At 69.8% G+C, this 52,195-nt stretch carries 64 protein-coding genes and 1 tRNA gene; 20 read left to right on the top strand and 45 right to left on the bottom strand.

Annotation, left to right across the window (positions count from 1 at the left end; genetic code table 11):
• Positions 1-151: 151 nt before the first annotated feature.
• The 30 genes from ABT340_RS41405 to ABT340_RS41260 all read right to left on the bottom strand — a co-directional run bounded on the left by ABT340_RS41405 (position 152) and on the right by ABT340_RS41260 (position 15,385).
• Entirely contained in the window at positions 152-1,063 is a 912-nt protein-coding gene (locus tag ABT340_RS41405; protein ID WP_352016426.1) for a winged helix-turn-helix domain-containing protein, read from the bottom strand.
• A complete protein-coding gene (locus tag ABT340_RS41400; RefSeq protein ID WP_352016425.1) occupies positions 1,060-1,551 on the bottom strand; it encodes an SLOG family protein in 492 nt (163 codons plus the stop codon). Before ABT340_RS41400 ends, ABT340_RS41405 begins: the two co-directional genes overlap by 4 nt.
• Complete coding sequence (locus ABT340_RS41395; RefSeq protein WP_352016424.1) at positions 1,548-2,240, bottom strand: hypothetical protein; 693 nt, start codon at positions 2,238-2,240, stop codon at positions 1,548-1,550. The genes ABT340_RS41400 and ABT340_RS41395 overlap by 4 nt, the downstream gene beginning before the upstream one ends.
• A gap of 128 nt (positions 2,241-2,368) precedes the next feature.
• Complete coding sequence (locus tag ABT340_RS41390) at positions 2,369-2,842, bottom strand: WhiB family transcriptional regulator (RefSeq protein ID WP_352016423.1); 474 nt, start codon at positions 2,840-2,842, stop codon at positions 2,369-2,371.
• Positions 2,839-3,129: a hypothetical protein gene (locus tag ABT340_RS41385; protein ID WP_352016422.1), complete on the bottom strand. Its 291-nt coding sequence runs from the start codon at positions 3,127-3,129 to the stop codon at positions 2,839-2,841. The genes ABT340_RS41390 and ABT340_RS41385 overlap by 4 nt, the downstream gene beginning before the upstream one ends.
• A 136-nt stretch (positions 3,130-3,265) precedes the next feature.
• Complete coding sequence (locus ABT340_RS42570) at positions 3,266-4,276, bottom strand: DNA translocase FtsK (RefSeq protein ID WP_502992617.1); 1,011 nt, start codon at positions 4,274-4,276, stop codon at positions 3,266-3,268.
• Between the two features lie 100 nt (positions 4,277-4,376).
• Positions 4,377-4,655, bottom strand: coding sequence for a hypothetical protein (locus ABT340_RS41375; protein ID WP_352016421.1), 279 nt, complete (start codon positions 4,653-4,655; stop codon positions 4,377-4,379).
• Positions 4,655-5,263: a hypothetical protein gene (locus ABT340_RS41370; RefSeq protein WP_352016420.1), complete on the bottom strand. Its 609-nt coding sequence runs from the start codon at positions 5,261-5,263 to the stop codon at positions 4,655-4,657. The genes ABT340_RS41375 and ABT340_RS41370 overlap by 1 nt, the downstream gene beginning before the upstream one ends.
• Complete coding sequence (locus tag ABT340_RS41365; RefSeq protein ID WP_352016419.1) at positions 5,260-5,433, bottom strand: hypothetical protein; 174 nt, start codon at positions 5,431-5,433, stop codon at positions 5,260-5,262. Before ABT340_RS41365 ends, ABT340_RS41370 begins: the two co-directional genes overlap by 4 nt.
• A complete protein-coding gene (locus ABT340_RS41360; protein WP_352016418.1) occupies positions 5,433-5,786 on the bottom strand; it encodes a hypothetical protein in 354 nt (117 codons plus the stop codon). Before ABT340_RS41360 ends, ABT340_RS41365 begins: the two co-directional genes overlap by 1 nt.
• A gap of 91 nt (positions 5,787-5,877) precedes the next feature.
• Positions 5,878-6,396 carry a DUF5131 family protein gene (locus tag ABT340_RS41355; RefSeq protein WP_352016417.1) on the bottom strand — a complete coding sequence of 173 codons (519 nt, stop codon included), beginning with the start codon at positions 6,394-6,396 and terminating at the stop codon, positions 5,878-5,880.
• Entirely contained in the window at positions 6,396-6,644 is a 249-nt protein-coding gene (locus ABT340_RS41350) for a hypothetical protein (protein ID WP_352016416.1), read from the bottom strand. The genes ABT340_RS41355 and ABT340_RS41350 overlap by 1 nt, the downstream gene beginning before the upstream one ends.
• Positions 6,637-7,155 (bottom strand): hypothetical protein, encoded by a 519-nt coding sequence (locus tag ABT340_RS41345; RefSeq protein ID WP_352016415.1) that lies wholly within the window; start codon positions 7,153-7,155, stop codon positions 6,637-6,639. Before ABT340_RS41345 ends, ABT340_RS41350 begins: the two co-directional genes overlap by 8 nt.
• Positions 7,155-7,745, bottom strand: coding sequence for a hypothetical protein (locus ABT340_RS41340; RefSeq protein WP_352016414.1), 591 nt, complete (start codon positions 7,743-7,745; stop codon positions 7,155-7,157). The genes ABT340_RS41345 and ABT340_RS41340 overlap by 1 nt, the downstream gene beginning before the upstream one ends.
• Positions 7,742-8,584, bottom strand: a complete 843-nt coding sequence (locus ABT340_RS41335) for a hypothetical protein (RefSeq protein WP_352016413.1) — start codon at positions 8,582-8,584, stop codon at positions 7,742-7,744. Before ABT340_RS41335 ends, ABT340_RS41340 begins: the two co-directional genes overlap by 4 nt.
• 84 nt (positions 8,585-8,668) lie before the next feature.
• Positions 8,669-9,145 carry a hypothetical protein gene (locus ABT340_RS41330; RefSeq protein ID WP_352016412.1) on the bottom strand — a complete coding sequence of 159 codons (477 nt, stop codon included), beginning with the start codon at positions 9,143-9,145 and terminating at the stop codon, positions 8,669-8,671.
• A 236-nt stretch (positions 9,146-9,381) separates the two neighbouring features.
• Positions 9,382-9,699: a hypothetical protein gene (locus ABT340_RS41325; protein ID WP_352016411.1), complete on the bottom strand. Its 318-nt coding sequence runs from the start codon at positions 9,697-9,699 to the stop codon at positions 9,382-9,384.
• Between the two features lie 125 nt (positions 9,700-9,824).
• Complete coding sequence (locus tag ABT340_RS41320) at positions 9,825-10,256, bottom strand: HNH endonuclease (protein WP_352016410.1); 432 nt, start codon at positions 10,254-10,256, stop codon at positions 9,825-9,827.
• Between the two features lie 47 nt (positions 10,257-10,303).
• On the bottom strand, positions 10,304-10,687 hold the full coding sequence (locus ABT340_RS41315; protein WP_352016409.1) for a hypothetical protein: 384 nt from the start codon (positions 10,685-10,687) through the stop codon (positions 10,304-10,306).
• Entirely contained in the window at positions 10,684-11,268 is a 585-nt protein-coding gene (locus ABT340_RS41310) for a hypothetical protein (RefSeq protein WP_352016408.1), read from the bottom strand. The genes ABT340_RS41315 and ABT340_RS41310 overlap by 4 nt, the downstream gene beginning before the upstream one ends.
• The gene (locus tag ABT340_RS41305; protein ID WP_352016407.1) at positions 11,265-12,098 is read right to left on the bottom strand and encodes a hypothetical protein; all 834 of its coding nucleotides are present in this window, start codon (positions 12,096-12,098) and stop codon (positions 11,265-11,267) included. The genes ABT340_RS41310 and ABT340_RS41305 overlap by 4 nt, the downstream gene beginning before the upstream one ends.
• Positions 12,095-12,328, bottom strand: a complete 234-nt coding sequence (locus ABT340_RS41300; protein ID WP_352016406.1) for a hypothetical protein — start codon at positions 12,326-12,328, stop codon at positions 12,095-12,097. The genes ABT340_RS41305 and ABT340_RS41300 overlap by 4 nt, the downstream gene beginning before the upstream one ends.
• Entirely contained in the window at positions 12,328-12,687 is a 360-nt protein-coding gene (locus tag ABT340_RS41295) for a helix-turn-helix transcriptional regulator (protein WP_352016405.1), read from the bottom strand. The genes ABT340_RS41300 and ABT340_RS41295 overlap by 1 nt, the downstream gene beginning before the upstream one ends.
• Positions 12,687-13,103, bottom strand: a complete 417-nt coding sequence (locus ABT340_RS41290; RefSeq protein ID WP_352016404.1) for a MerR family transcriptional regulator — start codon at positions 13,101-13,103, stop codon at positions 12,687-12,689. Before ABT340_RS41290 ends, ABT340_RS41295 begins: the two co-directional genes overlap by 1 nt.
• Before the next feature lie 112 nt (positions 13,104-13,215).
• Complete coding sequence (locus tag ABT340_RS41285) at positions 13,216-13,599, bottom strand: DUF6197 family protein (RefSeq protein WP_352016403.1); 384 nt, start codon at positions 13,597-13,599, stop codon at positions 13,216-13,218.
• On the bottom strand, positions 13,596-13,922 hold the full coding sequence (locus tag ABT340_RS41280) for a hypothetical protein (protein ID WP_352016402.1): 327 nt from the start codon (positions 13,920-13,922) through the stop codon (positions 13,596-13,598). Before ABT340_RS41280 ends, ABT340_RS41285 begins: the two co-directional genes overlap by 4 nt.
• Positions 13,919-14,608 (bottom strand): hypothetical protein, encoded by a 690-nt coding sequence (locus ABT340_RS41275; protein ID WP_352016401.1) that lies wholly within the window; start codon positions 14,606-14,608, stop codon positions 13,919-13,921. The genes ABT340_RS41280 and ABT340_RS41275 overlap by 4 nt, the downstream gene beginning before the upstream one ends.
• Positions 14,609-14,688: 80 nt before the next feature.
• Positions 14,689-14,832, bottom strand: coding sequence for a hypothetical protein (locus ABT340_RS41270; protein ID WP_352016400.1), 144 nt, complete (start codon positions 14,830-14,832; stop codon positions 14,689-14,691).
• The gene (locus ABT340_RS41265; protein WP_352016399.1) at positions 14,829-15,119 is read right to left on the bottom strand and encodes a hypothetical protein; all 291 of its coding nucleotides are present in this window, start codon (positions 15,117-15,119) and stop codon (positions 14,829-14,831) included. The genes ABT340_RS41270 and ABT340_RS41265 overlap by 4 nt, the downstream gene beginning before the upstream one ends.
• Complete coding sequence (locus ABT340_RS41260) at positions 15,116-15,385, bottom strand: helix-turn-helix domain-containing protein (RefSeq protein WP_352016398.1); 270 nt, start codon at positions 15,383-15,385, stop codon at positions 15,116-15,118. The genes ABT340_RS41265 and ABT340_RS41260 overlap by 4 nt, the downstream gene beginning before the upstream one ends.
• 176 nt (positions 15,386-15,561) lie before the next feature.
• Between ABT340_RS41260 and ABT340_RS41255 the strand changes: the two genes are divergently transcribed.
• The gene (locus tag ABT340_RS41255) at positions 15,562-16,158 is read left to right on the top strand and encodes a hypothetical protein (RefSeq protein WP_352016397.1); all 597 of its coding nucleotides are present in this window, start codon (positions 15,562-15,564) and stop codon (positions 16,156-16,158) included.
• 625 nt (positions 16,159-16,783) lie between these two features.
• On the opposite strand, the gene ABT340_RS41250 is transcribed toward ABT340_RS41255, so the two are convergent.
• The 7 genes from ABT340_RS41250 to ABT340_RS41220 form a co-directional block, all read right to left on the bottom strand.
• Complete coding sequence (locus ABT340_RS41250; protein WP_352016396.1) at positions 16,784-17,725, bottom strand: tyrosine-type recombinase/integrase; 942 nt, start codon at positions 17,723-17,725, stop codon at positions 16,784-16,786.
• Between the two features lie 120 nt (positions 17,726-17,845).
• Positions 17,846-17,917 (bottom strand) — tRNA-Val (locus ABT340_RS41245).
• Between the two features lie 34 nt (positions 17,918-17,951).
• A complete protein-coding gene (locus ABT340_RS41240; protein ID WP_352016395.1) occupies positions 17,952-18,899 on the bottom strand; it encodes an ROK family protein in 948 nt (315 codons plus the stop codon).
• A 111-nt stretch (positions 18,900-19,010) separates the two neighbouring features.
• Positions 19,011-19,334, bottom strand: coding sequence for a hypothetical protein (locus ABT340_RS41235; protein ID WP_352016394.1), 324 nt, complete (start codon positions 19,332-19,334; stop codon positions 19,011-19,013).
• Between the two features lie 58 nt (positions 19,335-19,392).
• Positions 19,393-19,851 (bottom strand): peroxiredoxin, encoded by a 459-nt coding sequence (locus ABT340_RS41230; protein ID WP_352016393.1) that lies wholly within the window; start codon positions 19,849-19,851, stop codon positions 19,393-19,395.
• An 83-nt stretch (positions 19,852-19,934) separates the two neighbouring features.
• On the bottom strand, positions 19,935-20,363 hold the full coding sequence (locus ABT340_RS41225) for a DUF3052 domain-containing protein (protein ID WP_352016392.1): 429 nt from the start codon (positions 20,361-20,363) through the stop codon (positions 19,935-19,937).
• A gap of 123 nt (positions 20,364-20,486) precedes the next feature.
• On the bottom strand, positions 20,487-20,885 hold the full coding sequence (locus ABT340_RS41220; protein ID WP_386195657.1) for a secondary thiamine-phosphate synthase enzyme YjbQ: 399 nt from the start codon (positions 20,883-20,885) through the stop codon (positions 20,487-20,489).
• A 333-nt stretch (positions 20,886-21,218) separates the two neighbouring features.
• Between ABT340_RS41220 and aceE the strand changes: the two genes are divergently transcribed.
• The 3 genes from aceE to ABT340_RS41205 all read left to right on the top strand — a co-directional run bounded on the left by aceE (position 21,219) and on the right by ABT340_RS41205 (position 26,096).
• Positions 21,219-23,966 (top strand): pyruvate dehydrogenase (acetyl-transferring), homodimeric type, encoded by a 2,748-nt coding sequence (aceE, locus tag ABT340_RS41215; protein ID WP_352016390.1) that lies wholly within the window; start codon positions 21,219-21,221, stop codon positions 23,964-23,966.
• 100 nt (positions 23,967-24,066) lie between these two features.
• Entirely contained in the window at positions 24,067-25,653 is a 1,587-nt protein-coding gene (locus ABT340_RS41210) for an alpha/beta hydrolase (RefSeq protein WP_352016389.1), read from the top strand.
• Positions 25,654-25,787: 134 nt separating this feature from the next.
• A complete protein-coding gene (locus ABT340_RS41205; RefSeq protein ID WP_352016388.1) occupies positions 25,788-26,096 on the top strand; it encodes an ArsR/SmtB family transcription factor in 309 nt (102 codons plus the stop codon).
• A gap of 40 nt (positions 26,097-26,136) precedes the next feature.
• Here ABT340_RS41205 and ABT340_RS41200 read toward each other — a convergent pair whose 3' ends face one another.
• On the bottom strand, positions 26,137-27,399 hold the full coding sequence (locus tag ABT340_RS41200; protein ID WP_352016387.1) for an amidohydrolase family protein: 1,263 nt from the start codon (positions 27,397-27,399) through the stop codon (positions 26,137-26,139).
• A 76-nt stretch (positions 27,400-27,475) separates the two neighbouring features.
• Between ABT340_RS41200 and ABT340_RS41195 the strand changes: the two genes are divergently transcribed.
• Positions 27,476-28,009 (top strand): MarR family winged helix-turn-helix transcriptional regulator, encoded by a 534-nt coding sequence (locus ABT340_RS41195; protein WP_352016386.1) that lies wholly within the window; start codon positions 27,476-27,478, stop codon positions 28,007-28,009.
• On the opposite strand, the gene ABT340_RS41190 is transcribed toward ABT340_RS41195, so the two are convergent.
• Positions 27,995-28,660, bottom strand: coding sequence for a helix-turn-helix transcriptional regulator (locus ABT340_RS41190; protein WP_352016385.1), 666 nt, complete (start codon positions 28,658-28,660; stop codon positions 27,995-27,997). The genes ABT340_RS41195 and ABT340_RS41190 overlap by 15 nt on opposite strands.
• A 114-nt stretch (positions 28,661-28,774) precedes the next feature.
• Here ABT340_RS41190 and ABT340_RS41185 point away from each other — a divergent pair, with 114 nt between their 5' ends.
• The 9 genes from ABT340_RS41185 (at position 28,775) to ABT340_RS41145 (ending at position 37,212) form a co-directional block, all read left to right on the top strand.
• Positions 28,775-29,209, top strand: a complete 435-nt coding sequence (locus ABT340_RS41185; RefSeq protein ID WP_352016384.1) for a hypothetical protein — start codon at positions 28,775-28,777, stop codon at positions 29,207-29,209.
• A 9-nt stretch (positions 29,210-29,218) separates the two neighbouring features.
• Positions 29,219-30,379 carry a glutathionylspermidine synthase family protein gene (locus ABT340_RS41180; protein ID WP_352016383.1) on the top strand — a complete coding sequence of 387 codons (1,161 nt, stop codon included), beginning with the start codon at positions 29,219-29,221 and terminating at the stop codon, positions 30,377-30,379.
• A 51-nt stretch (positions 30,380-30,430) separates the two neighbouring features.
• Positions 30,431-30,907, top strand: coding sequence for a DUF350 domain-containing protein (locus ABT340_RS41175; protein ID WP_352016382.1), 477 nt, complete (start codon positions 30,431-30,433; stop codon positions 30,905-30,907).
• A 189-nt stretch (positions 30,908-31,096) separates the two neighbouring features.
• Positions 31,097-32,206, top strand: coding sequence for a PucR family transcriptional regulator (locus tag ABT340_RS41170; RefSeq protein ID WP_352016428.1), 1,110 nt, complete (start codon positions 31,097-31,099; stop codon positions 32,204-32,206).
• A 117-nt stretch (positions 32,207-32,323) separates the two neighbouring features.
• Positions 32,324-33,220: an ACP S-malonyltransferase gene (locus ABT340_RS41165; protein ID WP_352016381.1), complete on the top strand. Its 897-nt coding sequence runs from the start codon at positions 32,324-32,326 to the stop codon at positions 33,218-33,220.
• Positions 33,217-34,173, top strand: coding sequence for a beta-ketoacyl-ACP synthase III (locus ABT340_RS41160; protein WP_352016380.1), 957 nt, complete (start codon positions 33,217-33,219; stop codon positions 34,171-34,173). The genes ABT340_RS41165 and ABT340_RS41160 overlap by 4 nt, the downstream gene beginning before the upstream one ends.
• A 75-nt stretch (positions 34,174-34,248) precedes the next feature.
• A complete protein-coding gene (locus ABT340_RS41155) occupies positions 34,249-34,488 on the top strand; it encodes an acyl carrier protein (protein WP_352016379.1) in 240 nt (79 codons plus the stop codon).
• 57 nt (positions 34,489-34,545) lie between these two features.
• The gene (fabF, locus tag ABT340_RS41150; RefSeq protein ID WP_352016378.1) at positions 34,546-35,778 is read left to right on the top strand and encodes a beta-ketoacyl-ACP synthase II; all 1,233 of its coding nucleotides are present in this window, start codon (positions 34,546-34,548) and stop codon (positions 35,776-35,778) included.
• Positions 35,779-35,790: 12 nt separating this feature from the next.
• Entirely contained in the window at positions 35,791-37,212 is a 1,422-nt protein-coding gene (locus ABT340_RS41145; RefSeq protein ID WP_352016377.1) for an acyl-CoA carboxylase subunit beta, read from the top strand.
• A 248-nt stretch (positions 37,213-37,460) separates the two neighbouring features.
• On the opposite strand, the gene ABT340_RS41140 is transcribed toward ABT340_RS41145, so the two are convergent.
• Positions 37,461-37,955, bottom strand: a complete 495-nt coding sequence (locus tag ABT340_RS41140; protein WP_352016376.1) for a DUF3145 domain-containing protein — start codon at positions 37,953-37,955, stop codon at positions 37,461-37,463.
• A gap of 201 nt (positions 37,956-38,156) precedes the next feature.
• Between ABT340_RS41140 and ABT340_RS41135 the strand changes: the two genes are divergently transcribed.
• From ABT340_RS41135 to ABT340_RS41120, 4 genes are all read left to right on the top strand, one after another.
• Entirely contained in the window at positions 38,157-39,209 is a 1,053-nt protein-coding gene (locus tag ABT340_RS41135) for a S8 family peptidase (RefSeq protein WP_352016375.1), read from the top strand.
• 61 nt (positions 39,210-39,270) lie between these two features.
• Entirely contained in the window at positions 39,271-39,846 is a 576-nt protein-coding gene (locus ABT340_RS41130) for an RNA polymerase sigma factor (protein WP_352016374.1), read from the top strand.
• On the top strand, positions 39,843-40,310 hold the full coding sequence (locus tag ABT340_RS41125) for a hypothetical protein (protein WP_352016373.1): 468 nt from the start codon (positions 39,843-39,845) through the stop codon (positions 40,308-40,310). The genes ABT340_RS41130 and ABT340_RS41125 overlap by 4 nt, the downstream gene beginning before the upstream one ends.
• Positions 40,311-42,734: a CHAT domain-containing protein gene (locus ABT340_RS41120; protein WP_352016372.1), complete on the top strand. Its 2,424-nt coding sequence runs from the start codon at positions 40,311-40,313 to the stop codon at positions 42,732-42,734.
• On the opposite strand, the gene ABT340_RS41115 is transcribed toward ABT340_RS41120, so the two are convergent.
• The 4 genes from ABT340_RS41115 to ABT340_RS41100 all read right to left on the bottom strand — a co-directional run bounded on the left by ABT340_RS41115 (position 42,674) and on the right by ABT340_RS41100 (position 48,030).
• Entirely contained in the window at positions 42,674-43,486 is an 813-nt protein-coding gene (locus ABT340_RS41115; protein ID WP_352016371.1) for a sulfurtransferase, read from the bottom strand. The two genes, ABT340_RS41120 and ABT340_RS41115, sit on opposite strands and share 61 nt — an antisense overlap.
• On the bottom strand, positions 43,483-44,616 hold the full coding sequence (locus ABT340_RS41110; RefSeq protein WP_352016370.1) for an alkaline phosphatase family protein: 1,134 nt from the start codon (positions 44,614-44,616) through the stop codon (positions 43,483-43,485). Before ABT340_RS41110 ends, ABT340_RS41115 begins: the two co-directional genes overlap by 4 nt.
• The gene (locus tag ABT340_RS41105; protein ID WP_352016369.1) at positions 44,613-45,203 is read right to left on the bottom strand and encodes a DUF5998 family protein; all 591 of its coding nucleotides are present in this window, start codon (positions 45,201-45,203) and stop codon (positions 44,613-44,615) included. The genes ABT340_RS41110 and ABT340_RS41105 overlap by 4 nt, the downstream gene beginning before the upstream one ends.
• Before the next feature lie 166 nt (positions 45,204-45,369).
• Complete coding sequence (locus ABT340_RS41100) at positions 45,370-48,030, bottom strand: bifunctional acetate--CoA ligase family protein/GNAT family N-acetyltransferase (protein ID WP_352016368.1); 2,661 nt, start codon at positions 48,028-48,030, stop codon at positions 45,370-45,372.
• Between the two features lie 185 nt (positions 48,031-48,215).
• On the opposite strand from ABT340_RS41100, the gene ABT340_RS41095 reads away from it, so the two are divergent.
• The gene (locus ABT340_RS41095; RefSeq protein ID WP_352016367.1) at positions 48,216-49,109 is read left to right on the top strand and encodes a carbohydrate kinase family protein; all 894 of its coding nucleotides are present in this window, start codon (positions 48,216-48,218) and stop codon (positions 49,107-49,109) included.
• A 48-nt stretch (positions 49,110-49,157) separates the two neighbouring features.
• Here the strand turns inward: ABT340_RS41095 and ABT340_RS41090 are convergent, their stop codons facing one another.
• Positions 49,158-51,248 carry a RecQ family ATP-dependent DNA helicase gene (locus ABT340_RS41090; RefSeq protein WP_352016427.1) on the bottom strand — a complete coding sequence of 697 codons (2,091 nt, stop codon included), beginning with the start codon at positions 51,246-51,248 and terminating at the stop codon, positions 49,158-49,160.
• Positions 51,249-51,422: 174 nt separating this feature from the next.
• Between ABT340_RS41090 and ABT340_RS41085 the strand changes: the two genes are divergently transcribed.
• Positions 51,423-52,046: a GNAT family N-acetyltransferase gene (locus tag ABT340_RS41085; protein ID WP_352016366.1), complete on the top strand. Its 624-nt coding sequence runs from the start codon at positions 51,423-51,425 to the stop codon at positions 52,044-52,046.
• Positions 52,047-52,195: the final 149 nt, after the last annotated feature.

The raw sequence follows: 52,195 nt of genomic DNA, 5'->3' as shown, positions 1-52,195 counted from the left end.
TCGGGGTAGCGGCTGGCGGCGAGGGCGGCGGCAATCTGGCGGGTACGCGACTTGTCGTCCATCTCCCGCAGGCGCTCGATCTCCAGCGGTACGGCAACCGCGAGCACCAGCAGCAGGGGGTGGAGTGGCGCGCCGGCCGCCGTAGCCCGTCTCATGCGGTCACCTCGCTTGCCGCTTCCGCCCAGTGGTTCAGCTCATGCCAGGCGGCCAGCTCCCGAAGCCGGGTGAGTACCCCGGTTGGTTCGGCGGCGAGGAGATCGGTCGGGCAACCGTCGTGCGGGCACGGCAGCGTCAGTCGGCCGTCGACCACGATGACCGTGTAAGCGGCCAGTGGGGTTGTCGTGCGGGCGACCGCGGCCGGGTTGAACCGGTAGCCGGCCCCATGGATGCTGGTGATGTAGCGCGACCTGTCTGCCGGGTCGCCGAGTTTGCCGCGAAGGCGACGGACGGCTGCGGCTACCCGGTGCGCGGATGAGGCCCACGTCCCGCCGAGGTGTCCGGCCAGTTCGTCCCCGCTCAGGGCTGTTCCTGCGTGCTGGACGAGTAGGACGAGCAGCCGAAACTCAACTGGTGTCAGGCGCAGGTATCGGCCGCCGAGCGTGGCTCTGCTGGTCTCCAGGTCAACGTGCACCTGGGCGGGTGGCCGGGCGCCGAGGTTGGCGTACAGGCCGCCCGTTCGGCCTCGACCGAGTTGGGTGTGGGCAGGCGCGTTCACGGCGTGTTCCATGAACGTCTGGGCTTGCGCTTGAGCGGCCTCCGCTTCGGCGTCGGCCACGCGGGCGCGGATGCGGGCGCGGCTCTCAGCCATTCGGAGACGAGTTAGCGCCCCCCTCAGCTCGGCCTGCTCCTCACCGAGCAGCACGGCAGGCGGCACACCTAAGAGGCTGCTGAGGCGGGAGAGCGTGTTGATCCCGATGTTCTGCCGTCCCGTTTCGAGGTTCGACACCGACGAGCAGGTCAGACCGATAACAACGGCCACATCCGCCCGGGACAGGCCCACAGCTTCGCGTAGGGCTCGGACGTTGCGGCCTACGATCGCCTCGATGAGCGTCTTCTCCGTCACGTCGTCCACCTCCGGACGGGGATCCCTGCCTTCTCGGCAAGGTCAGCGGTATAGGAGGCCCCGTGAGAGCCGTGAGGCTGTGGCCAGCGGCAGTTCGGCTGGGTGCAGGGGTCGATGAACGCCAGGCACACGTCGGCTCCGGCAGTGACCATTTCGGCGTCGCGCCGTAACCCAGCCGTAGGGCAGTAGGTCGAGCCGTTTCGGCGGGTACGGCGGTGGCCTGGCTTGCAAGACGGACCGCAGAGGTTCCAGTCGGCTTCGTGAGGCTCCTCGATGAGGGCTGCGCCAGCGTTGTCGACCCACCAGGCTTCGTTCTCGCAGAACCGGGCGGCCATGGCGTCCGCCCCTTCGGAGCAGGCTCCGTGGACGATGACGTACTCGGTGCCCGGCTTGATCGGGTCAGGGATGGCGTCCGCGAGGGCTTCACCGAAAGCCAGCTCGTTGCGCCACGTGCGGGAGCCGGTGATGAGGATGCGGTACTGGGTCATGACGCCGCCTGCTTGCGGCGTTGGCGGCGGCCGTGCTCACGAGCTCCGGCCAGGGTCAGAGGGGAGTGGTCGCCGTGCTTGTAGACGGCGGTGCGGCTGCTCTGCGTTTCAGCGTCACTCATCTGTGCCGCGCGCTGGTCAAGCTCGGCGCGGAGCCACTGCGGCGGCAGGTCGATCAGGTCGTCGTCCCATGCCGCCAAGGGCAGCCACTGGTTGCGGCGCGCGGCGGCGCGGGCCTTGGCCGCCGAGATGCGTTCGTTCCTTGTCGTCTCCGGCGGAGCGACATTCCACAATTTCGCGCAGAGGTCGCGGACGTCGCGGGCGTTCGCGGCCGTCACCCTGGGGCGGGTGAGGAACATGGCGTAGTTCGACGGGTGACGGCCTGCCCGGCGGGCTTGCTCAGAGAGGGACCAGCCGACCACGCACAAGGCTTGGATACGGCGCTGGGTTCCAGCGCTGTGAATCATCGCGGTGCCGGCCAGAACGTCCAGGTCCGGACGCACCGCGAGAAGTTTCTCCGCGGTCTGCGTCTTGATGCGCTTGCTGGGGGCACGCCCTTCAGATGGCACCCCATAAAGCAGTCGCGCTACCGGGAACCCGGAAACGCCAGCCAGGGCGGCGATGCGTTGCCAGCCGAGGCCGAACTCCCCCAGGCGCTGGACGTGCTCCCGAACCGGTTGTGCGTCCACGAGGGGCTGCCAGCGGCCGTAAGCGACCTGCCGGGACCGGTGGTTGTCGTAGGCGATTTTTGCTTGCCTGCAGGCGTCGCAACGGCACCTGTCGAGGGTGTAGCCGGCCGCTGTTCCATGGGGGTATCTCATGACGCACCAGCCCGGGCCTTGCGGTCGCTGCGGCGATGGGAGGCGTTGACGCGCTCCCCCATCGGCAGGCACAGAGCGCACCGGCAGTTGTATTCGGAATAGCCGGACACGGTGCCGTGAGCGATCAACGACGGGTCGGCGAGCCGCGCGGCTTTACGCGCCCTCCGGTTGCGGGCCTTGCGCTCCCTACAGCGGACGCACTTGCAGTCCCGGATACAAGGAGTGCCCTCGTCGTCGTCTCGGCCCTGCCCGGTGCGTTCCTTCTCCGTCAGTCCGCCGCACACACCGCCTGGGTCGTCCGCTGGCGTGAGGCTCTGCACCCACGTCCTGCACTCTCTCAGGACTGGGCAGGAACGGCAGACCCGCTTGGCCAGATCCTGCGGACCCTTCGCCATGAGAAGGGCTTTGCCGACGCACGCGGCCCTGAGGGCCCAGTTGTCCGGCACGGCCAGACTGAAGGCCGCTGTCATCTGTCCACCGCCGCAAGAGCCTGTTCTGGACCGTTCAGGAACGTTCCGGGGCGTTCGCCATCGTTCGGATCCGTTCGGCGCTCGGCGGGCACCCCAGCCAGCGCCAGGACCGTGCGGATAGCCATCTCCACACCGGACGTGAAATCCCGGTCTGCCGGGTGGTCCGTGGAGGGCCGCATCTCGGTCAGCGTGTCAGCCACCCGGCGGGCAAAGGACTGCTCGATTGCGGCGATCTCTGCGCTCACGAGGCGGGCGACCGCAGCGCAATCGACATGGGCCGTGGTCACAGGAGCGTCCTTCCGGGCTGAGGCCGGGCGGGGCGCTCAAACAGCCCGCCGTCGTCCGGCTCGCTGGGCTCGACTGCGGGGCCTTCCAGAGGGCACTCGGCGTTGTCCTCGGCCGGTACGGGGATGTCCGGGCGGGTCATTCGGTCTCCTCCTCAGAGGAAGTGATCACTTCGCCGTTGCGGATCCGCTCCACCACGGCGTCTGCCTCGTCCGGGGTGATGAGGACGTCGCGGGCCTTGGAGCCTTCCGCTGGGCCGACGACTCCCAGTTCCTCCAGCGTGTCCATGAGCTGAGCGACCTTGGCGAAGCCGACCCGCAACTTGCGCTGAACCATCGACTCCGAACCGAACTGGGTGGAGATGACCAGTTCTGCGGCCTGGACCAGCAAGTCGAGATCAGTGGGTTCGCTCTTCGCGTCCCGGGCGGGCGGCGTGCGAAGGAACTCCTCCCGCAACTCCTGGCCGCCTCCCCCGGGTAGTTCGTCCCACCATGGGCTGTCGGACAGGCTGTCTTCTCCCGCGTCCAGGTGGCCGGCGGGCATCCACACGCCGACGAAGTGGGACTCGACCGTGATGAGGATCGGGTCGGTCGCCTCCGGGCCGATGAACACCGCCAGCCTCTCCCCCTTACGGGCGGCCTTCGTCCACCGAGGCAGGTACGACGGGGTAAGGAACAAGGTCGGGACGGCTGGGGCCTGCTCCCGGTGCAGGACTTTCCCCAGGAGGGGCCGCCACTGGTCGAGGACCTTGTGGGCGTGGCCGTGCAGCAGCAGCCTCGTCCCGTCCTCCGAGTCGACCTGCAACCCGAGAGAGGCCACCGTGTCTCCGCGGTCGTTCACCGGGACCGGGACCTTGTCGATGACGAGCTTCAGTTGAGGGTCTTCGTCCTTGGTGAACTTGAAGAGCTTCAGCATCGCCGCAGCATCGGAGCGGTCGATGCCGACCACGATGTCGTCGGCGCCGCCATCGATCCGGTGCCGGGTGGCGGCCATCGTGTACCGGTCGGTCGCTACCGCGTACAGCACATCACTGCGCGCCTCGATCCGGATGACACCCAACTCGGGCACTTCCGGATCGGTGCCAGTGTGCGGCAGGACAGGGGCGATCAACTCGTGCAGGTCGCGGGTGGTCAGGTCGATGCGGGTCACTCAGCGTCCTCTTCGAAAACGTCGTGGATGTCAGGGATGTCGGCGTTCACACACATCGCGGCGAGGATCAGACCGGTCCCGGCCAGGCAGACGGTGGCGATCAGGAGTGCTCCCACGGCGGCCTTCCTTCGCCTCGGAGCCACGCCTGCTCGCTGCTGGATCGGAGGGCCTCGTCGATGAGCTTGTCCACGGTCCCTGGTTCGGGGATGCCGAGGGCTTTCCGGGCGGCGGCTGCGCGTTCCCCTGCGGCGCGTTCGGCGTTGAGAGCGTCAACGAGGCGGCGTGCGTGGCGACGCTTGGCGAGACGCCGGGCCACGGCCGTAGCCGTGGCCACGAAGGCCACAGCTACGGCGAACACCCACCAAGGGAGGGCGGACATCACGCGGCGCCCTTCGGCTCGGCGTAGAGCGCCAGACAGGCAGCGATCTCCGCTCTCAGTTCCACGGCACGTTCCCGGCCGTAGTCGTCCTCGCTGTTCTCGTACAACCCCAGGTACTTGAGGTTCTGCGCCACGTGGCCGACGGCCGCCGCCTTCACGGCGTCCCGGGTCGCCCAGACCTCGTCAAGGATCGGGGTGGTCTTCTCTGACAGGCAGCGGCCGACGTAGCTGTACACCGTCTCGACGCTGATGAACGCGTCCCGGTCGTACCAAGAGGCTTTGTAGAAGATCGAGCAGCGGGCGCGGCCTAACTCGTCGACGATGTGTGACCACATGGCGTGGTCGGAGCCCTCTCGCTTCCATCCGGCGAGCAGCTCGGCGTGGCGGAACAGGCAGTCACCGTCGACGGGGTCGCCGAGGATGAAGCCGAGCGTGACCAGCTCTTCCTCGGAGCAGTTGAGCTTGGCCGGGATGACGGTCGAGTTGACCATCTCGCGTTGCCCCTGGCGCTCCTGCCGCTCGATCATTCCGGACGGGCCGCCAGGACCCATGGACTCCGCGAGGAGCAACATCGGGTCGGTCTTGCTGGTGTCGTAGGGGGCGTTCACGCGGTTGGCTCCTGGGAAGCGAGGGCGGGGTACGGAGAGCGAGCGGCGACCGGGCGGAAGTTGGCGCGTCTGGGTGGCTTCTCCTCGGCGACTTGCCGGGCCACCGCCGACCAGCCGCTGTAGGAGCCCGACAGGCCGTGGCGGCCTTTACGGCGAGCGAAGATCCGCATCAGCGCTGCACCCCCTCTCGGGCGTCCTGAGCGATGTGCAGGTTCGCGATCGCGTCGAGGTTCTTCTTTGGGTCGTCCGCCAGGTCGTCCGCATTGGGGAAAGCGCCAGGGTCCGGGGCGGCGTTCGCGTCGATGTCGCGCATCGCCTGCTCCCACTGGGCGACCTCCCACCGCATCTGCGCGTCGGTTTCGGTGATGGCCTGCTGCAACCTGGCGATCTGGTTGCGGGCGTTGGCCCGGACCTCGTCGATCTCCTTGCCGACCGCGACGCGCATCTTGGCGACCACGTCAGGGGTGTAAGCGAGGCGGGGAGTGGGTTCGACGGCGGGCTGCATCTGCTGGGGCTTAACCATTTCGGGTCTCCACTAATGGGCGTATCGGGTGCTTTGATGGGGGTGGGTCCCGCACCTCCCTGGCATCACGAGGGAGGTGCGGGATCGTGGCTCAGGTGCGGCCGTCGGGCGTCTTGAGGCGGACGTTCGGCAGGGGCCACTTCGCGAGCGTTCGACTTCCTGGATCCCAAGCCGGCGCCGGGTGGTCGTCGTCCTGCAAGTGCAGGGTTCGCGCCAGCACTGTGAGATGGAATTGTCTGCTGTTCAGAAGCGCGCGGAGGCGGGCGTGGCGCTTCGTGAGGACCTGAAACGTATGCCGGGACGCGAGCGCCATCACAGCGAAGACCTGGGCGATGTACTCGGTCGGAACGTCCTCGTGGAACAGGTCGGCGAGGCTGTTGACGAACACCATGCGGGGCTGCTTCCAGCGCAGCGGCATCTCCAGCCGGTCCGGGTGCAGCGTCACACCGGTCGAAGCTCCGATGCCGGGCCCGTCGAAGGCGCGGCCCGCCATCCGGAAAGGCGGCGTTCCAGTGATGTAGCAGTTCACGCAGCCGTCAGAGATCTTCGTGCAGCCGGTGACGACGTTCCACGTCGACTCTGTCCACTGGATCTTGGACTTGTCGGCCATCACGCACCCCCGTTGATGGCCCGAGCGACGCGGAGGGCGTAGCGGTAGTCCTCGGGCATCGGGCCGTCCAGACGGACCTCGACGCCTTCCCAGGACTCCAGCCAGGCGGCGAGCGCCTGGGCCAGGGCAGGGCTCATCACCTGGATCCACCCGGAGTACGCCAGCTGTGAATCCGGGGTGGTGGCGTTCACCGGTTCGCGGAGCAGCGCGGCGGCGGCGCGGATCTCCTCGACAGGGGTGTTAGCCACGGCCAGCCACCTCCTCGGCCGCCTCGACGGCGGCGTAGTACTCGGAGAGCTTCACGCGCTCCCAGATGGTCGAGTCGACCTGCTTCTCAGGGATCGGCTTCGACCAGGTGACGTACAAGGCGCCACCCATGAACTGCATCCCGCACGTCAGGAACGAGGCGTCGGCCAGGCAGTTCTTCGGCATGCCCGGCACCTGGTCGCGCGGGTCCGGCCTCTTGAGCTCGGTCAGGCGGGCGTTGAGGAGCTTGCCTTCCTTGGTGGTCAGGCGGGGAACGAGGTAGCCCTGAGACCGGTGGACGCGCCACCCGCACGGGACTTCTTCGCCGTCGACGTGCTCGACGCCGAGAACAGTGCTGGAAGCGCTACTGAAGTAGACTTTCCGGCCCGCCAGGTCGTGCTCAGCGAGGAACATCTCAACCTGGGCGTGCCAGTCCCGGGTAGCGGTGTCGGCGACGTCCCAGATCTTGAGGACGTCAGGGTGAGTGCTTCGGTAGACGGTCTTGTCGGCCATCACGCACCGCCCCAGGGGGTAGCACTCCACGGAGTGACCTGGAAGTCCTGAGGGACGTCGATAACACCGCGGCGGCAGCCGTCGAGGGACTCCCAATGAACCTGCACGTGGTCGGGCGGGACGCCGTCCTCGCAGTCTCCAAGCACAGAGGTCAAGCGCACTGCCCGGCCTTCGCACCAGGCAGGAGTGGTAACGACCTCGTCCGCCTCGACGTGGTCGATACGGACCGGCTCCGGCGGGATCGGGATCCTCACGCCGAAGTCGCTGGCCTGCGGCGAGCCCGCGTCCGGTGACGGCGGCAGGACACCCAGGTCCCGGATGGAACGGACCCGGTCCGGGCGAACCGACAAGGCGGTCCGGTGCTTGCCGTCGTACCAGCCGGTGAACTGAATGTGCTCCCCCTTGGAACGGGTAAGGCCGAAATCAGGGGCGGGGTGAAACACCCAGTGGGCAGCCACGTGCTCGACCGTGCCGTTCTCCCACGTCACCTCGAACGTGCGGAGATTGCCGTTGTTGTAGTCGTCCCGCTCAACCGGCTTCTCTGCGGTGGACTCGACGACCTCGACGCTCTGCGGGATGTCCTCGCTCACTGGACACCACCGAAAAGCACGGGCTCGGCCTGAGGGGCGTACTTTGCGGCGTACCAGCGGTCCCAGACCTCCTCGAAGATCGGAAGGTCCCGCTGCGTCCAGGCGAGGGTGCTGCGGACACTGCCGTTCGGCGTGTCAGAGGAACGCTTGCCGGGCTTCTCGCCGTGCTCGGCCTCGTACAGGGCGGCGGCGCGCTTGCCGAACCAGGACTGCTCCGACTCGATTTGCCTTTTCTTCAGGCCCTTGGCCTTGAGGAAGTCCGGGATGTACAGCGGGACATCGTCCGGGTCGATCTCCGGTTCCTCACCTGCCATCCGGGCGAGGGCGATCTTCGCCTTAGTCGCCAGCCAGGACCGCTCAAGCAGTCCCTCAGCCGCCTTGTAAGCGAGGATCTGCACCCGGGCGAGAGCAGCTCGTTCGACCGCCTCGGTGCGGACTTCCGGCGGGGCCAGCTCCTCCACATCGAGGAGGTAGGTGCGCACCGAGCGGGCAACCGAGGACTCAACGAGCATCTGGCCGACGTTGAGGATGGCCCGACGGGAGAACAAAGTGATGGACCGCGCGTTCGGATTCGCGTCCGTCAGATTGACGGACGCGAATTCCCGGTACGCCTGCCCCTTGAGAACCTGGAAGCCGTTGGCCTCAAGCTCCAGCCTGTTGCGCCGGATGACGCTTTCGATGGCGTCTTCGCTCACCTCGTAGTAGCGGGCGATCATCGGCAGGTCAACATGTGTCCCGTCAGGGAGCAGGCTGAGCGCCTTCACCTTGTCGAGGACGTCCACTCGGTCCGCGTGCTCGGCACGCAGGGACGCGGACTCCGTTAGGGCGAGTTCGTTCACGAATGACTCCAGTGCAGTGATCTTTGGTGCGGGGCCCGTCTTGTGCTCGCCCCCGAGGCCGAGCACAAGACGGGGAAAAGCAGGTCAGAAGGGGGCTTCGGCGGAGAGTTCCTGCCAGGGATGCAGCGTCCGGGTCCGCATGTACGCCGTGGCCTGTCCATCCGCCGCCTCGACGGCGCGGTCGGCGGACTCTCCATCGCGGTGGTGGACCCACAGGGAGCAGTCGTCGGGAAGCTGGTTGCCGCCGTGCGCGGAGGCGTAGACGGTGTCCTCCTCCAAGCCCCGCCAGTAGGCGAGCTGGTTTCTGAGGCTTTTCACCTCGACGACCAGCCCTGAGATGGCCGCCAGCAGCTCATCCTTCGCGTGGGTGAGCGACGCCATCTGGGGCAGCTTCGTCAGCAGGCGTTCGATCTCGTCAAGGTCGAGCGGAGTCGGTTCGTACTCCTCTGGCGGCTCGGGCTCGCGGTCGAACCCCTGTGCCCGGTTGTCCTTGTCTTCCTGGCGGTAGTCGCGCTCGTAGGGGGCGCACTCCTGGCCCCAGTCGCGGTCGTAGGTGTCCACTTGCTGAGCCCCTTTCAGGGGGTGGGGTGGTGTCTCTCAGCCCGCCCCCGATACAGCGGGCTGAGAAAGACACCGGGAATGAAGTCAGGGGTGGTCGAGGTCGGACGGCGAGCCGTGTAGGTCGTCCGAGAAGAGGCGGAGGGTCTCAACCTGCTGAGCGAGGCACCTCAAGCAGCAGCCGCACGGGTGGCCAGCAGGAGTGGGGCAGTCGATGAGCGCGGGGCCGGGGAGTTCGGTCATGACGTCACTCCAGAGGCGATGCGGTATCGCCGAGCCGGACGGCGGTCAACGCCGGGGTCGTGTTCACCGACCACGACCTCGACGAGGCCTTCCTCGGCCAGGCGGATCATCAGGCCTTCTGTCGATCGTTTCTTCAGCGGGTCGGCGACGCGCTCCAGCTCGTAGTAGCTCAGCGCCGAGTTCGGGAACCGGGCGAGGTGGTCGAGGACGCAACGCCGCAGTTCAGCTGTCCGCCTGGCCTTCTTCGGTTCCGGCGGGCACCAGCCGGTGGCTCGTAGTTGCTGCTCGTACCGTTGGGCTTGCCGGAGCGTCACTCCTAGTGCGGTAGCGGCCTGCGCCTCTGTCAGCCCCTGGTTGCGGTGGCGGCTGTACTCATGCCGTCGGGCTGCTGACTTTGCGCTGGAAGCTGCCCGCGCTACTGCGGCGCCCTGTGTCCGGTTCATGACGGCGCCTCCGTTCGCTCCCACTGGCCGCCAGGAGTCGGCAGGCACCAGCCGAGCCACGCCACCAGGACTGGTACGAGTGCGGGGTCGGCGACGGAGTTGCGGCCGATGATCCAGCCGTGCTTTTCGGCGTCGATTTCCCACGGCCGGTTCGTGAGAATGCCGTGACAGCCACTCGTCCCGTCACCGCATGCAATTACGAGGTTGGTGACGTCGTTGATGCGCGGGTCCGACGACCCACCCATGCCGCGGTTGCGGCGGTGATGAATCGACGCCGGCCGACCGGTCACGATGACGCCGCACACCACACAGGTGTCCCGGTCCCGCTCACGGACCGTGTGCCGCACCGCCGGGGTGGGGCCGGTGGACGACGACTTGGTTACCGTCTTGCGGGTCGTCCCGCTGGACTTCAGCGTGCTCCGCTTCATGGGCGTCTTCGTCTTCAGTTCCGCGGTGCGGCGGAGTCGGCCAGGGTTCACGGCTGCCCCCCGAGCGTCTTCAGTTCGTCACGGACGTTCGCTGAGATCGTGCGGGCGACCTCCAGGTCGTCCCGGGCCGCGTCGATGGCCTTCTTGAAAGCGGCCACCTCACGCTCAGCCAAGTCCGCCTGGAAGCGGGCATCGGCCGCGGCAAGCATCGCGATCTGCCTGCGCTCGTCCATGGGCCGGCCTTCGGCGTTCATGAACGCCCGGGCGAAGGTGACCTCGGCGTTCGCTTTCGCCTCGGCGGCCTGCTTGTTGAGGGCCTTCAACTCCTTGATCCGGTCTCGGCCCTCACGGCTGAGGGCGATGAGGATCCCGTTGACCTGGCCGATGCTGAGGTCAACGGCCGGGTGGACGCTGTCCCAGTGGTCGGTCATGACTTACCCGCCTCAAGGGCAGGGCGGATCAGGTCGGTGAACAGGTTCTGCAGGTCGCCCTGCTCCCATGCCTTCCGGATCGCCGCCTCGGCGTCCTTCGAGGGCCGGTAGGCGAACTTTCCGGTCACCTCGCCCTGGGTGATTTCGGCGACCTTGACCTTCTCCCCATCGGGCGAGGTCAGGCAGCCGTCCTTGTCGATGGCCTTGTACGCGGCCTTGAGGGCGTGGTCGGGCAGCTTCGACACAAGCAGGTGCGGCATGTGGTCGCGGACGAACTCGATCAGCATCGGGTCGGCCAGTGCCTCAGGGTGGAGTTCCTCGACAAGGTTTTCGGACTGGGCGACGACAGCGGCGACGGCGGAGGCGTTGACCTTCCGTTCGACCGGCCCGGCGAGGATGCTGATCGTGCCGAGGCTGGTGCCGTCCGGCAGGGCCACGTCGAGGGTTTTCGCGCCGGTGTCGCGGCGGGCCGCGCCGAACGCCTGCTCGGCGTCGGCGCGCACCCCCTCGTAGCCTGCTGTGACGATGTCCGTCAGCACCTTGGCCGCGGCGACCTTCAAAGCGGTGGACTTGGCGTTCACGCGGCTTCCGTTCCGGCGATCTCGGCCTGGCGCTGCTTGACGGCCTCCATCAGGCGGTTGCCCGTGTCGGAGTCGAGGCGCTGCTCCTTGAAGTTGTTGAGGACTTCCTGCCGGAGGCCGCCGAGCTGCTCGAAGGTGGACTCGGCGAGGCGCTTCTCGAAGGCATCCACCCAGGCCGTGTCGACCTGTACCCGGACGGGTGCGGTCTGCTCGCGGTGAGGCGCGGCTCGGCGGCCAGCCGCTGACACGGCGTTCTCCGCTGCGGGGTCAGCACGATCGCCCTTGGCCCACAGATCCAGAGCGACACCGAAGCGCATCGCGGCGTTTCGCAGGGCGTCACCGATGAGGACCTTGGCTGCATCGGACTGGTTGGACGGGCAGGAGCCGTAGCCGCGTCGCCTCACGCCGAGCACAGTGAGGTAGATCCACAGGCCGACGGGGTTGCCGTTGTCGTCGAGGTCGAACTTCGGCGGGGCCGCGTCCAGCATCATGCGGACCATGTCCGGGTTGCCGGTCGCGAGCGCCGCAGCCATCACCTGCGGATTCACATCACGTTCGACAGGCTCCCAAGACCACTCAGGGTCGATCTCCAGGAGTCGCCGCGTCACGTCGGCGTGGCCGACATAGTCCAGGTGGATGTGCCTGGTGGAGATGTACGAGTTGCACGTGGAGCAGCGCTCCTTCTTGTGCTCTCCGCACTCCGGCCCGCGCCTACTCGCCGCCTTGGAGCAGACAGGGCAAATGATGCGAGGCAGCTTGCCGACGTACTCGTCCGGGAACGGAGACAGCAGGTCCAGCAGCGGGCTGCGCTCAGCGTCGGTCGTTGTCACTTCTTGCGCTCCTGCTCGTACTCGTACTCGGTCTGGGGGTCGAGGGCGGGTCCTCCTCGTACAGGGATCCGCCCTGAGAAGGGGTCGTGCTCGGCGTCGGCGTCCTCGTCCAGTGGGTGGTGGGCGAGGTACTCGGCGAGCGCGTCCTCCAGGTCGGGGACGTCCTCTACGTCGCGGTAGCGGGGCTCCTGGAATCGGGCCTCGGGAACGGGGCGGTGGGGGTCGGCCATCACGCTTCCCCCCTTGCGATCCGAGCGGCATGCCGGTAGATGCGGCGCATCACCCGGATCGCCTCTGGGGTGCTGTCGTCATCGGGGAACAGGTCTTCGGGATAGTTGTTGGCCAACGTGTCCAGGCGGCGAGCGATCCGCTCAGCGGTTCCTGCTACGTGGGCCGCCTGCTCATCCCGCTCGCTTTGGTCGAGTGCGGCCCAGATGGCTTCGGCAATGGCGGGGCGGGGGGCGTGTTTCCCGCTTTCGAGGTTGCGGACCGTTGTCCGCGAGATCCCTGCCAGGGTGGCGAGGTCCTGCTGAGTCAGTTCGGCGGCACAGCGGCGGCGCTTGAGTTGTTCGCCATACGTCTCGGCCATCACGCCACCCCCGCGCGGGCGGCGTGCCCCCGGAGGCGCACGAGTTGCGAGGTGCCGACTGATACCTCGACCGCCCGGGTGCGGGCCGCTACGTCCTGCCAGCGCACGTACACGCGCCGGTGGCGCTTCACGGCCCGGCAGATCCGCACCGGGGCGCCGCCGTTCCAAGACATGCACGTCACGATGTCGCCCTCTACGAGCTGGGCTGCCGTGCAAACCTCGGCCAGGGCCTGCACGTCCGCCTCGGTGAAGCGCCGCGCCCCGCCCAGGGTCCGGAACGACGCGGTGATCAGCCCCTGGCGTGCCCATTCGCCGACCCTGTCGGTTGTGACGCCCAGCAGGTCGCCTACCTGGCCGGACGTCATGTGCGTCACCCCGGTGGGGAAAGGCGGGATCACGGCGGGAATCAGCGTCACTGCTCCTCACCCGCCCCCGCCGGAGAGATGAGGTGCCGGTACAGGCCGTCTTCGTGCAGGACGGTCACCCTGTGCAGAGCGGTCTCCCGCTTGAAGCGGGCGGCGATGTCGGTCACGCCGCTGCCTCCACCCGAGTCGCGGCCTGCAGGAGCGCGTCCCGTACCTGCGAGTCGGTGGGGCGCACGTCCCCGACGTGTCGCTCTCCGTCGTGCCAGTCGCCGAGAGCGACGCACAGGTCCTCGACTCTGCTGTCCGCCCACCGCGGGGCCACGACCGAAGCAAGGCGCTGGGCGGCGTCGATCAGCGTCTGCTCGGCGCCGGTTCGGTCCTCACCCGCCAGTTCCTGCAGCCCCATCCAACAGTCCGGGTCGAAACCGGCAGCCACCGCCAGGGCGCCCAGGACGCACACCTGGTCGGCGTACGTGTAGTCGTTGAAGCAGCGGCCCCGGTTCTCCAGCACGCCGACCGCGGCGTTGAGGATCACCTCGACGGTCACGACTCCACCGCCTGACCGGCCGCGTCGCGCAGCCACTCAGCCACCTGAGCGGTAGCCAGCGGGGTAGACCACCGGTACAAGGCCCGCGGGTCCTGTCCGATGGAGCGAAGGTAGGCATCGAGGGGGTCGAGCACGACCTCGACCCGGGCGGGAGCGACCGCCTGACGGATGATGCCGACCGCCTCCATGCCCATCACACGGGCCTGCTGCAGCGCGGAGATCGCGGTCGCCGCCGTCAGGAGCGCGGCGGAAGCGGCCGACATGGGTGAGGAGGGCTCGTCCGGAGCGGTCGGGCCGACCGGGGCGACGGTGAGGGCGGTCACAGGGCACCGCCCCGCTGCTGGTTGGTGGCGGCGGTCAGCGTGGCCTCCAGGGCGGCGCGGATCGTGGCGGCGAAACGGTGCTGGATACCGTGCTCGTAGCGGGCGGCCAGCATCTGGTCGATCGCCGCGTTCAGGGTGGCGTCGGGGTTGAGCCCGCGGGCCCGGGCGGCGATGGCCGTGCACAGGTCGAGCAGGCGGGTGCGGACGTTGTCCAGCGTCGGCGCCGGGGAGGCGAGGGTGAGGGTGGCCATCGTGGTCTCCAGCTCGGTGAGGCGGTCGCCGAGGCTGCGCAGGTCGGCGGTGTAGTCGCCGCCGTACTGGCAGGCCGCGCGGTCCTCGTCGGCCTCGACAGCCTTCGCGAAGGCGTCACGCGACTGGACGAACCCCGCGCTCGCCGCGTCCACCGCGGCCAGCATCCGCGCCCAGGGCTGCTCACCGAGCGTGGACAGGGGCGGCGCCTCAGCCGTGATCTGGAGGCTGATCGCGACGGCGGCGTCGAACAGGTGCTGGCTGGCCGTCACCAGCAGCAGGAGGATCTCCCGCCGGTCCTCGGGGGCGGTGGGGAGGGAGGCCAGCCGCTCCGCCTGGGCGGCGACCTCGCGGGCGGTGATGACCGCCGGAGAGGTCGGGGGCAACTGGCCGAGGTCCATCAGGTCCATCAGGCCGGAGTCGGTGATAATGGTCATGACTTGCCTGCTCTCTCTGTGTGAGGTCTTTGAGCGGGTGGGTCAGCGGGTCCCAGCCGTGGCTGCGGCTGGGCCCGCACTCAGTTGGGGTAGGCCTTGCGGAGCCGCGCGATGAGGGCGTCGGCCTCACGCTGGTCAGCGGCGAAGTCGAGGCGGGACGCACCCCACAGGGCGTACGTCTCCGGGGTCAGGGGGTAGACCCGGCCGGGGATGAGGCCTTTCACGCTGCCGGTCTCGGCTTCTTGAGGGCCTTCCTGATGCGACGCGCATCAGCGGACGCCTTGGCGAGCCTGAGCATGTGAGCCCGGTGAGCGTTCTCCGCCGCCTTCTCCCGGTCAGGGATGCTCATCTCACCCTTGGGGTCCACGGTCGCCCGCCAATAATCAAGCGAGGCAGGGGACTTGGAGTGCGCAGGCTTGGTACGCGCGGTCCGATCGATGGTGCGGGACCACGACTCCAGGGCGCCGATGCGGCCGTTCGTCTGATGGACGTTCGTCTGATGGACGTTCATTTCTTGACCACCCGACGCCGGCGGGTGAGGCGGGGGTTTTCTGGGCCGAGCAGGGTGTCACGTTCCACGCCAAGCACCCGGGCGATGGAACCCAGAAGTCTCGGCGAGGGCTGCTTGTAGCCCAGTTCGATGTTGCGGATGTAGTCGGGGTGCCGACGGATGTCCTCCTCGGCGGCGAGGCGGGCGACGAGCTCGTCAACCGTGAGCTCCTGCCGCTCACGTTCGCGTCGGATCTTGAGTCCGTCGGCCTGTGTGAGTTGCGCCATGGACAGAACTTAGGGCAGATAGAGGCAGATCGCAAGGTATCTGCCCGATCTTCTGTCTTTAACTTCCCAAATCCGTCCTAGTCGGGCCAACAGTCAGGCCAAAAATTGGCGCTGAACAGCAAAACCTTGCTTCGATCTGCCTAGACCTGCCTTCACTTGTCAGGCATGATGCGTGCGTGCACCCCACACGAGAGACCGATGCGGCGGCGCGCAGCCGCCTCGCCCAGCTGATGGACGAGCGTCGCGTACAGCTGGGGCTGACTTGGAATCAAGTAGCCGACCGGGCAAACCTCACCAAAGAAGGCCTGCGAACCGTACGGACAGGAACTCGCAAGATCATGCCCCTCACCAAGGGGGGCATCGAAGTCGCCCTTGCTTGGCAGCAAGGAAGCGTCGACGCGATCCTGGCTGGCGGCACCCCAGAAGAGGTGCCGCCATCTGCGAGGGCGCCCGAGGCTCCCGCCGACAACCTCGCAGCCCCATGGATCACGACAGCATTGGAAGGCGAGGGAAGCAGCGTCGACAACTTCCGCCCCCTGATCGAAGCACTACGAGAACTGGGGCGCCGGTCGGGCTACACACTCGGAGAGACCCTTGTGGAGGCCGGCCTCGCCACAGTGGCAGACCTTGCCATCCGGAGGGCGGCGTCACCTACAGAACGCTACGAGGCGCAGGTAAAGCAGATCATGGACGACCCGAATCTCTCACGAGGCCAGAAACGGGACTTGATTACAAGCCTCAAGAAGCTACGAGAGGCCCTGAATCTTATATAATAAAAGAAGGGCAAATCGGGCATACGTATAGTGCGCCCCGCACTTGCGAGACGCACTATTGCAGCGTTTCCTCAATCAGCACCCAGGGCACTACTCGTCTGCGTCGTCCTCTCCACGTTCCCGCTTTTCTTGCATGGCTTCGGCAAGGAGACGGGTCGCAGCCATGATCACTTTGTCACCCCGAGACAGTTCCGCCCCTATGGCCCATAGACCTGCGACAACGGCCGCGCAGAGCAGGACCTGGAAAGCCCGGTCCGACCCAACCTCGGCTTTGGCGAAGTAGATACTTGCTCCTGCGAGAATCAGGGCTACAGCCTGGAGTGCGCGCCGCGCGTACAGCCCCATTCATACCTCCCAGGGGCACGCCATTGTGCCCCCTTGTACCGTGCGACCCGTCTCCCCCGGGCGAAATTTGTTTCACTCTATGCGGGACGAGAGGTAGAAGGAAAGGGACTATAAGGTGTGAAATTTTAACTTTGTTGCACATTCCAGAGAAGGCGCAGACAGTAGCCGATCATCAACTCTGAGTAGCCGCACAAACACCAGTTCGACACCAAATGTCCGAACTGTTCGACATAGCCAACCCTTACTTAGGGCAGCCTTTTATACCTGCCCGGCAACCGGGTTACAGGCCGTCCCCCAACGCCTTGCGCTTCCCGGCCTCACGCGCCCGCTCATCAGCAGTAGACGCGGCATACCGGTCTACCATCTGCCGCGACCGCCAGCCCGCCAGTCGCATGAGCTCCTCCTCCGACATGTTCTGCTTCGCGAAGTGCGCCCACGTGTGCCGCAGCTGGTGTGGATGCAGCCCCTGGATGCCCGCCTCGTCGCCGCGGCGATCGATCATCTGGTAGATCCCGTTTCCTGTTAGCGGCCCCTTGCCCTTCTCTCCCAGCCACAGGGCCGGCAGGTGCGCTTGGGCGTGCTTGGCTCGCGCACGCAGGTATCGGTCCAGTGTGATTGTCGCCTTGCGGCCGATGGTGACCACTCGGTTGCGCCGCCCTTTGCCCAGGACGGTGATCTCCCGCATGTCCAGATCCAAGTGCTCGACTTCGAGGCCCGCACACTCCGCACGGCGCACCCCGGAGTCCATGAAAACGTAGAAGATCGCAAGGTCGCGCCGGGACAGGAAGTCGCGCCCCTGGCAGTTCTTCAGCAGCAGGCCGAGCTGCTCGGCCCGGAGGACGTCCACGAGCTTCTCAGGCACCGTAGGGGGCTTCAGGGTGAGCATTGGGCTGTAGACCTCCTCTTCGGCCGCCCACCACTTGAAGAACTGCTGCAGGGCCCGGTACTGGTTGTTGGCGTACCCCGCTGTCCCCTCACTCAGCAGATGGATCATCCATGCTTGGATGTGCCGCTTAGTGACCTCGTCCCATGCCTCGGCGGGGTCGGCACTATCGCCTTCGACGTCCCCGGGCGGGTCAATCACCCAGTTGGCAAACCGTTCGGCCGCATCCGTGTAGATCCGGACAGTGTTGTCCGACTTGTTCTCCGCCTTCAGGGCTCGACGGAACGAGGTGATCTCCGATCCGAAGGCGTCGGCGGCGCCGGGGGTCAAGGTGGCCATGGCGGCTCACCATAGAGAAGCGACATCGTCCAGGCGAGGTGTGTCTGAGCAATGTAGCCAAAGCGTTAGTCGGCGCAACAGGAAGCCCCTGACCTGTTATTGCAGGTCAGGGGCTTGTTGTGGGCACTACTGGGTTCGAACCAGTGACATCTCGCTTGTAAGGCGAGCGCTCTACCGCTGAGCTAAGCGCCCCGGGAAATCCCGTCCGGATGGACGGGATAACACCTTACGCCACCGGAGGGGACTTCAGCACATCAAGCGACCACGTGGTGCCCGCCTCAGCCCACCCGGCCGCGCGCCAGCCGAGCAGGGCCGCGCCGAGCATGCCCGCGTTGACCCCGAGGGTGGCCGCGCGCAGCGGGGGCGCGGCGCGGAAGGCCAGGCGTTTGCCGAGCCGTTCGGCCAGCGGTACGGCCAGCAGGTCCCCGGATTCGGCCAGGCCGCCGCCGAGGACGATCGCCTCGGGGTCGAGCAGGAGGGTGTAGGTGGCCAGGGCCAGGGACAGCGCCTCGACGGCGTCGTCCCACACCGCGACCGCCACCGGGTCGCCCGAGGCGATCAGCGCGGCCACCTGCTTGGCGGTCGTCTGCGAACCGGACCTGGCCGAGTAGCGGCGGCCGATGGCCGAGGCGGAGGCGTAGGTCTCCAGGCAGCCGATCTGGCCGCAGGCGCAGGGCTCCCCGTCGGGGAAGACCGGGATGTGCCCGATCTCGCCGCCCCACCCCACGCTGCCGCCGTACGGCTCGCCGTGCAGGACGACCGCTCCCGCGATGCCGGTCCCGATGGGCAGGAACAGGAAGTCGGAGATCTCACGGCCCGCGCCGAGAACGCTCTCCCCGAGGCCACCGGTGCGCACGTCGTGCCCGAGCATCACCGGCACGTCGAGCGGGACGAAGTCCTCGGCGCTGACGTCGCGCCAGCCGATGTTCGCCGAGTAGAGCGCCTTCTGCGGGGTGACCAGCCCCGGTACGGCCAGGCCGACCCCGGCGGGCTCGCCGCCGCCCGCGACGGCGAGGTCGTCGATGAAGGAGCGGATCGACTGGACGACCGCCGCCGGGCCCCTCTCACGCGGGGTGTCACGCCGCTCGCTGAAGGCGATCTCGCCCGAGCGGGTGACGACGCCTCCCTTCATGGACGTGCCACCGACGTCAAGGGCCACAACGAAGGAGCTCATGCGCGCATCCAGCAGGTCGAAGGAAGGGGTCCGAGCCTGACCATAGTGCATGGCAATAACGCCACATGACTACAGATGCCCACAAATGCGCTTAAAGCAGATTTATGAGCACTAATGAACTCGCCCCAGGACCCGGTTGAGCGCGGCCTCGACCTCGTCGGCCAGTTCCTTCGACAGGCCGGACGGGCGGGGCGGGAGCACTCCTTCCCCGGCCGCGGCCGGACGCACCGCCCCGCAGGAGCGGCACTCGACCTCGCCGAGCCTGCAGATGAGCGCGGCGGAGCCACATGAGGAGCACGTGTCGAGTTCGAGGTCGTGCGTACGCTGACAGTCCGGGCAGACGAGGACCTGGGCCTCCCCGCGCACCCCGCGCTTCCACGGACTGGCGCCGCGGACGGGGTCGGTCTGCCTGGCCCCGCAGGAGAAGCAGGGCATGATCGCCTCCGAGGGTCGTGGACCGCGGGCGCCACATGGACGCCCGCGGGCTCACCGCTTAGGAAAGGTCGGCGAGCACCCTGAGGTACTCGGCGATGTCTCGCGCCTGAGGGATGGGGTTCACGACGCTCCAGCGGACCACGCCCTCGCCGTCGATGACGAAGGTGCCACGCGTCGCGATGCCCTTCTCCTCGTCGAACACACCGTACGCCTGCGCGACCTGCCCGTGCGGCCAGAAATCGGAGAGCAGCGGGAAGGTGTACCCCTCCTGGTCGGCCCAGGCCCGGTGGGTGAACACGGAGTCGACCGAGATCGTGAGCACCTGGACGTCCTCGGGCGCGTTGGCGATGAACTCGTCACGGAGGGCGCAGAGCTCGCCGTGGCAGACACCGCTGAACGCGAGGGGGTAGAAGATCAGCACGACCTTTTTACCCCGATGATCCGAAAGCTTGACCGGGGTGCCGTGCTGGTCCTTCAGCTCGAAGTCCGGAGCCGGGGAGCCCACATCCACCGTCATGGCCAAAGGTCCTTTCATCGGATGACAATCAGGACCATCATCCTGCCGTACGGCTCGCCGCGAGCCGTACGGCAGGGCGAACCCTATCGACGCGCCTTCGGTGTGACCAGCCTCGTCCCCGACCAGTCGGGAGCAGCGCTGATGCTGCTCGTCTGCGACAGGCCCGCCGTCGTGGCGTCCTCCCCGATGTCGCTGGGCTCCACATGCCCGTCACGACCGGCTTTGGGAGTGAGCAGCCAGATCTGGCCGCCGTCGCTCAGATTGGTCACCACACCGCTCAGGGCGTCGAACAGATCGCCGTCACCGTCGCGCCACCACAGCAGCACGACGTCGACGACGTCCTCGAAGTCTTCATCAACCAGCTCGTTGCCGGTCAGCTCCTCGATGGAGTCGCGCAGATCGTCGTCGGCGTCCTCGTCCCAGCCGACCTCCTGCACCACCTGACCCTGCTTGAGACCGAGCCGTTCGGCCAGGCTGCGTTCGCCCTGCGCCTGACCAGCGGTCGCGCTCACGTTTTTCCCTCCTACTTGAATGGCCCCGCAGCTACACGGCGCTCAGAGTGCTTCGGCACAGTCCACACGCTGTGACCCTCGGTCGTCAACGGTCGCCACGGCAACGACTGGGCTACGTATGAATTAGTCCGACAAAAATGACAAACGGACCTGGCGTTCCCGATTGTCGACGTTGAGGTCCACCAGAGCGATGGACTGCCAGGTGCCCAGCGCGAGCCGTCCGGCCAGGACCGGGACGGTCGCGTACGGCGGAATGAGAGCGGGCATGACATGTGAACGTCCATGCCCCTTCGAGCCGTGCGCATGCCTCCACCTGTCGTCGGCGGGGAGCAGGTCCTCCAACGCGGCGAGCAGGTCGTCGTCGCTGCCGGAGCCGAGCTCGATCAGCGCGACACCGGCGGTCGCGTGCGGGACGAAGACGTGCAGCAGCCCGTCACCCCCGCACGAGCGGACGAAGCCCTCGCATTCCTGGGTGATGTCGTGCACCCTCTGCCGGGAACCCGTCACCACCTCGATCGTCATGGATCTCACATACCGATCCTACGATCCACGCTGAGCTGCGACGACGGTCGAACGCCCGGGAAGGGGGCGTATCGCCTAGCGCGAACGTCCCCGTCTGCCCATCCCTCGAAAGAACGGTGTGTTCCGCGTCTCCCGGACCGTTACGGCGGCCCCAGGCCCATGTACCCTTTGGGGACAATTCGTCCTACCATCGGTGGTCTACTCCACTTATGGGCCCCTGCCAGCAGGGTCTTCCTGGTTACCGGTCAGTAGAGATGCACTTTCCGGGGTAAGCGACCAGGATGGAAGACGACCTACACCAGACAAAAGTCCATCCTCGGAAGGCGAGACCCAGTGGCTTCCGGACGCCAGCGTTTCTCGGTTATCAGCGACGGCCTACCCAGCCAGCTCCCTGATGTCGACCCAAGCGAGACCCAGGAGTGGCTCGAGTCGCTCGACAACGTCGTCAAGACGGAAGGTCGCACTCGTGCCCGTTATCTGATGCTTCGCCTACTGGAGCGGGCCCGCGAACATCAGGTCGGGGTGCCCGGCCTGCGCAGCACCGACTACATCAACACCATTCCTCCCGAGCGGGAGCCGTGGTTCCCCGGCGACGAGTACGTCGAGCGCAGAATCCGCGCATACATCCGATGGAACGCGGCCGTCATGGTGACGCGCGCGAACGCCCGGACCAACGTCGGCGGGCACATCGCCACCTACGCCTCCGCGGCCTCGCTGTACGAGGTGGGCTTCAACCACTTCTTCCGTGGCAAGGACCACGGCGAGTCCGGCGACCAGGTCTTCATCCAGGGCCACGCCGCGCCCGGCATCTACGCCCGCGCCTTCCTTGAGGGCCGCCTCAACGAGGCCCAGCTCGACGCCTTCAGGCAGGAGCGCTCGCACGGCTTCAGGGGCCTGCCCTCCTATCCTCATCCGCGCCTGATGCCGGACTTCTGGGAGTTCCCGACGGTCTCCATGGGTCTCGGCCCGATCGCCGCGATCTACCAGGCCCGGTTCAACCGCTATCTTCTGAACCGGAAGATCAAGGACACCAGCCGCAGCCACGTGTGGTGTTATCTCGGCGACGGCGAGATGGACGAGCCCGAGTCGCTCGGCGCGATCGGTCTGGCCGCCCGTGAGGAGCTGGACAACCTCACCTTCGTCATCAACTGCAACCTGCAGCGCCTCGACGGCCCGGTACGCGGCAACGGCAAGATCATCCAGGAGCTGGAGTCCTACTTCAGGGGCGCCGGCTGGAACGTCATCAAGGTCGTGTGGGGCCGTGACTGGGACCCGCTGCTGGCCGCCGACGTCGACGGCGTGCTGGTCAACAAGATGAACACCGTCCCCGACGGCCAGTTCCAGACCTACTCCGTCGAGAGCGGCGAGTACATCCGCGAGGACTTCTTCGGCGGCGACCCGCGCCTGCGCAAGATGGTCGAGCACCTGTCCGACGAGGACATCCGCAAGCTGTCCCGCGGCGGCCACGACTACCGCAAGGTGTACGCGGCCTACAAGGCGGCGCGTGAGCACGTCGGCCAGCCGACGGTCATCCTCGCCCAGACCATCAAGGGCTGGACGCTCGGCAAGGACTTCGAGGCGCGTAACGCCACGCACCAGATGAAGAAGATGTCCAAGGCCGACCTGAAGGAGTTCCGCGACCGGCTCTACCTGCCGATCCCGGACTCCGCGCTCGAAGGCGACCTTCCGCCCTACTTCCACCCGGGCGAGAACGACCCCGAGATCCAGTACATGATGGAGCGGCGCGCGGCCCTGGGCGGCTTCCTGCCCAAGCGCGTCGTCCGCGCCAAGCCGATCACCCTGCCGGGCGACGCGGCCTACGCGCAGCTCAAGAAGGGCTCCGGCAAACAGAACGTCGCCACGACCATGGCGTTCGTCCGGCTGCTCAAGGACCTGATGCGCGACAAGGAGATCGGCCACCGGTTCGTGCCGATCATCCCGGACGAGGCCCGCACCTTCGGTCTCGACGCGATCTTCCCGACCGCCAAGATCTACTCGCCGCACGGCCAGACCTACGACCCGGTCGACCGCGAGCTGCTGCTGTCCTACAAGGAGTCGACCGAGGGTCAGATCCTGCACGAGGGCATCAGCGAGTCGGGGTCGATGGCCTCGACCCTCGCCGTCAGCACGGCGTACGCCACGCACGGCGAGCACATGATCCCGATCTACATCTTCTACTCGATGTTCGGCTGGCAGCGCACCGCCGACCAGATGTGGCAGCTGGGCGACCAGATGGGCCGGGGCTTCCTGCTCGGCGCGACCGCGGGCCGTACCACCCTGAACGGCGAGGGCCTGCAGCACGAGGACGGCCACACCCCGCTGACCGCCTCGACGAACCCGGCTGCGGTCTCCTACGACCCGTCGTGGGCCTTCGAGGTCGCCCACATCGTCCAGGACGGCCTGCGCAGGATGTACGGCGAGCAGCCGGAGAACATCTTCTACTACCTGACCGTCTACAACGAGCCCTACGCCCAGCCCGCGGAGCCCGCGGGGGTGGACGTCCAGGGTCTGCTCAAGGGTCTGTACCGCTTCGCCCCGGCCCCGGCCTCCAACGGCCCGAAGGCCAACATCCTGGCCTCCGGTGTCGCGGGCCCGTGGGCGCTGGAGGCCCAGCGGATGCTGGCCGAGGAGTGGGGCGTCGCGGCCGAGGTCTGGTCCGCGACCTCCTGGACGGAGCTGCGCCGCGAGGCGCTGTCCGTCGAGGAGCACAACCTGCTCAACCCCGACTCCGAGCAGCGCGTGCCGTACGTCACCAAGGTGCTCTCCGCGGTCGAGGGGCCGTTCGTCGGCGTCAGCGACTACATGCGGGCGGTGCCCGACCAGATCGCCCAGTGGGTCCCCGGTGACTGGGCCTCGCTCGGCACCGACGGCTTCGGCCTGTCGGACACCCGTTCCGCGCTGCGCCGCCACTTCCACGTGGACGCCGCCTCGATCACGCTGGCCGTTCTCACCCAGCTGGTCAAGCGTGGCGAGCTCGACGGGCGGGTGCTGAAGGAGGCCGTCGCCAAGTACCACCTGAGGAACGGCGTCACCGAGGCCGGTGGCGTCGAGAGCAACGACACGCAGTCCATGGGACTGTGACCTGATCACCCCGCCGGGCGGGTCCTTCTTCGGAGGGCCTCGCCCGGTTAGGGTGGAATCGCTTCCCCCGGCGAACGATCTGACCCGAGGGGGGCGCCCAATGCGAAGAATTCTGACCGCCGCCACTGCGGCGACGGCCCTTTCCGCCGCGCTGACCGCCTGCGGCAGCGCCAACGGGCCCGGCGGCTACGGGGCCGTGGCGAACATCTCCGACCCGAGTCCCAGCCCGGTCCCGCCCTGGTCGCCCGGCACGAGCTCACCGTCCGGCACGGCGAACCCCACCGGAATCGCCTGGGGCCCCTGCACCGACATCAGGCGCCCGGACGGCGCGACCCCCCGGCCCGACCCCAGGTTCCAGTGCGGACGGCTGCAGATCCCGCTGGACTATGGCAAACCGGACGGCGACAAGCTGGACATGGCGGTGATCCGCGTCCAGGCGACCGAACCCGGCAGGCGGCTCGGCTCCCTGGTGTTCAACTTCGGTGGTCCCGGCGCGTCCGGCATCGACACCATGGCCCAGTCGTACAAGATCTTCAGCAGCCTGAACACCAGATACGACCTGGTCAGCTTCGACCCACGGGGGGTCGAGCGCACCGGGGGCGTCAGGTGCGGCACCGACAGGGACATGGACCACTACCTGGCCATGGACACCGTGGCCACCAACCAGGCGGAGCGGACCAGGCAGAACGAGACCATCAAGGCCTTCGTGAACGCCTGCGAACGGACCTCGGGCAAGGTTCTGCCGTACGTCGGCACGGTCAACGCCGCCCGCGACATGGACAGGCTCCGCGCGGCCCTCGGCGAGAGGCAACTCGACTACTTCGGCATCTCGTACGGCACGCAGCTCGGCGCGGTCTACGCGACGCTGTTCCCCAAGAAGGTGCACCGCTTCATCCTCGACGGGCCGCTCGACCCGAGCGTCACCCTGGAGCAGCGCTCACTGGCCCAGACGACCGCCTTCCAGCACTCCTACGACTCCTTCCTGAGGAACTGCATCAAGGGACCCGGCGAATGCGAGGCGGGGCCGGACGTCGCGGGCGCGAACAAGAACGTCAAGGCCTTCCTCGACGACCTGCGGATCAACCCGCTGCCCGTCGGCGACCGCAAACTCACCCAGGGCCTGGCCGTGACCGGCATCGCCGCGGCGCTGTACTCCGACCTGACCTGGCCGCTGCTCGAACAGGGATTCGGCCGTGGCTTCAAGGGCGACGGCCGGATCCTGCTGTATCTGGCGGACGCCTACAACGCCCGCATGCCCGACGGCTCCTACTCGACGATCATGAGCAGCTTCCCCGCCATCACCTGCGTGGACACCTCCGAGCGGCCGACCCGGGAGCAGCTCGACAGGACCGAGAAGGCCTCCCTGGAGATCTCCCCGCTGTTCGGCGGCTCGGGAATGGGCGCCCTGTGCGCGGCGTGGCCCGTGCCCGGCAGCGACGAGGCCAGGCGGGTGGACGCCACGGGCTCGGCCCCGATCGTGGTCGTCGGCGGCACCGGGGACCCCGCGACGCCGTACGAGTGGGCACCGAAGCTGGTCTCCCAGCTCAAGACCGGTGTGCTGGTCACCTACAAGGGCGAGGGGCACGGCGCCTACCTGTCCGGCGACTCGTGCGTCAAGCGGGTCACCGACGGCTACCTGCTCGACGGGAAGGTCCCCGAGAACGGCACCACCTGCCCCTCTTCGTGATCCCAGAAGGGACATCGACCGGGAAAACCCCTACGGAGTTACCGGAAGGATTCTGTAGGTGACAAATGGTTTGACATTCCCTCAACTGTGCTATCTCGGCACTAGGATGGATCCGTGAAGGTGCGGGTGAACTGATGCGCGAGCCATGGCATCCCGCTGCGGATGACATCAAGCTGGCCGAGGTCATGCACGCGCTGGCCGATCCGGTGCGGCTTGAGATCCTGGCGAGACTCGCCAGGAGCGAGGGTGAGAACTGCGGGGAGATCGGCAGTGGCATCGACGTGCACAAGTCCACGATGTCCCACCACTATCGGGTCCTGCGGGAGGCCGGGGTCACCCTGACCACCATGGACGGCCGCTCACGCCTGGTCAGGTTGCGGCGTGACGACCTGAACACGCGCTTCCCCGGCCTGCTCGACTCGGTGCTGAACGCGCTGCGCTGAGCGGTCGGCCGGGCGCCCGGGGTCCCAGGCCGGAAGCGTTTCAGGCCGGGGTCGGGGTGCCCGCGGCCCGCGCGATCCGCGCCGCCGAGCGGGACACCGCGTCGAGCGCCCCGCGCGTGCCGGCGCGCAGCAGCCGCCCGTCCCGCTTCATGACGCGGCCCGCCACGATCACGGTGTCCACGTTGGCCGGCCCCGCGGCGGTCACCACGGCGCCGACCGGGTCGTGGACCGGCGCGAGGCCGAGGTCCCCGGCGCGGAGCATGACGACGTCGGCCTGCCTCCCCGGCCGCAGCGAGCCGATCAGGCCGTCCATGCCGAGTACGGCGGCCCCCTCGACGGTGGCCATCCGCAGCACCTCGGCGGCGGTGAGCGATCCTCCCCTGGCCCGCTCGGCGGCGAACGCGGCGCGCATCACGGCGAACATGTCGCCCGGCGTTGCGGTGACCGTGTCGACGCCCAGCCCGGTCGTGACGCCGAAGCCGCGGAACCTGCCTGTCTCCGGCAGGCCGTGCCCCATCTGGGACTCGACGGCCGGGGCGACGGAGGCGACGCCGCCGCTGTCCGCGACGAGCCCCATCGCCTCGTCGGTGAAACCGTTGCCGTGCACGAACATCACGTCGGGCCCGAGGAGCCCCTCGCGGTGCAGCCACTCGACGGTCCCGGTCCCGGTGGCGTGCACACTGATCTGGAGGCCGAGTTCGCGGGCCAGCAGCCAGTCGGCCCTGGCCGCCTCCGCGGGGCCGTAGACGGGCCCGAGCGCCGCCAGGGCCGGGGTCACCAGGGCGGGCAGGCTCAGCCCGGCGATCCGCCGTACCTCCGCCCGCTGGCGCGGGTCGCTCCCGGCTCCGGGAGGGGCGTAGCCGAAGACGCAGCGGATTCCCGACCCGGCCAGGGCGTCGAGCGCGGCGTCGGTGTGACCGGGGGTGATCTGGATGTGCGACCAGTCGTAGACGGTGGTGGTCCCGGAGTCGAGCGCCTCAAGCGCGCCCCACAGGTTGGCCGCGTGGACGTCCTCGGCCAGGAACACGGGGCCGAGCCTGCCCAGCACGAGGTCGAGGTAGTCCCCCAGCGTGGTGTCGGCCGCGATCGAACGCAGGACGCTCTGCCACATGTGCCGGTGCGTGTCGACGAGGCCGGGCAGCACGATCATGCCCGTCGCGTCGAGGACCTGGGCGTCCTCCGCTGCCAGGTTCGCCCCGACGGCGGCTATCACCCCGTCCTCGATGAGGACGTCCGCGTCCGGCAGGACGCGCACCTCGGGGTCGGTGTCGATGACGGTTCCGCCGGCGATGAGCATGCGCATGGAACATCTCCCTACCAAGAAAGCAATCGGAAAAGCTTTCTCAAAAGCTATCAGGGGAGAGAGCTATCCTCAATCCATGGCACCGGGAGACAGCGCCGGACGGGACCACGTCGACGAGATGATGGAGGGGTGGCGAGCGGAGCTGCCCGAGGCCGCGACCGTCCAACTGGAGATCGTCAAGCGTGTCGGGCGGCTGAAGTCCATGGTCGAGGAGGTCACCCAGACCGTGCTCGGCGAGTACGGCCTGACCTACGCCGAGTTCGACGTGCTGGCGACGTTGCGCCGGGCGGGCGCCCCCCATCGCCTCAAGCCCAGCATGCTCGCCTCCCGTTCCTCGCTGACCACCGGCGGGACGAGCAACATTCTGCAGCGGCTGACCGCCGCCGGGCTCGTCGAGCGCGAGCCGGACCCGGCGGACGGCCGCAGCTCCTGGGTGTGCCTGACGCCGCTGGGCGTCCGGCGGGCCGAGGAGCTCGCCCTGGCCACGACCGAGGCGCACGACAACCTCCTGGCGGGCGTCTCCGAGGAGAGCGCGCGGACCCTGGCCGACCTGCTGCGCGAGGTGCTTCTCACGCTCGGCGACCGGGCGGGCGCCTCACGCCGGGGCTGACCCCCATCCCAGGCCCTCGGCCCAGTCGGCCGGGTGCCCGGGCGCCGCCTCACCGGTCTCCTCGGCCCTGCCGACCCGGTCGAGCCTGAAGGCGCGGACGTCCTGCCTGAGCCTGCACACACCCACGAGATACCAGTGCCCGCCACGCCCGCCGACCAGGACCGTCGGTTCGACCTCGCGGACGCTCACCCGTCCACTCCGGTCCTCGTACTCGATCCTGAGCACCCGCCCGTGCAGCAGCGCCCGCTCGACCACCGCCGAAACCCGGGGATACGGCTCCGCCTCGGCGGCCGTGCCCGGCCGTACGGCCGGCTCCCGCGTCCCCTGCGCGGGCAGCGCGGCCTCCAGCTTGCGCAGGGCGTCCCGGGCCGGCCCCTCCTCCTCCCGGGAGAGCGCGGCCACGACCGCCGCCGCCTCCTCCCGGGTCAGGCCGAGCGGACCCAGGGTCATGCCCTCACCGAGAAGGTAGCCACCGTCCCCGTCCGTCCGCGCGCGCACCGGCACACCGGATCTTCGCAGGTCGGAGACGTCACGTTCGACCGTACGGGCGCTCACCCCGAGCCTGACGGCGAGCTCGCCCACCGGCAGGGCCTCGGGCGAGGCGGCGCGGAGTTCCCCGAGCAGAGCGTGCAGCCGGTCGGTACGGTTCACACTTGTCACGTTACGCGTCGATACCGACACTCCCCACTTTTCCCGCCCCAGTTGGGCAGTTGAACACACAAAACAGCACCGATACCCTGTGTCGACGTATCTCATTGGAGCCCGATGGCCGCAAGTCCGAAACACCCCCTGGCCGCCGGCCGGAACTCCGGCGGAAAGCACGACGTCACCCCCTCGGGGTCCAAGGCGACGAAGGTCATCACCCTCACCGGGATCGGTGTCGTCTCGCTGCTCCTGATCGGCTACTGCTCGGCGCAGGACGACTACGAGGAGGTCGGGGCCGAGTGCGTCGACCTCAACAGCTACCAGCCGGACGGCTCGTACACGGTCGTCGACGAGGACTACTGCGACGATGACGACGAGAGCAGCTACCACGGCTCCCACGGTGCCTACCGGTGGTACTACGGCGGCGTGAGGACGGGGACCCGGATCGGCCACGGCACCACGGTGCGTCCCTCCGACGTGCGGATCACGACCCGCAAGGGAACGGTCATCCAGCGAGGCGGCTTCGGGAGCCGCTGGGGCAGCGGCGGAAGCTGACCCGGGCGGATGAGACGCGAGACCTCGCCTCCCCGCGACGGCTGGGAGGCCATCATCGAGAGCCAGGGGCTGGCCTACCACCGCACGGCCCATCCCGGCGGCCTGGATCGCCCCTACTGGGACGAGGGCGCGCACTACGTCTTCTCCATGGACGAGGTGCTCAGCCTTGAGGCCCAGGTGGAGGAACTGCACCGGATGTGCCTGCACGTCGTCGAGCACGTCGTCGAGCGGGGCCGCTACGCCGACTTCGCCGTGCCGGAGTGGGCGGGGCAGGAGATCGCCGACTCCTGGCGGCGCGGCGACCCCCACCTGTTCGGCCGCTTCGACCTGCGTTACGACGGAACCGGCCCGGCCAAGCTGCTCGAGTACAACGCCGACACCCCGACCAGCCTGCTGGAGAGCTCGGTCGTGCAGTGGTTCTGGCTGCGTGACCGCCATCCGGGCGACGACCAGTGGAACTCCATCCACGAACGGCTCATCGACCGGTGGCGGCAGATAGCCGAGGGGCTGCCGACCGGGCCCTCACACTTCGCCTGGACCAGGATGGACGAGACCGGTGAGGAGGCGATGACGATCGCCTACCTCCAGGAGACCGCCGAGCAGGCGGGGCTGAGCACGATCGCCGTGGCCATGGAGGACATCGGCTGGGACGGCCTCAACCTGCGCTTCGTCGACATGGAACGCCGGGTGATCCGCTCCCTGTGCAAGCTGTACCCCTGGGAGTGGGCCGTCGCCGACCCCTTCGGCGCCAGGGCGGTGCGCCAGCAGGTCTCCTCGACCTGGATCGAGCCGCTGTGGAAGATGCTGCTGTCGAACAAGGCGCTGCTCGCGGTGCTCTGGGAGCTGTACCCCGGCCATCCCAACCTGCTGCCCGCCTACCTCGACGGCCCCCGCGACCTGACCTCCTACATCGTCAAGCCACTCCTCGGCAGGGAGGGCGCGGGCATGCGGATCGTCACCCCCGGCACGAGCGTCGAGACCCCGGGCGACTACGGCGCCGAGGGGCACGTCCACCAGGAGTTCCAGGCGCTGCCGCTCTTCGACGGCTGGCGTCCGGTGCTCGGCGCCTGGGTCGTCCACGACGAGGCGGCCGGGGTCGGCATCCGCGAGACATCCGGGCTCGTCACCGACGACACCTCATCCTTCGTCCCGCACCGCATCGAACTCTGAGGCCCCCTCGGCTCCGCCTGAAAGCCCAGAAGAGCCCGAAAAGAGAGAACCATGATCCCCACCCCTCAGCCGCTCGCCATCGCGGGCACGGAGACCGTCTCGCTCGCCGAGACCCTCGGCCGCGGCGCCCTCGCCATCGCCTCCTACGCCGTGCTCGGCGTGATCCTGCTGATCATCGGCTTCTATGTGATCGACCTCGCCATCCCCGGCAAGCTCAGCAGGTTGATCAGGGTCGACCGCAATCCCAACGCCACGATGCTCACCGCCTCCGGCCTGACCGCCGTCGGACTGATCGTCGCGGCCTCCATCTGGTCCTCCGGCGGAGCCCTGCACGAGGGACTGCTGGCCACCCTGGTCTTCGGGCTGGCCGGCATCGCCGTGCAGACGGTGGCGATGCTCGCCTTCGACAGGGTGGTCGGGATCTCCGTCCGCGAACTCGTCACGGAGTCCGACCTGCAGCCGGGCACACGTCTTCTCGCGGTTACCCACGTGGTCATCGGGCTGATCACGGCCGTCGCCGTCATCTGACCGCCCCCGGGATCGGCGCCCGGGCCTCCGGCCGCGGCTGGCGCATCCCTCGCGACCTGGCACTCTTATCACGTGAGGGAGCGGAGCGAGAGAGCCAGCAGACACAGCGACGCCGTGGCAGGGGCCGGGCAGGGGGATCTCGCCTCGGACCGGATACGGCAGGACACCACCCGCAGGCTGGAGCGGGCCATGGGAACGCTGGGAACGGCCGCCATGTCGAGGATGGACGAGCGGCTGATGTGGTTCCGCGCCCTGTCCGCCGAGGACAGGTCGTGGGTCGGGCTGGTCGCCCAGGCGGGCATCGCCGCGTTCGTCGAGTGGTTCCAGCACGCCGGAGAGGGCCGCCTGACCCCCAGCATCGAGTTCTTCGGCACCGCGCCGAGAGAGCTGAAGCGCTCCATCTCGCTGCAGCAGACGGTCGACATCGTCCGCATGGTCGTCGAGGTCGTCGAGGCGCAGACCGGGGAGCTGGCCGCGCCGGGCGGGGAGGCGCAGCTCCAGCAGGCGATGCTCCGCTACACCCGTGACGTCGCCTTCGCCGCCGCGCAGGTCTACGCGCGCGAGGCGGAGGCGCGCGGCGCCTGGGACGCGCGCCTTGAGGCGTTGATCGTGGACGCCCTGGTCAGGGGCGAGGTCGACGACGGCCTGCACTCGTGGGCCGCGGCGCTCGGCTGGACCTCCTCCCCCGTCGTCGTGCTGGCCGGGCAGACGCCGGACGACGACCCGCAGGCGGTGATCGACGGGCTGCGCGACCGGGGCCGCAGATCCGGCCTCGACATGCTGGCCGGTGTCCAGGGCGGCCGCCTGATCGTGATCGTCGGCGGCGCGGACAGCGTCGGCGCGGCGGCCAGGCACGTGGTGCCGCGTTTCGGCCCCGGCCCCGTCGTGATCGGCCCCGAGGTGAACGACCTGCAGGCGGCCGCCAGTTCGGCCAGGGCCGCGATAGCCGGGCTGCGGGCGGCGGCCGGCTGGCCGGACGCCCCCCGGCCCGTCCACGCGGAGGACCTGCTGGCCGAGCGGGCCATCGACGGTGACGCCGACGCGAGGGGCCAGCTGATCGAGAACGTCTACGTCCCGCTCGCGGGCACGCCCCTCCTCGACACCCTGGCGACCTATCTGGAGCAGGGCACTTCCCTGGAAGCCACGGCCCGGTTACTGTTCGTGCACCCGAACACGGTTCGCTACCGCCTGCGGAAGATCACCGAGCTGACGGGCTACCAGCCGACCGAGGGCCGCTCTGCCTTCACGCTGCAGGTCGGGCTCATTCTCGGCCGCTTGTCCGAGACGGACGTCACATAGTGGTTTGCCGGTAATCTCCAAGAAACCTCCGTTGTAGGCTTCCTACAAGAGAGTGAACACAAAGTTCGTCAGAATCCCTATCCGTGTAGCGAAGTTCTACAGGGCACGCTGGGGTTCGTGCTCGTACTCGTCGCGCCGGGCCAAGGCGCCCAGACTCCAGGCTTCCTGACCCCGTGGCTTGAGCTACCGGGTCTGGCGGACCGCCTGTCCGCGTGGTCCGACCTGATCGGTCTCGACCTGATCTCCTACGGGACCACCGCGGGAGCGGACGAGATCCGTGACACCGCGGTGGCTCAGCCACTGCTCGTAGCCGCCGGGCTGGCCGTCGCCGAGGTCCTCGGGGCCTCCCCCGACGTCGTCGCCGGGCACAGCGTGGGCGAGCTGACCGCCGCCGCGCTGGCCGGGGTGCTGACCCCCGAGCAGTCCCTGACCCTCGTGCGCGAGCGCGGCCTGGCCATGGCCGAGGCCGCCGCGGTCACCGAGACCGGCATGATCGCCGTCCTCGGCGGCGAGGAGGAGGACGTGCTCGCCGCCATCGACAAGCACGGTCTCACCCCCGCCAACGTCAACGGTGCCGGGCAGATCGTCGCGGGCGGCACCCTGGCCCAGATCGAGGAGTTCAAGGCCGACCCGCCCGCCCGTGCCAGGCTGATCGCCCTGTCGGTCGCGGGCGCCTTCCACACCGAGCACATGGCCCCCGCCGTCGACCGTCTGCGTACGGCCGCCTCCGCCATCACCCCGAACGACCCCGCCGTCACGCTGCTGTCCAACGCCGACGGCGCCGCGGTCGCCGGCGGCGCCGAGTTCGTCGAGCGCCTGGTCAACCAGATCGCCAACCCGGTCCGCTGGAACGCCTGCATGACGACCATGGCCGACATGGGCGTCACCACGATGATCGAGCTGACCCCCGGCGGCACCCTGACCGGCCTGGCCAAGCGCGCCCTGCGCGGCGTGAAGGCCCTCCCCCTGAAGACCCCCGACGACCTGGACGCGGCACGAGAGGCCCTCAAGTGAAAGTACGGCAGGGCGCTCCGGGCGCGAAGATCCTGGCACTGGGCCACTACCAGCCGTCCAACGTGGTCACCAACGACGATCTCGCGGCGACCATGGAGACCAACGACGAGTGGATCCAGAGCCGGGTCGGCATCAAGGAGCGCCGGATCGCCCCCGCCTCCGAGTCCGAGATCGACCTCGCCGTGCAGGCGGGCGGCAAGGCCCTGGCCACCAGCGGGCTCTCGGCCTCCGACATCGACCTGGTGATCGTCGCCACCTGCACGCTCGAAGCCCAGATCCCCAACGCCGCCGCCAGGGTCGCCACCCGCCTCGGCATCGAGTCTCCGGGCGCGTTCGACGTGAACACCGCCTGCTCCGGCTTCTGCTACGCCTTGGCCGTCGCCGACGACGCCATCCGCTCGGGATCGGCGACCAACGTCCTGGTCATCGGCACCGAGAAGCTCTCCCAGTGGATCGACTGGACCGACAGGAGCACCGCGGTGATCTTCGCCGACGGTGCGGGAGCCGCGGTCGTCGGCCCTTCGCAGACCCCGGGCATCGGTCCCGTCGTGTGGGGCAGCGCGGGCGACAAGTCCGAGGCGATCATGATCAAGGACCGCGCCTCCCACCTGACCCAGGAGGGCCAGACGGTCTTCCGCTGGGCCACCACGGCCCTGCACCCGGTGGCCAAGCAGGTCTGCGAGGCCGCCGGAGTCGACCCCGCCGACCTCGCGGCCTTCGTGCCCCACCAGGCCAACCTGCGCATCATCGAAGCCATCGCCCGCAAGATCGGCGCGGAGAACGCCGTCATCGCCAGGGACATCGTCCTGGCGGGCAACACCTCCGCCGCCTCGGTCCCGCTGGCCCTGTCCCGGATGGTCGAGCGCGGCGAGGTCCAGTCGGGCGGACTCGCCCTGCTACTCGGTTTCGGCGCCGGCCTCACCTATGCCGGCCAGGTCGTCGAGATCCCCTAGAGCTTGTACGGCTCCGGCCGTGCAAAACCCAAGAAGACCCAACATCACCACCCAATCCCAAGGAGAACACTCGACATGGCCCTGACCGAGCAGGAGATCCTCGCTGGTATCGGCAAGATCATCAACGAGATCACCGGGATTCCGGCCTCCGAGGTCAGCCCGGAGAAGAGCTTCGTTGACGACCTCGACATCGACTCGCTGTCCATGGTCGAGATCGCCGTCGCCGCCCAGGACGAGTTCGGCGTCGAGATCCCCGACGAGCAGCTCAAGAACCTCAAGACCGTCAAGGACGTCATCGGTTTCATCCAGAACTGAGAAAGGTCTCTGGACACCTACCGGCTTCGGCCCGCGAATCACAAGGAGCGCAAGACAGTGAACACAGACCAGGTACGCGTCGTCGTCACCGGGCTCGGCGCGACCACGCCCCTCGGTGGGAACGTCGCCTCGTCCTGGTCGGCGCTTCTCGCCGGTCAGTCGGGGGTTCGCAACCTCACCGAGGACTGGGTCGACTCAGTCCCGGTGAAGTTCGCAGCCGCGGCCGCCGTGGACCCGACCGAGGTTCTGCCCCGGCCGGAGGCACGGCGGCTGGACCGCGCGGAGCAGTTCGCGCTGGTCGCGGCCCGTGAGGCCTGGGCGCACGCCGCGATCGACAAGGTCGACCCCGAGCGTCTCGGCGTGGTCGTCGGCAGCGGCATCGGCGGCATCACCACGGTCCTGGCCGCCTACGACACCTTCAAGGAGAGGGGCTGGCAGCGACTGTCGCCCTTCACCGTGCCGATGCTGATGCCCAACGGCGCCGCAGGCTGGATCGGCATCGAGATCGGCGCCCGCGCCGGCGTGCACGCGACCGTGAGCGCCTGCGCCACCGGTGCCGAGTCGATCGGATACGGCATCGAGATGATCCGCTCCGGACGTGCCGACGTGGTGGTCGCGGGCGGCACCGAGGCGGCCATCCACCCGCTGAACATCGGTTCCTTCGCCGCCATGCGCGCGATGTCCACCCGCAACGACGCGCCCCACCTCGCCTCGCGGCCCTGGGACAAGAGCCGTGACGGATTCGTGCTCGGTGAGGGCGCCGGCATCGTGGTGCTGGAGTCCGAGGAGCACGCCCTCGCGCGTGGCGCCAAGATCTACGCGGTGGCGGCGGGCGTCGGTTACTCAGCCGACGCGCACCACATCGCCCAGCCCGAGCCCCTCGGCGCGGGCGTCATGCTGGCCATGCGCCGTGTCCTGGAGAACTCCGGCCTGACCGGTGCCGACATCAAGCACATCAACGCGCACGCGACCTCCACCCCCGCGGGTGACGTGGTCGAGACGGTTGCGATCAGCGAGGTCATCGGCAACCACCCGCTGGTCACCAGCACCAAGTCGATGACCGGGCACCTGCTCGGCGGCGCCGGTGGCATCGAGTCGGTCTTCACCATCCTGGCGCTGCACGAGCGGATCGCCCCCGCCACGATCAACATCGACGAGCTCGACGAGGGCGTCGAGGTGGACATCGTGCGTGACAAGCCGCGCGCGCTGCCCGACGGCCAGATCGCCGCGATCAACAACTCCTTCGGGTTCGGCGGACACGACGTCGCCGTGGCCTTCACCAGCATCTGACAGGAGCCCGTGATGACTGTGCTCGACAACAGGGTGGTGAACGACGCCTCCGACAAGGAGGCCGACGATCCCCGCGACCCCCAGGTGCGTCTGGCCGCCCTCCTCGACGAGGGATCGATCAGGCTGATCTCTCCCGTGGACCGCAGCGGGGCGCTGGCGGCGATGGGTCGCGTTGAGGGCGTCCCCGTCGTGGTCTTCGTCAGCGACGCCCGGATGCAGGGCGGCGCGATGGGCAGCCAGGGGTGTGAGCACATCGTGCACGCCTACGACGTAGCGGTCCGCGAGCGGGTCCCGATCATCGGCGTGTGGCACTCCGGCGGCGCTCGGCTCGCCGAGGGCGCCGAGTCGCTGCACGCGGTCGGCCGTGTCTTCGCCGCCATGACCCGGGCCTCCGGAGTCGTCCCGCAGCTCTCCGTGGTCGTCGGCCCCGCGGCGGGCGGCGCCGCCTACGGCCCCGCGCTGACCGACATCGTGATCCTGGCCGACGAGGGCCGCATCTTCGTCACCGGCCCCGACGTGGTGCGCAGCGTCACCGGCGAGCAGATCGACATGGCCGCCCTCGGCGGCCCAGAGCCGCACAGCAAGCGCAGCGGCGTGGTCCACATCGTCACCAAGACCGAGACCGACGCCTACCTGCAGGCCCGCCGCCTGGCGGTGCTGCTGGGCCACCAGGGCAGGGTCCGCACCGACCTCGACGAGGTCGACTTCTCCGACCTGCTGCCGGACAACCCCCGCCGCGCCTACGACATCAAGCCGCTGGTCAAGGGGCTCCTGGACGAGCCCGGAGTCGAGTTGCACGCCAAGTGGGCGCCGAACGTCGTCACCACGCTCGGCCGTCTCGGCGGCCGGACCGTCGGCGTCGTCGCCAACAACCCGATGCGTCTCGGCGGCTGTCTCGACGCCACCTCGGCGGAGAAGGCCGCACGATTCGTCCGTATGTGCGATGCCTTCGGGGTGCCGCTGGTCGTCCTGGTCGACGTCCCCGGTTACCTGCCCGGCGTCGGTCAGGAGCACGACGGTGTGGTCCGCCGCGGCGCCAAGCTCCTGCACGCCTTCGCCGAGGCCTCGGTCCCGCGCGTCACCCTGATAACCCGCAAGGCGTACGGCGGCGCCTACATCGCGATGAACTCCCGCTCCCTGGGCGCGACCAAGGTCTTCGGCTGGCCGACCGCCCAGATCGCGGTCATGGGCGCGGTCGCCGCGGTGCGCATCCTGAAGCGGCGCGAACTGGCCGCCGCCCCTGAGGACGAGCGCGCCGCGCTTGAGACCAGGCTCGCCGAGGAGCACGAACTCCTCGCGGGCGGGCTCCAGAGGGCCATCGAGATCGGCGTCATCGACGAGGTCATCAAGCCCGAGGAGACCCGGGGAGCCATCGCCAAGGTGCTCGCCCAGGCGACTCCGGCCCGGGGCGCCCACGGCAACATCCCGCTGTGACCTGATCCCGCCGTCACACCACGCTTCTGCGACGCCCCCGCGCGGCTCACGCCGCCGGGGGCGTCGTGCTTTCCCCGGTTCCGGGAAGGCCCGCGGCGGCCCCGGACGGTGCCGCGCCCGCGCAGGACCTCACCCCGGGAGGGAGCGCGGGCGGGTGCTCCACCGCCCGTTCGGGGAAGCGCTCTCCGGGGGGCGAAGCCGTAGGAGGGGGACGCCGGGGCGGTCACCGTCCGTGACGGGCCGCCGGGTCACACCGCGGCGTGCAGCCAGCGGACCGGGGCGCCCTCGCCCGCGTAGCGGAAGGACTCAAGCTCGGCGTCCCACTGTTTGCCGAGCATGCGATCCAGCTCCTCCTCAAGGACCACCCTGCCCTGGCGGGCCATCAGCATGGCCGAGCGCAGCCGGTCCTCGGGGATCAGGATGTCGCCCGCGGCCCCGATCACCGCCGTGAAGGCGCCGAGTGAGGGGGTGTAGGCATTGCGTGACCCGTCGGCGCCTGGTGTGGCGTCCTCCGTGATCTCGAATCGGATCCGTTGCCAGCCCATCAAGGACGAGGTGATGGCCGCCGCGGTTCCCGGCCGCCCCTCCCACTCGGCCTGGGCGCGCACGTGACCGGGCGCGGCGGGCTGTGGAGTCCAGGTCAGGTCTACGGGCACGCCAAGGACACCTGCGACCGCCCATTCGATATGAGGGCACAGCGCAGGCTGAGCTGAGTGGACGTAGAGCACGCCACGAGCAGACACCGGACCTCCCGTTTCGTACGAGGTGCGCCTTCCCCAACGGCCTCGCCAGGATGATCACAAGTGACTGAAGGAAGACTACCGTCGGTTGTGACGCCGCACCAGAGGGGGGTCATACCGAGATGTTGCGACGCGCAGACGCGTCTGCGGCATCCTCTGAAAGGAAAACACCCATCGACCTGGTGATCAACCCTGGAGTACCGGATGGACGCCGACATCACCCGTGTGGAGCCCGTCGCGGGAGTGATCTCCCTGATCAGGCCCGGCCAGTTGCTCACCGACGCCCTCGGCGCGGAGGCCGCCGAGCGGTGGACGATCGCGGTCGCCGAGACCGACGGAGTCTTCCGCGTACGGCTCTCGCCCGGCGTGGACGTCTGCGAACTGGTGGCCACGCTACGTGACCAAGGTCACAGTGCGTCACCCAACCACGTGCTGGTCGGCCAGCCCCTCTTCTTCGGCGGCCCCGCCTCACGGCCCTTCCCCGTCGACCCCGTCCCCGCGCCGGGAGGAAGCCCCGGAAGCGGGGTGACCGTCGCGGTCGCCGACACCGGCCTCGCCCCGCATCCCTGGTGGCGGGAACGGACCTGGTTCGGGGAGGGACGGCAGGAGACCGAGGTTCCCGACACCGACCGCGACGGCCTGCTGGACCCTCAGGCGGGGCACGGCACCTTCGTCACCGGCCTGGTGTTGCGCGCGGCCCCCGGGGCACGGATCCGCCCGCTCCGGGTGCTGGACGGCCGGGGCCTGGGAGACGAGGCGGCGCTGCTGCGCGTCCTGGGCAGGCTCGCGAACGATCCACCGCAGGTGCTCAACCTCTCCCTCGGCTGCCACACCTTCGACGACAGGCCCTCCCCGCTGGTCGAGACCGCGCTGGCCGGATTGTCCTCGACCGCCGTCGTCGCCTGCGCGGGCAACACGGCCTCGACCCGCCCGTTCTGGCCCGCCGCCCTGCCCGGAGTGGTCGCGGTGGGCGCGCTCGACGCGGCCGAGCAGGCCAGGGCCCCGTTCTCCGCGCACGGCCCGTGGGTGGACGCCTGGACACGCGGCGAGTGGCTGCGCAGCGCCTTCCTGCGCCATGGAGCGTTCCGCGGCTACGCCGGATGGAGCGGGACCTCCTTCGCCGCGGCCGTGGTCAGCGGAGCGATCGCCGCAGCGACCGGGGAGCGTACCCCGAAGGAGGCGGCGGCCCACGTTCTCGATCCCACCCGCAACCGGCGAATTCCGGATCTGGGGGTCGTCGTGCCCACGCCAAGGTAAAGTCTCACCCAAAGTCTTCACGCGATCACGAAATGTGTTCGCCGTGGTCTCGGAGGCGCCGGTGAGTGACCAGCAGACGATCGACGCCGCGCTGGCAGGCGACCAGGCCGCGTGGGACGCGCTGGTGACCCGCTTCTCCGGCAGGCTCTGGTCGGTGGCCCGCGCCCACGGCCTCAGCGCGGCGGACGCCGCGGACGTGGTGCAGGGCACGTGGCTGCGGCTGGTCGAGAGCCTGCACACCATACGCGACCCCGAGCGGATCGGTTCCTGGCTGCTCACCACGGCCAGACGTGAGGCCTCTCTCCTGAGCAGGCGCACCCGGGGCGAGCGGCTCGTCGCCGACCCCGCCGCCGCCGAGCGGGCCGAGCCCGGCCCCTCGCGGGCCGACCACGCCGTCCACCCCGATCCGGCGTTGACCGTGCTCTCCGCCGAAGAGGGCCGCCGGCTGTGGCGCACCGTCGAGACGATGCACGAGCCCTGCCGTTCGCTGCTCCTGCTGATGGCCACCGCGCCGGACGCGGGGGTCCACCAGCTCGCCGTACGGCTGGGCATGCCCAGCGGCAGCTACGGCCCCACCAGAGGGCGCTGCCTGAACCGGCTACGCACCATGCTCACCGCCCAGGAGGCGCAACCGTGACCACCCGCCGTCCCCCCGCGATCGACGACGAGTCCCTGGTCGCGGCGCTCCGCCTGGCCGCGGGGAAGGACCCCGTCCCGGCACACGTCCTCTCGGCGTCCAGGGCGGCCTTCGGCCTTCGGGTGCCCGGCGCCTCGACCGCGATCCCGGTGTCCACGCCCGCCCCGGCCGGCGTGCGGTCCGCCGAGGGGGCACGGCTGCTGCGCTTCAGCGCCGCCGGTCTCGTCGTCGAGCTGGAGATCGTCCCCGTCGACGGCCTGGTCGACCTGGCGGGACAGGTCTCCCCCCTCCCCGAGGCCGGCACGACGGTCGAGGTGCGCACCCCTCACCTCACCGCGTCGCGTGAGCTGTCCGCGACGGGCCAGTTCGCCGTCACCGGGTTGCCGCCCGGCTGGTTCAGCGTGGTGTGCAGGCGTCCCGGCCACAGCCCGGTCGTCACCAGCTGGACCCGGATCCGTCCCTAGGTGGTGCCGGACGAGGCGGTCGCCGCCGCGGAGCTGGCGCTGGAGACGTCCGGCAGTGACCCCGCGCGAGCCGGAGAGCTGGCACGTGAGGTGTTGCGCTCGATGACGGTCCCCGACGAGGCCGCCACGATCGCCCATCGGGCTCTGGCGCTGGCCGCCAGGGAGCTGGGAGATCTCCCACTGGCCGAGAGCCATCTGAGCAGGGCCGTCGGCATCGCGCTGGCGGCGGGGTTGCGGCACAGGGCGGCCCAGGCCCGTCTCTCCCTGGTCCACGTCAACGCCGAGCTCGGCCGTCCCACACAGGCCCTCACCGTCGCCGCCGCGGCCGAGCCGTACCTCAGGCCGGTCGAGGTGGCCAAGCTCGGGGTCCATCGGGCGGTGGCCCTGGCCAGGCTCGGCCGCTACGCGGAGGCCGCCGACCAGTGTGACCGGGCCGTCGGCCTGCTGGAGGAGGACCCCAGGTTCCTCGCCGGGGCCCTGCTGAACCGGGGGCTGGCGCGGGTCTTCCTGGGAGAGTTCGAGGCGGCGGAGTCCGACCTGGCCCGCTGCGCCGAGCTGACCGGCCGGGCCGGTCTCGACCATGTGGTCGCCCTCGCCGAGGGGAACCTGCCCTTCCTCGCTGCGCGGCGCGGCGATCTGCCCGCCGCCTTCGCCGCCTACCGGCGTGCCGAGGACAGCCTGTTCGGCTACCCGGAGCGGCTGGCCACGACGCGTTGCGACCTGGCCGAGGCACTGGTCGCCGCCCATCTGCCGGGCGAGGCGCGGGTGCTGCTCGACCTGGCGGTGCCCGAACTCATCGCGGCGGGCGCGCAGGGCGCCCTGGCCGAGGCCCTTCTGCTGCTGGCCAGGGCCGAGTTGCGCACGGGTGAGCCGCACCGCGCCCTGCAGACCGCCGAGCGCGCGGGCGCCGCCCTGACCGCGCAGGAACGCGCCGCCCTGGTGCCGCTCACGACGGAGATCGCCCTGAGGGCCCGGCTGGCTCTCGGCTCACCGACCCGGGAGTTGCTCACCGAGTTGCTCGCCTGTGCCGATGACCTCGACGAGACCGGGCACGCGGAGGTCGCCGGAGAGCTGAGGCTCACCGCCGCGGAGGTCGCGCTGCTGGTCGGCGACCGCTCGGCCGCCGACGGCCAGCTCGACCGGCTCACCCGTGGTCCCAGAGTGGTCTCCCGGCACGCCTCGGCGCTGAAACGGGAGCTCGCCGGAGACAGGCGTGGGGCGTTCGCCGAGGTCAGGGCCGGCCTGTCCGAGGTCGCCGCCCGTACGGCGACCGCGGAGGACCCTCGGGTCCGCGCCCACGCGGCCAAGGCCGGTGAACCGCTGGCCGAATTCGGGCTCACACTGGCCCTGCGCACCGGGCGGGGCCGTACGCTCCTGGCCTGGGCCGAGCGGTGGCGGGCCGTCGCGGGTGGTTCCGGACGGTCACGGGTTCCCGGCGTCGCGGAGCTCCGGGCGGCGCTCGGCGACGCGGTCCTGGTCGAGTTCGCCAGGAACGGCGACGAGCTGGTCGCCGTCGCGGTCTCGCCAGAACGGGTCTCGCTACGCCGTCTCGGCTCCTTCTCCGCCGTCGCGGAGGCCGTTGTGCGGCTCAGGTACGGCCTGCGCAGGGCGCATCTGCGCGATGGGCGGGCGGCAGACGTCGCCGGGGAGGCGGCCCTGCTCGAACGTCTGCTGCTCGATCCCCTGTCGGGAGTCCTGGGTGACAGGGCGCTGGTGGTCGTACCGACCGGGGCGCTGCACACCCTGCCGTGGCCGGTCCTGCCGTCGAACTCCGGGCGCCGGGTCTCGGTGGCCTCCTCGGCCGCTTCCTGGCTGGCCGGCGGGCGGGTGCGGGCCGCGGGGGCGGGGAGGGTCGTGGTGGCCGCCGGACCGGGGCTGCTGCACGCCGAGGCGGAGGCGGAGATGGTCGCCGCCCGTCATCCCGGTGCCGAGCGGATCCCGGCGCTGCGTCCCGAGGTGGTCACGGCACTGCCCGGGACCGGGGTCGCGCACCTGGCCGCGCACGGCACGTTCTGCTCCCGCAGCCCGCTGTTGTCCGGCATCGATCTTGAGGATGGCAGACTGATGGCCTACGACCTGCTTCGGCTGCGCGTTCCGCCCAGGCTGGTCGTGCTTTCGGCGTGTGACGCCGGGATGGCCCATGCCCCCGCGGACGGAGCTCCGCTGGGGCTGGCGGGTGCCTTCCTGTCGCTGGGGACGCAGTGCGTGGTGGCCAGCCTGGTGCCGGTACGCGACGAGGAGACCCTCGACCTGATGACGGTCTTCCACGAACTGCTGGCCGCGGGCCACTGCCCCGCCCAGGCACTCGCCACGGCGAACGCGAAGACGGGGGTGGCCGGTTTCGTCTGCCTGGGGTACGGCGATCAGCCGGTGGCGACGGGCCGCGCGAGGTCGGCGACCCAGTTGGACCAGGAGCCGACGTAGAGGGCGGCCGGGATGCCCGCGACGTCGAGCGCCAGCACCTCGTGGGCGGCCGTCACGCCTGACCCGCAGTAGGCGCCGACCCGCACGCCGGGGACCGCGCCGAGCGTGTTGAACCGCTCGCGCAGGAAGTCGGGCAGGTGGAAACGCCCGGAGGGGTCGACGTTCTCTCCGGTGGGGGCGCTGACCGCGCCGGGAATGTGCCCCGCGACGGGATCGATCGGTTCGACCTCTCCCCGGTAGCGCTCCGCGGCGCGGGCGTCCAGCAGAACCCCCTCCTTGGCGAGTTCGGCGGCCTGGTCCGCGTCGAGCACGGGCATCCCGCCGGGGCGGGCGGTGAAGTCGCCCTGGGCCGTCTCCTGGTCGCCCTCGGCGAGAGGCAGCCCCTCGGCGGTCCACGCGCGCAGGCCGCCGTCCAGGACCCGGACGTCCGGATGGCCGAAGTGGCGCAGCGTCCACCAGGCCCGGGCGGCGGCGGTCGAGTCGGCCTCGTCGTAGACCACGACCGTACGGGAGCCGGAGACGCCCAGGCGGCGCATGGCCTCCTGGAAGTGCTCGGCGGAGGGCAGCGGGTGACGGCCCCCCTCCCCCGCGGGGGCGGCGAGGTCGGCGTTCAGGTCGCAGAAGACGGCGCCGGGGATGTGCCCCTCGCGGTAGGAGTCGACCCCCGGAGGGCCGCCCAGCTTCCAGCGGACGTCCAGGATCGTCGCCCCGGTCAGGGCGGACAGCTCGGACGGGGTGATCAGCGGGCTCATCGGGTGCTTACCTCCAGCAAGGGAACATGCTGCTCCGCGGTGGTCAGGGAGCCGTGGACGCCGACGAACGACGACTCGAACGGCTCCCTGACCGAGGCGGTGATCGCACAGTCGGTGTACGGCACAGCCAGGACGTCGCCGATCCTGAGCAGCCAGTCCGGCCGCACCTGGGGCCCGAACCAGCCCGACTCGACGGCTTCCTGCCGGGAGACGACCCACGCCCTGCCCGCCAGGAGCTCACGCCAGGTGCCGAGCACGGCCTGTGTGGCGCCTGGGGCGGTGTAGATGTGCCTGACCCGGGTGTCGCCGCCGAGCAGGGCCACGCCCTCGCGCAGCGCGGCGCCGCGTTCCTCCGGGCCGTCCACGTCGATCAACTCGGTGACGTTGACCATGCCGTGGTCGGCGGTGACGTACATCGCGGCCCCCTGCGGCAGGGTGCCCGCGAGCCGTTCGGCGAGTTGGTCGACGACGGCGAGCCGGTCGAGCCACTGCGGGGAGCCCCAGCCGAACCGGTGGCCCGCGGCGTCGAGGTCGCCGTAGTAGACCGTCACGTGGGAGCGGGGGCGGGTCAGGGCCACGCGCGCGCCCTCGACCCGGTCGTCGAGTGCGTCGGCGCCGAAGAAGTCCGTGCCCCGGTAGACGGCCCGGTTGAACGCGGTCGGCCCGAACGCGGACGGGGCGACGTAGCTCACGGAGACGCCGGCCGCCGCGGCGCGTTCGAAGACGGTCGGGGTCGGCTGCCACTCGTCGGGCGGGACCGTCGGGCCCGCCGAGGTCCAGCGCAGGCAGTTGAGCAGATGGCCCGTGCCGGGCATGGCGAGCTGGTAGCCGAGCATGCCGTGCTCGCCCGGCGGCAGGCCGGTGCCCAGCGTGCCGAGGCTGGTCGCGGTGGTCGCGGGAAAGCCCGCGGTGAGCACCCTGGCCCGTCGCGCGGACAGGAACGGGGCCGCCTCCGGGTGGGCGTCGAGCAGTTCGGCGCCCAGGCCGTCGACGAGGAACACCAGGACGTGCCGGGCGGCTTCGAGCCCCAGCGGGTTGCCGTGGCCGTCCACCCCGAGCACGGCCAGCAGTGAGCGGGACAGGTCGGCCAGGGAGGCCGTGCCGTACGCGGGGAGCAGCGGGGCGGTCATGAGGCGGCGTGGGCGGTGGCCTCGGAGAGCGCCTTGGCGAAGGCCAGCACGTGTGAGACGGCCTCGGGGCCGTCGGCCGCCTCGCTCACCCTCAGGGACAGGTCGTCGGCCGTGATGGCGCCGGTGTATCCGTGGTCGGCCTCGCAGTTCTCGTCGCCGCAGGTCGCGGGCTCGAGGTCCACGTGGGAGATGGCCCCCCAGCCGATGGTGAGGGTGACCTCGTTCGGCGGCACACCCGGCACGTAGGAGGCCGGGTCGGGGACGACCCTGGTCACGGCGACCGACTGGATCCTGCTCAGGCGCACGGCCTCGGTGGTCGTCGAGGCGTGCGAGACCGAGACCCCCTCGACCGGCGAGTGCTCGTCGGTGTGGCAGACCAGCAGGCGGGTGGGGGTGAGCACCAGGACGGTGACGTGTCTGCGCACCTCCATGGCGGGGTCGAAGGTGGCCTCGTGGTGCACCACGTAGGCGCTCACCTGCTCCTTGCCCAGGGCGGAGTCGACCGCGTCGGCGACCAGGTCGGGATAATAGCCGCTGCGATCGATTGCCTCGCGCAGACCGGCGGCCGAGAGTCGGGTTTCCCTCATGGGTCCATCCTGCCCTGTCCCGGGCGGCGCTTTCACCTGGAGCCCGTGAGGTTCGGCCATCGGCGGAAAGACGCTCCCCGCGAAATGCGGTTTCCCTGAAGTAGCTAAGCGGTTAATTCGGTTTTTTGGCGTTAATTGCATTGGTAAGGCGGCGGCGGGGTTTTCATCACCACCCACGCCCCGCCCAGCCGAGACGGCGCGGCCCCGCGTCCACCCGCGGTCCGTGCTGACTGCTCAGTACGGCGCGCGCCCCGAGAACGATCACCTCCGACTCCCCGACCAGCACCGGATCGAGGTCGAGCCTCGACACCTCGGGAAGGTCGTCGGCCAGCCGCCCGACCCGGACCAGCAGCTCCTCAAGCGCCTCGACCGCGACCGGCGGGTAGCCGTACTCGCCGAACAGCAGCGGGGCCGCGTGTGGCGACCTGACCAGCGCCGCGGCGTCCTGCGAGGTCAGCGGCGCCAGGCGGTAGGCCTCGTCGCGCAGCAGGCGTGCGGTGACCTCGCCGAGCCCGAAGGAGACGACGGCGCCGAAGGCGGAGTCCTCGATGACGCTGACCACGGTCGGCACCGCGGGCTGCGGGACCATCCGTTGCACCGCGAGCACCGCGCCCCGGCCGAGCTGCTCCTTCAGCCCCGCGAAGGCCTCGCGCACCCCGTCCGGACCGGTCAGGCCGAGCCGTACGGTCCCGGCGCGTTTGGCCGCCTCCGGGTCTGCCGCCTTCAGCACCACCGGCCAGCCGAGCCGTTCGGCCGCCTCGACGGCCTCCTCGGGGGAGTCGACCACCTCCGCGGGCCACACGGTCAGGCCGTAGCAGGCCAGTAGTTCGGAGGGGTCGATCTCGACGTCCTCCTCCGGCCCCTCGCCGTTCCCGGCCCGCTCCAGCCTGGACAGCACCAGCCGTCGCGCGGCGGCCGTGTCGACGCCCTCGATCTCCTCGGGCACGCCCGGGGACCGTTTGCGCCAGCGGGCGTGCCGTACGGCGTGGGCCAGGGCGCGGACCGCCTCCTCGGGAGCGGCGTAGGACGGGATCGAGCCCCGTTCGGGCACCGCGCCGGTCCGCAGCCCCGGCGGCACACCGATCCTGCCCTCGAAGGTGGCCAGCACCGGCTTGCCGCAGTCGCGGGAGGCCCTGAGCAGTTCGGCCGCGACCTCGTCCGCCGGGCCGGGGATCGGCGGCATGTAGATGACGACGACCGCGTCCACGTCCTGGAGCACCGAGGTCAGCGCGGCGCCGAACTCGGCCGCCCCGGCCCTGGCCCCGAGGTTGACCGGCGGCGCCGGGTCGAGCCCGGCCTGCACGCAGGCGTCCGCGGCGAGCAGCGCGAGCGCGTCGGAGTTGCCGACCAGGCCGACCCTCGACCCCTTGGGCAGCGGCTGGTAGGCCAGCAGCTGCGCGACGTCGAACTGCTGGATCAGGTCGTCGACCCGGATCACCCCGGCCTGCTCGAACAGCGAGCTGAGCGCGGTGTCCGGCAGGCCGAGCACCGGCGCCGCGTGCCCCCTGGGCACGTTCTGGGTGGTGCCGCCGCTCTTGACGACCACGATCGGCTTGCGCCTGGAGATGCGCCGCGCCAGGCGGGCGAACTTGCGGGGGTTTCCCAGGGACTCCAGGTAGAGCAGGATCACATCGGTCCTGGGGTCCTCCTCCCAGTACTGCAGCAGGTCGTTGCCGGAGACGTCGGCCCGGTTTCCCGCCGAGACGAACGAGGAGATCCCCATGCCCCGCTGGGCGACCCGCTGCAGCAGCGCGGTGCCCAGGGCGCCGGACTGGCTGAAGAAGCCGACCCTGCCGTGGCCGGGGACGGTCGCGGCCAGCGTGGCGTTCAGCCTGATCGCGGGGTCGGTGTTGGCGATGCCCAGGCAGTTGGGGCCGACGACGCGCAGGCCGTACGCGCGGGCGATGCGGACCAGTTCGTCCTGCCGATCCCGCCCCTCCTGGCCGGTCTCGCCGAACCCCGAGGAGACCACGACCAGCCCGCGCACCCCCTTCTCCGCGCACTCCTTGACCACCTCGATCACCCCGTCCGCCGGTACGGCCAGCACCGCGAGGTCCACCTCCCCGTCGATGGCCGTCACGCTCGGGTAGGCGCGCACCCCGGCCACCGCCCGCGCCTGGCGGTGCACCGGGTAGACGGGGCCGGTGAAGTCGGCGGCCAGCAGGTTGCGCAGCACGGTCTGGCCGACGCCGCCCGGTTCCCTGCCCGCGCCGACGACCGCGATCGACCCCGGCGAGAGCAGTCGTTCGATGGAGCGGGACTCGGCCCGGTGCTCACGTGAGGCGGTCACCTCCTGGGAGGTCTCGGTCGGGGTCAGGTCGAGGATCATCCGTACGACGCCGTCGGCGAAACGGCTCTGCGCGGTGTATCCGGCCTGCTGGAGCACGGCGGTCATCTTGCGGTTGGCGGGCAGCACGTCGGCGACGAAGCGGGTGATGCCCCGTTCCCTGGCCGTCTCCGCCAGGTGTTCGAGCAGCACCGAGGCCACTCCGCGTCCCTGGTGCGCGTCCTCGACGAGGAAGGCGACCTCCGCCTCCCCGGGATCGATCCGGTCGTAGCGGATCACCGCCACCATGTCGGCGCCGATCGTCGCGATGAGCGCGACACGGTCGACGTAGTCGACGTTGGTGAACCGGGTGACCTCACGCTCGGAAAGACGGGGTCTGGGGCCGAAGAACCGGAAGTAGATCGACTCTTCGGAGAGCCGGGAGTAGAACGAGCGAAGCCGTTCCGCGTCGGCGGGCCTGATCGGTCGTACGTGGGCGGTGCCGCCGTCGGAAAGGACGACGTCCGCCTCCCAGTGAGCGGGATACTGAGCAGCCTCCACAGTCCTGAGAGTAAACGTCAGACGCGTATGCCAGATCAGCAGGGCGGTTCGCGTCCTGTTCACGCAACGCTTGTGCATCGACTATGGCGCGCTATCCGGTCCGGACCCCATACCCTGGCCGGAAGCTGTTAAGTTTTTCGCGGCTAGAGGCACGTCAGCATCGAAGGCAGCAAGGCGGTGACATCATGACGCGGGTGGTCGTGGTGGGCGATCTGATGACCGATGCGGTCGCACGAGCTCGCTACCCATTGGCACGAGCCAGCGACACACCGGCGATCGTCACCATGCACGGCGGCGGCTCCGGGGCCAACATAGCCTCCTGGCTCGCGGTCGAGGGCGCCGAGGTGGCCTTCATCGGGCGTAGGGGTGCCGACATCACCGGCCGTAACCGCGACATGGAGCTGATGGGCTACGGGGTCGACGCCCGCCTTGTCATGGACCCCGAACGGCCTACCGGCACCTGCGTCGTGCTCGTCACCCACAAGGGCGAGCGCACCATGCTGTCCGACCCGGGTGCCAACGCCGCCCTCTCGCCCGAGGACCTGCCCCGTGACCTGTTCACCCAGGGCGCTCATCTGCACCTGTCCGGTTACACCCTGATCAACGAGGGTTCCCGCGAGGCCGGTCTCGCCGCCCTGGAGATGGCCCGCCGCTCCGGGATGTCGGTCTCGGTCGACTGCTCCTCCTCCGCCCCGCTGGAGCGGACCGGCGCCGAGCCGTTCCTCGAATGGACGCAGAACGTCAAGCTGCTCTTCGCCAACGCCGACCAGGCCAAGGTCCTGACGGGCCGTGACGACCCCGCCGCCGCAGCCAAGGTGCTGACCGCCTGGTTCCCGCAGGTCGTCGTCAAGCTCAGCGACGAGGGCGCGCTGTGGTACACCAACGGCCGCGCGGAGCCTGTCCAGGTGCCCGCCGAGGCCGTCGAGCGCGTGGTCGACGGGACCGGTGCCGGTGACGCCTTCACCGCCGGGTTCCTACCCGCCTGGCTGGAGAACAAGCCGCCCGCCGAGTCTCTCGCCGCCGGCTGCCGCCTGGCCGCCAAGGCCATCTCCCACCTGGGCGCCCGGCCCCGCCTCTGACCCCTTCTTCTCGGGGTACGGCCCGGCACGGGCCGTACCCCTGTTCGTCTACGCCGTGACCGCGAGGGTGAGCGGAAGCACCGCGGGGGCCCCGGCGTGGCGGAGCATGGCCGCCGCGAGGGTCAGGGTCCAGCCGGTGTCGAGACGGTCGTCGACCAGCAGCACCGGCCCGCCCGTACGCGCGACGGCCTCGGTCAGCGCGGAGGGCATGGCCAGCGTGGCACGGACCGCCTGGACCCGCTGGGCGCTGTTGAACTGGCGGCCGGGGGTCCCCCGGCGGTATCCCAGCTCTCCCAGGTAGGGCAGACGCCCCACCTGGGCCAGCCGCTCGGCCAGGCTCCCGACGAGCTGGGGGCGGCTTGCGGAGGGGATCGCGACGACCGCGGCCGGGCGGTGCCGCCACTCCCAGTGGGACAGCACCGTGACCACGGCGGCGAAGACGTCGTCGGGGATCGGGCCGTCGGGGGCGCCGTCGGCCAGCAGCCCGCGCAGCCTGTTGCCCCAGCCGATGTCGGTCAGCCTGCCCAGCGCCCTGCCCGGTTCGGCTCCCAGCTCGGGTTTGATGCGCCCCTTGAGGTCGCTCAGCCCGCTCGGCCACTGCTTGCGCGCCTCGATCTCGACTCCGGGGCGGTTCAGGCTCTCCGCCGCCCGCTCGACCGCCCGCGCGTCGACCTCGGGCGAACGGTGCGCGCCGGTGCAGTTGTCGCAGCGTCCGCACGGCGTGGCGGTCTCGTCGTCGAGCCGCCGCCTCAGGAACCACTCACGGCACTCGGTGGTCTCCAGGTAGTCGAGCATGGCCCGCTGCTCGGCCTCGCGTTCGGCCGCCACGCGGGCGTAGCGGCCCGCGTCGTAGGCCCACTCCTCGCCGGTCGCCTCCCAGCCCCCCTTGACCCTGCGCACCGCGCCGTCCACGTCGAGGACCTTGAGCATCGTCTCCAGCCTGCTGCGGCTGAGATCGACCCGGTTCTCCAGGGCCGCGGTCGACAGCGTCCCGCCCTCCGACAGGGCGTCGAGCACGGCCCGGACCACGGGCTCGGGAGGAAAGGCCAGCGAGGCGAAGTAGGCCCAGATCTCCCGGTCCTCGGCGCCGGGAAGCAGGATCACCTCGGCGCGCTCGACCCCGCGACCGGCCCTGCCGACCTGCTGGTAGTAGGCGACCGGGGACTGCGGCGCGCCGACGTGGACGACGAAGCCGAGGTCGGGCTTGTCGTAGCCCATGCCGAGGGCCGAGGTCGCGACCAGCGCCTTGACCTTGTTGTCGAGCAGGGCCTGCTCGGCGGCGAGCCGTTCCGCCTGCTCGGTCTGCCCCGAGTAGGACAGCACCTCGTGCCCCTGCTCGCGCAGGTAGGCCGCGACCTCCTGGGCGGCGGCGACGGTGAGGGTGTAGACGATGCCGGAGCCGGGCAGCTCGTGCAGCGTCTGGGCGAGCCAGGCCAGGCGTTGCTCCGGGCCGCGCAGCCGTACGACGCTCAGGTGGAGGCTCTCACGTTCGAGGGCGCCGCGCAGGACGAGGGTCTCGCCGCCGGAGTGCGCGTCGTCGGCGCTGAGCTGCTCGGCGACGTCGTGGGTCACCCTGGCGTTGGCCGTCGCCGTCGTCGCCAGGACCGGCACGCCCTCGGGCAGCTCCTGGAACAGCGTGCGCAGCCTGCGGTAGTCGGGCCTGAAGTCGTGGCCCCAGTCGGAGATGCAGTGCGCCTCGTCCACGACGACCAGGCCCGCGCTCTCGGCCAGCTCGGGCAGGACCCGGTCACGGAACTCGGGGTTGTTGAGCCGTTCCGGACTGACCAGGAGCACGTCGACCAGGCCCTCGGCGACCTGCCCGTAGATCTGCTCCCACTCCTCGGGGTTGGCGGAGTTGACGGTGACCGCGTTGATCCCGGCCCGCTCCGCGGCGGCGATCTGGTTGCGCATCAGGGCCAGCAGGGGGGAGACGATGACCGTGGGGCCCTCGCCGAGCTCACGCAGGAGCGCGGTCGCGATGAAGTAGACCGCTGACTTGCCCCAGCCCGTCCGCTGCACCACGAGCACCCGGCGCCGGTCCACGACCAGCGCCTTGATGGCCTCCCACTGGTCCTCACGCAGCCGGGCGTGCTCACCGGCAAGGGCCCGCAGCCGCTCCTCTGCCTCTTCGCGCAGCATCTGCTCTTCGCTCACCGGCCTATTGGTACCAGGTCGGGGTGACCGTTTCACTCCGCCCGCCCTTACCGGCGAAGCGAGCATTGGGAGCGTCCTTCTCCTTTCCCCACGGAGTGGCCTCCGTCTCCGTTCAACGGGCCGACCCGGTTCCACGTCGTGGTTTGATGCATCTCAGCTATGGACGTCACAACGTGGTACCTCGAACAGACCTCGCGCTCGGACCTGCTCCCCGCCGGACGGCCCGCGATCGAGGCCGGCATCGTGCGCGCCGAGGTCGTCTCCCCTGAGTTCAGCAGGTTCCTCTACACGGCCGTCGGAGGCGACTGGCAGTGGACGGACAGGCTGCGCTGGACCTGGCGGGAGTGGGAGGACCTGCTCGGGGGCGGTGTGGAGACCTGGGTCGCCTACCACAGGGGCACACCCGCGGGCTACGTCGAACTCACGCCCGGCCGGGACGCGTCAGTCGAGATCACCTGTTTCGGCCTCATGTCCTGGGCGACGGGCAGGGGGCTGGGTGGTCGTCTTCTTGAGGTCGGCACGGCCCGCGCCTGGGACCTCGCCGACCGTCACGAGGACCGCGAGCCGACCCGGCGGGTGTGGCTGCACACCTGTTCCCTCGACGGCCGGCACGCCCTGGCCAACTACCGGGCACGGGGCTTCCGTGTCTACGACGTCATACACGGCGCTCCCGGGGACGAGGACGAGGGGGTCACCCCCGGCCCCTGGCCCGGAGCGGGTCCCCGCTCCCCCACGACCGAGGGCCCGCGAGACGGCGACCGCCGGGAGTGTCGGCCACGGTGAGTATGGTGGCGAGACTCCACACGATGTACGGTCACGTCGATCGGGGCGAAGCCCCGATCATGATGTAGCCCCCCCCCCGGGCCGGCCGGGGGGGGGGGGGAGGCGAGGGTAGGGGCACAGGGGAGGTAGAGAAGTGTTGTAAAAGGTGG

It is taken from the genome of Streptosporangium sp. NPDC000239 (assembly GCF_040300765.1).
Lineage (GTDB): Bacteria > Actinomycetota > Actinomycetes > Streptosporangiales > Streptosporangiaceae > Streptosporangium.
This window is presented reverse-complemented; position numbering and strand designations above follow the sequence as displayed.

Coding starts and splice junctions, on each gene's coding strand:
- ABT340_RS41200 (WP_352016387.1), bottom strand. CDS start 27,399: ATGCGCATGCTCATCGCCGGCGGAACCGTCATCGACACCGACCCCGAG.
- ABT340_RS41095 (WP_352016367.1), top strand. CDS start 48,216: ATGACGCGGGTGGTCGTGGTGGGCGATCTGATGACCGATGCGGTCGCA.
- ABT340_RS41365 (WP_352016419.1), bottom strand. CDS start 5,433: ATGCGGATCTTCGCTCGCCGTAAAGGCCGCCACGGCCTGTCGGGCTCC.
- ABT340_RS41205 (WP_352016388.1), top strand. CDS start 25,788: ATGCGCGAGCCATGGCATCCCGCTGCGGATGACATCAAGCTGGCCGAG.
- ABT340_RS41115 (WP_352016371.1), bottom strand. CDS start 43,486: ATGAGCCCGCTGATCACCCCGTCCGAGCTGTCCGCCCTGACCGGGGCG.
- ABT340_RS41180 (WP_352016383.1), top strand. CDS start 29,219: ATGAGACGCGAGACCTCGCCTCCCCGCGACGGCTGGGAGGCCATCATC.
- ABT340_RS41170 (WP_352016428.1), top strand. CDS start 31,097: ATGGGAACGCTGGGAACGGCCGCCATGTCGAGGATGGACGAGCGGCTG.
- ABT340_RS41110 (WP_352016370.1), bottom strand. CDS start 44,616: ATGACCGCCCCGCTGCTCCCCGCGTACGGCACGGCCTCCCTGGCCGAC.
- ABT340_RS41250 (WP_352016396.1), bottom strand. CDS start 17,725: ATGGCCACCTTGACCCCCGGCGCCGCCGACGCCTTCGGATCGGAGATC.
- ABT340_RS41260 (WP_352016398.1), bottom strand. CDS start 15,385: ATGGCGCAACTCACACAGGCCGACGGACTCAAGATCCGACGCGAACGT.
- ABT340_RS41375 (WP_352016421.1), bottom strand. CDS start 4,655: ATGTCCGCCCTCCCTTGGTGGGTGTTCGCCGTAGCTGTGGCCTTCGTG.
- ABT340_RS41090 (WP_352016427.1), bottom strand. CDS start 51,248: ATGCTGCGCGAAGAGGCAGAGGAGCGGCTGCGGGCCCTTGCCGGTGAG.
- ABT340_RS41085 (WP_352016366.1), top strand. CDS start 51,423: ATGGACGTCACAACGTGGTACCTCGAACAGACCTCGCGCTCGGACCTG.
- ABT340_RS41105 (WP_352016369.1), bottom strand. CDS start 45,203: ATGAGGGAAACCCGACTCTCGGCCGCCGGTCTGCGCGAGGCAATCGAT.
- ABT340_RS41345 (WP_352016415.1), bottom strand. CDS start 7,155: ATGGCCGACAAGACCGTCTACCGAAGCACTCACCCTGACGTCCTCAAG.
- ABT340_RS41265 (WP_352016399.1), bottom strand. CDS start 15,119: ATGAACGTCCATCAGACGAACGTCCATCAGACGAACGGCCGCATCGGC.
- ABT340_RS41400 (WP_352016425.1), bottom strand. CDS start 1,551: ATGACCCAGTACCGCATCCTCATCACCGGCTCCCGCACGTGGCGCAAC.
- ABT340_RS41295 (WP_352016405.1), bottom strand. CDS start 12,687: ATGGCCGAGACGTATGGCGAACAACTCAAGCGCCGCCGCTGTGCCGCC.
- ABT340_RS41320 (WP_352016410.1), bottom strand. CDS start 10,256: ATGAAGCGGAGCACGCTGAAGTCCAGCGGGACGACCCGCAAGACGGTA.
- ABT340_RS41390 (WP_352016423.1), bottom strand. CDS start 2,842: ATGACAGCGGCCTTCAGTCTGGCCGTGCCGGACAACTGGGCCCTCAGG.
- ABT340_RS41220 (WP_386195657.1), bottom strand. CDS start 20,885: ATGACGATCGAGGTGGTGACGGGTTCCCGGCAGAGGGTGCACGACATC.
- ABT340_RS41315 (WP_352016409.1), bottom strand. CDS start 10,687: ATGACCGACCACTGGGACAGCGTCCACCCGGCCGTTGACCTCAGCATC.
- ABT340_RS41355 (WP_352016417.1), bottom strand. CDS start 6,396: ATGGCCGACAAGTCCAAGATCCAGTGGACAGAGTCGACGTGGAACGTC.
- ABT340_RS41210 (WP_352016389.1), top strand. CDS start 24,067: ATGCGAAGAATTCTGACCGCCGCCACTGCGGCGACGGCCCTTTCCGCC.
- ABT340_RS41240 (WP_352016395.1), bottom strand. CDS start 18,899: ATGAGCTCCTTCGTTGTGGCCCTTGACGTCGGTGGCACGTCCATGAAG.
- ABT340_RS41300 (WP_352016406.1), bottom strand. CDS start 12,328: ATGGCCGACCCCCACCGCCCCGTTCCCGAGGCCCGATTCCAGGAGCCC.
- ABT340_RS41230 (WP_352016393.1), bottom strand. CDS start 19,851: ATGACGGTGGATGTGGGCTCCCCGGCTCCGGACTTCGAGCTGAAGGAC.
- ABT340_RS41155 (WP_352016379.1), top strand. CDS start 34,249: ATGGCCCTGACCGAGCAGGAGATCCTCGCTGGTATCGGCAAGATCATC.
- ABT340_RS41135 (WP_352016375.1), top strand. CDS start 38,157: ATGGACGCCGACATCACCCGTGTGGAGCCCGTCGCGGGAGTGATCTCC.
- ABT340_RS41235 (WP_352016394.1), bottom strand. CDS start 19,334: ATGCCCTGCTTCTCCTGCGGGGCCAGGCAGACCGACCCCGTCCGCGGC.
- ABT340_RS41275 (WP_352016401.1), bottom strand. CDS start 14,608: ATGACCATTATCACCGACTCCGGCCTGATGGACCTGATGGACCTCGGC.
- ABT340_RS41360 (WP_352016418.1), bottom strand. CDS start 5,786: ATGGTTAAGCCCCAGCAGATGCAGCCCGCCGTCGAACCCACTCCCCGC.
- ABT340_RS41185 (WP_352016384.1), top strand. CDS start 28,775: ATGGCCGCAAGTCCGAAACACCCCCTGGCCGCCGGCCGGAACTCCGGC.
- ABT340_RS41195 (WP_352016386.1), top strand. CDS start 27,476: ATGGCACCGGGAGACAGCGCCGGACGGGACCACGTCGACGAGATGATG.
- ABT340_RS41145 (WP_352016377.1), top strand. CDS start 35,791: ATGACTGTGCTCGACAACAGGGTGGTGAACGACGCCTCCGACAAGGAG.
- ABT340_RS41175 (WP_352016382.1), top strand. CDS start 30,431: ATGATCCCCACCCCTCAGCCGCTCGCCATCGCGGGCACGGAGACCGTC.